This is a genomic window from Caulobacter sp. P4_E5, from assembly GCF_056401555.1.
In genome coordinates this window covers 1-55400 of the sequence record NZ_JBFUJD010000022.1, presented here as the reverse complement: position 1 = coordinate 55400, position 55400 = coordinate 1, and the positions used below count along the sequence as shown (strand labels likewise).

At 67.9% G+C, this 55400-nt stretch carries 52 protein-coding genes, 1 tRNA gene and 2 pseudogenes (1 of these 55 running past the window's edge); 33 read left to right on the top strand and 22 right to left on the bottom strand.

Annotated features, from left to right (window positions below; translation table 11 throughout):
* Nucleotides 1-39: the 5' end (the start) of an MliC family protein gene (locus AC1DSO_RS09600; protein ID WP_477068602.1), read on the bottom strand. It extends 276 nt beyond the left edge of the window; 39 of the gene's 315 nt are visible here — the first part of the coding sequence; it begins with the start codon at nt 37-39; the stop codon falls past the left edge of the window.
* A 218-nt stretch (nt 40-257) separates the two neighbouring features.
* On the opposite strand from AC1DSO_RS09600, the gene AC1DSO_RS09595 reads away from it, so the two are divergent.
* The 7 genes and pseudogenes from AC1DSO_RS09595 to AC1DSO_RS09565 all read left to right on the top strand — a co-directional run bounded on the left by AC1DSO_RS09595 (nt 258) and on the right by AC1DSO_RS09565 (nt 5205).
* On the top strand, nt 258-788 hold the full coding sequence (locus AC1DSO_RS09595) for a (2Fe-2S)-binding protein (RefSeq protein WP_477068601.1): 531 nt from the start codon (nt 258-260) through the stop codon (nt 786-788).
* Nucleotides 785-2971 carry a xanthine dehydrogenase family protein molybdopterin-binding subunit gene (locus AC1DSO_RS09590; RefSeq protein WP_477068600.1) on the top strand — a complete coding sequence of 729 codons (2187 nt, stop codon included), beginning with the start codon at nt 785-787 and terminating at the stop codon, nt 2969-2971. The genes AC1DSO_RS09595 and AC1DSO_RS09590 overlap by 4 nt, the downstream gene beginning before the upstream one ends.
* Nucleotides 2972-3033: 62 nt before the next feature.
* Nucleotides 3034-3213 (top strand): annotated as a pseudogene (locus AC1DSO_RS09585) (LuxR C-terminal-related transcriptional regulator); the annotation flags it as partial.
* A gap of 124 nt (nt 3214-3337) precedes the next feature.
* Nucleotides 3338-3604: a hypothetical protein gene (locus AC1DSO_RS09580; RefSeq protein WP_477068599.1), complete on the top strand. Its 267-nt coding sequence runs from the start codon at nt 3338-3340 to the stop codon at nt 3602-3604.
* A gap of 332 nt (nt 3605-3936) precedes the next feature.
* Entirely contained in the window at nt 3937-4365 is a 429-nt protein-coding gene (locus AC1DSO_RS09575) for a hypothetical protein (RefSeq protein ID WP_477068598.1), read from the top strand.
* A 179-nt stretch (nt 4366-4544) separates the two neighbouring features.
* A complete protein-coding gene (locus AC1DSO_RS09570; RefSeq protein ID WP_477068597.1) occupies nt 4545-5003 on the top strand; it encodes a hypothetical protein in 459 nt (152 codons plus the stop codon).
* Nucleotides 4981-5205, top strand: coding sequence for a hypothetical protein (locus AC1DSO_RS09565; RefSeq protein WP_477068596.1), 225 nt, complete (start codon nt 4981-4983; stop codon nt 5203-5205). Before AC1DSO_RS09570 ends, AC1DSO_RS09565 begins: the two co-directional genes overlap by 23 nt.
* 49 nt (nt 5206-5254) lie before the next feature.
* On the opposite strand, the gene AC1DSO_RS09560 is transcribed toward AC1DSO_RS09565, so the two are convergent.
* The gene (locus AC1DSO_RS09560; RefSeq protein WP_477068595.1) at nt 5255-5878 is read right to left on the bottom strand and encodes a nucleotidyltransferase family protein; all 624 of its coding nucleotides are present in this window, start codon (nt 5876-5878) and stop codon (nt 5255-5257) included.
* Nucleotides 5879-5908: 30 nt separating this feature from the next.
* Here AC1DSO_RS09560 and moaA point away from each other — a divergent pair, with 30 nt between their 5' ends.
* Genes moaA through moaC form a run of 5 tightly spaced genes read left to right on the top strand, consistent with a single transcriptional unit; the run spans nt 5909 to nt 8698 of the window.
* Complete coding sequence (moaA, locus tag AC1DSO_RS09555; RefSeq protein ID WP_477068594.1) at nt 5909-6958, top strand: GTP 3',8-cyclase MoaA; 1050 nt, start codon at nt 5909-5911, stop codon at nt 6956-6958.
* 1 nt (nt 6959) lies between these two features.
* Nucleotides 6960-7199 (top strand): MoaD/ThiS family protein, encoded by a 240-nt coding sequence (locus AC1DSO_RS09550; protein ID WP_477068593.1) that lies wholly within the window; start codon nt 6960-6962, stop codon nt 7197-7199.
* Complete coding sequence (locus AC1DSO_RS09545) at nt 7196-7639, top strand: molybdenum cofactor biosynthesis protein MoaE (protein ID WP_477068592.1); 444 nt, start codon at nt 7196-7198, stop codon at nt 7637-7639. The genes AC1DSO_RS09550 and AC1DSO_RS09545 overlap by 4 nt, the downstream gene beginning before the upstream one ends.
* Before the next feature lie 14 nt (nt 7640-7653).
* Nucleotides 7654-8208, top strand: coding sequence for a molybdenum cofactor biosynthesis protein B (gene moaB, locus AC1DSO_RS09540; protein ID WP_477068591.1), 555 nt, complete (start codon nt 7654-7656; stop codon nt 8206-8208).
* 13 nt (nt 8209-8221) lie between these two features.
* Nucleotides 8222-8698, top strand: coding sequence for a cyclic pyranopterin monophosphate synthase MoaC (moaC, locus tag AC1DSO_RS09535; protein WP_477068590.1), 477 nt, complete (start codon nt 8222-8224; stop codon nt 8696-8698).
* On the opposite strand, the gene AC1DSO_RS09530 is transcribed toward moaC, so the two are convergent.
* The 5 genes from AC1DSO_RS09530 to tsaD form a co-directional block, all read right to left on the bottom strand.
* Nucleotides 8695-9474 (bottom strand): class I SAM-dependent methyltransferase, encoded by a 780-nt coding sequence (locus AC1DSO_RS09530; protein WP_477068589.1) that lies wholly within the window; start codon nt 9472-9474, stop codon nt 8695-8697. The two genes, moaC and AC1DSO_RS09530, sit on opposite strands and share 4 nt — an antisense overlap.
* 65 nt (nt 9475-9539) lie before the next feature.
* Nucleotides 9540-9905 carry a Rieske (2Fe-2S) protein gene (locus tag AC1DSO_RS09525; protein WP_477068588.1) on the bottom strand — a complete coding sequence of 122 codons (366 nt, stop codon included), beginning with the start codon at nt 9903-9905 and terminating at the stop codon, nt 9540-9542.
* 4 nt (nt 9906-9909) lie between these two features.
* Entirely contained in the window at nt 9910-10191 is a 282-nt protein-coding gene (locus tag AC1DSO_RS09520; protein WP_477068587.1) for a YciI family protein, read from the bottom strand.
* A gap of 15 nt (nt 10192-10206) precedes the next feature.
* Entirely contained in the window at nt 10207-11202 is a 996-nt protein-coding gene (locus AC1DSO_RS09515) for an NAD(P)H-dependent glycerol-3-phosphate dehydrogenase (RefSeq protein ID WP_477068586.1), read from the bottom strand.
* Nucleotides 11199-12317 (bottom strand): tRNA (adenosine(37)-N6)-threonylcarbamoyltransferase complex transferase subunit TsaD, encoded by a 1119-nt coding sequence (gene tsaD, locus AC1DSO_RS09510; protein ID WP_477068585.1) that lies wholly within the window; start codon nt 12315-12317, stop codon nt 11199-11201. Before tsaD ends, AC1DSO_RS09515 begins: the two co-directional genes overlap by 4 nt.
* Before the next feature lie 72 nt (nt 12318-12389).
* Between tsaD and hemC the strand changes: the two genes are divergently transcribed.
* The 6 genes from hemC (at nt 12390) to AC1DSO_RS09480 (ending at nt 17016) form a co-directional block, all read left to right on the top strand.
* Entirely contained in the window at nt 12390-13358 is a 969-nt protein-coding gene (gene hemC / locus AC1DSO_RS09505; protein ID WP_477068584.1) for a hydroxymethylbilane synthase, read from the top strand.
* A 3-nt stretch (nt 13359-13361) separates the two neighbouring features.
* Nucleotides 13362-14048 carry a uroporphyrinogen-III synthase gene (locus tag AC1DSO_RS09500; protein ID WP_477068583.1) on the top strand — a complete coding sequence of 229 codons (687 nt, stop codon included), beginning with the start codon at nt 13362-13364 and terminating at the stop codon, nt 14046-14048.
* Nucleotides 14049-14091: 43 nt separating this feature from the next.
* Nucleotides 14092-14997 carry a COG4223 family protein gene (locus AC1DSO_RS09495; RefSeq protein ID WP_477068582.1) on the top strand — a complete coding sequence of 302 codons (906 nt, stop codon included), beginning with the start codon at nt 14092-14094 and terminating at the stop codon, nt 14995-14997.
* Nucleotides 14994-16529, top strand: a complete 1536-nt coding sequence (locus AC1DSO_RS09490; protein WP_477068581.1) for a heme biosynthesis HemY N-terminal domain-containing protein — start codon at nt 14994-14996, stop codon at nt 16527-16529. Before AC1DSO_RS09495 ends, AC1DSO_RS09490 begins: the two co-directional genes overlap by 4 nt.
* Nucleotides 16530-16570: 41 nt before the next feature.
* Nucleotides 16571-16646: transfer RNA gene (locus AC1DSO_RS09485), tRNA-Thr, on the top strand.
* Between the two features lie 70 nt (nt 16647-16716).
* Complete coding sequence (locus AC1DSO_RS09480) at nt 16717-17016, top strand: hypothetical protein (protein ID WP_477068580.1); 300 nt, start codon at nt 16717-16719, stop codon at nt 17014-17016.
* Between the two features lie 8 nt (nt 17017-17024).
* On the opposite strand, the gene AC1DSO_RS09475 is transcribed toward AC1DSO_RS09480, so the two are convergent.
* Both AC1DSO_RS09475 and AC1DSO_RS09470 read right to left on the bottom strand, forming a co-directional pair.
* Entirely contained in the window at nt 17025-17657 is a 633-nt protein-coding gene (locus AC1DSO_RS09475) for a hypothetical protein (protein WP_477068579.1), read from the bottom strand.
* Between the two features lie 131 nt (nt 17658-17788).
* Entirely contained in the window at nt 17789-19987 is a 2199-nt protein-coding gene (locus AC1DSO_RS09470) for a 3-hydroxyacyl-CoA dehydrogenase NAD-binding domain-containing protein (protein ID WP_477068578.1), read from the bottom strand.
* Nucleotides 19988-20004: 17 nt separating this feature from the next.
* On the opposite strand from AC1DSO_RS09470, the pseudogene AC1DSO_RS09465 reads away from it, so the two are divergent.
* Nucleotides 20005-20106, top strand: a pseudogene (locus AC1DSO_RS09465) (hypothetical protein); the annotation flags it as partial.
* 8 nt (nt 20107-20114) lie between these two features.
* Here the strand turns inward: AC1DSO_RS09465 and AC1DSO_RS09460 are convergent.
* The 5 genes from AC1DSO_RS09460 to AC1DSO_RS09440 form a co-directional block, all read right to left on the bottom strand.
* Nucleotides 20115-21320 carry an acetyl-CoA C-acetyltransferase gene (locus AC1DSO_RS09460; protein ID WP_477068577.1) on the bottom strand — a complete coding sequence of 402 codons (1206 nt, stop codon included), beginning with the start codon at nt 21318-21320 and terminating at the stop codon, nt 20115-20117.
* Between the two features lie 67 nt (nt 21321-21387).
* Nucleotides 21388-21771 (bottom strand): hypothetical protein, encoded by a 384-nt coding sequence (locus AC1DSO_RS09455; RefSeq protein WP_477068576.1) that lies wholly within the window; start codon nt 21769-21771, stop codon nt 21388-21390.
* Complete coding sequence (locus AC1DSO_RS09450; protein WP_477068575.1) at nt 21768-22931, bottom strand: acyl-CoA dehydrogenase family protein; 1164 nt, start codon at nt 22929-22931, stop codon at nt 21768-21770. Before AC1DSO_RS09450 ends, AC1DSO_RS09455 begins: the two co-directional genes overlap by 4 nt.
* Nucleotides 22932-22933: 2 nt before the next feature.
* Nucleotides 22934-24727: an acyl-CoA dehydrogenase C-terminal domain-containing protein gene (locus AC1DSO_RS09445; protein WP_477068574.1), complete on the bottom strand. Its 1794-nt coding sequence runs from the start codon at nt 24725-24727 to the stop codon at nt 22934-22936.
* Nucleotides 24728-24817: 90 nt separating this feature from the next.
* Nucleotides 24818-25297 carry a MerR family transcriptional regulator gene (locus tag AC1DSO_RS09440; protein ID WP_047413719.1) on the bottom strand — a complete coding sequence of 160 codons (480 nt, stop codon included), beginning with the start codon at nt 25295-25297 and terminating at the stop codon, nt 24818-24820.
* Nucleotides 25298-25493: 196 nt separating this feature from the next.
* On the opposite strand from AC1DSO_RS09440, the gene AC1DSO_RS09435 reads away from it, so the two are divergent.
* Nucleotides 25494-26138: a S24 family peptidase gene (locus tag AC1DSO_RS09435; protein ID WP_477068573.1), complete on the top strand. Its 645-nt coding sequence runs from the start codon at nt 25494-25496 to the stop codon at nt 26136-26138.
* Between the two features lie 18 nt (nt 26139-26156).
* On the opposite strand, the gene AC1DSO_RS09430 is transcribed toward AC1DSO_RS09435, so the two are convergent.
* Both AC1DSO_RS09430 and AC1DSO_RS09425 read right to left on the bottom strand, forming a co-directional pair.
* Complete coding sequence (locus AC1DSO_RS09430; RefSeq protein WP_047413717.1) at nt 26157-26366, bottom strand: hypothetical protein; 210 nt, start codon at nt 26364-26366, stop codon at nt 26157-26159.
* Nucleotides 26367-26591: 225 nt separating this feature from the next.
* Complete coding sequence (locus AC1DSO_RS09425; RefSeq protein ID WP_477068572.1) at nt 26592-28250, bottom strand: lysine--tRNA ligase; 1659 nt, start codon at nt 28248-28250, stop codon at nt 26592-26594.
* 198 nt (nt 28251-28448) lie between these two features.
* Between AC1DSO_RS09425 and AC1DSO_RS09420 the strand changes: the two genes are divergently transcribed.
* The gene (locus AC1DSO_RS09420) at nt 28449-28871 is read left to right on the top strand and encodes a helix-turn-helix domain-containing protein (protein WP_477068571.1); all 423 of its coding nucleotides are present in this window, start codon (nt 28449-28451) and stop codon (nt 28869-28871) included.
* A 7-nt stretch (nt 28872-28878) separates the two neighbouring features.
* Here AC1DSO_RS09420 and AC1DSO_RS09415 read toward each other — a convergent pair whose 3' ends face one another.
* Complete coding sequence (locus AC1DSO_RS09415; RefSeq protein WP_477068570.1) at nt 28879-29757, bottom strand: isoaspartyl peptidase/L-asparaginase family protein; 879 nt, start codon at nt 29755-29757, stop codon at nt 28879-28881.
* 70 nt (nt 29758-29827) lie between these two features.
* Here AC1DSO_RS09415 and AC1DSO_RS09410 point away from each other — a divergent pair, with 70 nt between their 5' ends.
* The 5 genes from AC1DSO_RS09410 (at nt 29828) to AC1DSO_RS09390 (ending at nt 33996) form a co-directional block, all read left to right on the top strand.
* Nucleotides 29828-30826, top strand: a complete 999-nt coding sequence (locus AC1DSO_RS09410; RefSeq protein ID WP_477068569.1) for an NADPH:quinone oxidoreductase family protein — start codon at nt 29828-29830, stop codon at nt 30824-30826.
* A gap of 102 nt (nt 30827-30928) precedes the next feature.
* A complete protein-coding gene (locus AC1DSO_RS09405; RefSeq protein WP_477068568.1) occupies nt 30929-31843 on the top strand; it encodes a WecB/TagA/CpsF family glycosyltransferase in 915 nt (304 codons plus the stop codon).
* A 77-nt stretch (nt 31844-31920) separates the two neighbouring features.
* Complete coding sequence (locus tag AC1DSO_RS09400) at nt 31921-32112, top strand: hypothetical protein (RefSeq protein WP_477068567.1); 192 nt, start codon at nt 31921-31923, stop codon at nt 32110-32112.
* Between the two features lie 103 nt (nt 32113-32215).
* Nucleotides 32216-33106: an SDR family NAD(P)-dependent oxidoreductase gene (locus AC1DSO_RS09395; protein ID WP_477068566.1), complete on the top strand. Its 891-nt coding sequence runs from the start codon at nt 32216-32218 to the stop codon at nt 33104-33106.
* Nucleotides 33103-33996: a DMT family transporter gene (locus AC1DSO_RS09390; protein ID WP_477068565.1), complete on the top strand. Its 894-nt coding sequence runs from the start codon at nt 33103-33105 to the stop codon at nt 33994-33996. The genes AC1DSO_RS09395 and AC1DSO_RS09390 overlap by 4 nt, the downstream gene beginning before the upstream one ends.
* Here the strand turns inward: AC1DSO_RS09390 and AC1DSO_RS09385 are convergent.
* Together AC1DSO_RS09385 and AC1DSO_RS09380 are read right to left on the bottom strand one after the other, a co-directional pair.
* Nucleotides 33984-34970, bottom strand: a complete 987-nt coding sequence (locus AC1DSO_RS09385; protein ID WP_477068564.1) for an NAD-dependent epimerase/dehydratase family protein — start codon at nt 34968-34970, stop codon at nt 33984-33986. The two genes, AC1DSO_RS09390 and AC1DSO_RS09385, sit on opposite strands and share 13 nt — an antisense overlap.
* A 3-nt stretch (nt 34971-34973) precedes the next feature.
* Nucleotides 34974-36281 (bottom strand): UDP-glucose dehydrogenase family protein, encoded by a 1308-nt coding sequence (locus AC1DSO_RS09380; protein ID WP_477068563.1) that lies wholly within the window; start codon nt 36279-36281, stop codon nt 34974-34976.
* Nucleotides 36282-36481: 200 nt separating this feature from the next.
* On the opposite strand from AC1DSO_RS09380, the gene galE reads away from it, so the two are divergent.
* The 3 genes from galE (at nt 36482) to AC1DSO_RS09365 (ending at nt 42538) form a co-directional block, all read left to right on the top strand.
* Nucleotides 36482-37465 carry a UDP-glucose 4-epimerase GalE gene (gene galE, locus AC1DSO_RS09375; RefSeq protein WP_477068562.1) on the top strand — a complete coding sequence of 328 codons (984 nt, stop codon included), beginning with the start codon at nt 36482-36484 and terminating at the stop codon, nt 37463-37465.
* 81 nt (nt 37466-37546) lie between these two features.
* Complete coding sequence (locus AC1DSO_RS09370; protein WP_477068607.1) at nt 37547-40030, top strand: bifunctional diguanylate cyclase/phosphodiesterase; 2484 nt, start codon at nt 37547-37549, stop codon at nt 40028-40030.
* Nucleotides 40031-40171: 141 nt separating this feature from the next.
* The gene (locus tag AC1DSO_RS09365; RefSeq protein WP_477068561.1) at nt 40172-42538 is read left to right on the top strand and encodes an ATP-binding protein; all 2367 of its coding nucleotides are present in this window, start codon (nt 40172-40174) and stop codon (nt 42536-42538) included.
* Here AC1DSO_RS09365 and AC1DSO_RS09360 read toward each other — a convergent pair.
* Nucleotides 42519-44048 carry a helicase HerA-like C-terminal domain-containing protein gene (locus tag AC1DSO_RS09360; RefSeq protein WP_477068560.1) on the bottom strand — a complete coding sequence of 510 codons (1530 nt, stop codon included), beginning with the start codon at nt 44046-44048 and terminating at the stop codon, nt 42519-42521. The two genes, AC1DSO_RS09365 and AC1DSO_RS09360, sit on opposite strands and share 20 nt — an antisense overlap.
* Before the next feature lie 102 nt (nt 44049-44150).
* Here AC1DSO_RS09360 and AC1DSO_RS09355 point away from each other — a divergent pair, with 102 nt between their 5' ends.
* The 4 genes from AC1DSO_RS09355 (at nt 44151) to AC1DSO_RS09340 (ending at nt 53032) form a co-directional block, all read left to right on the top strand.
* Nucleotides 44151-45284, top strand: coding sequence for an AI-2E family transporter (locus AC1DSO_RS09355; RefSeq protein ID WP_477068559.1), 1134 nt, complete (start codon nt 44151-44153; stop codon nt 45282-45284).
* A 298-nt stretch (nt 45285-45582) separates the two neighbouring features.
* The gene (locus AC1DSO_RS09350; protein WP_477068558.1) at nt 45583-50409 is read left to right on the top strand and encodes an NAD-glutamate dehydrogenase; all 4827 of its coding nucleotides are present in this window, start codon (nt 45583-45585) and stop codon (nt 50407-50409) included.
* A gap of 61 nt (nt 50410-50470) precedes the next feature.
* A complete protein-coding gene (locus AC1DSO_RS09345; protein ID WP_477068557.1) occupies nt 50471-51790 on the top strand; it encodes an MFS transporter in 1320 nt (439 codons plus the stop codon).
* A 39-nt stretch (nt 51791-51829) separates the two neighbouring features.
* The gene (locus AC1DSO_RS09340) at nt 51830-53032 is read left to right on the top strand and encodes a DUF418 domain-containing protein (RefSeq protein WP_477068556.1); all 1203 of its coding nucleotides are present in this window, start codon (nt 51830-51832) and stop codon (nt 53030-53032) included.
* Here the strand turns inward: AC1DSO_RS09340 and AC1DSO_RS09335 are convergent.
* A complete protein-coding gene (locus AC1DSO_RS09335) occupies nt 53029-53781 on the bottom strand; it encodes a dienelactone hydrolase family protein (protein WP_477068555.1) in 753 nt (250 codons plus the stop codon). The two genes, AC1DSO_RS09340 and AC1DSO_RS09335, sit on opposite strands and share 4 nt — an antisense overlap.
* 19 nt (nt 53782-53800) lie before the next feature.
* Nucleotides 53801-55390 (bottom strand): bifunctional phosphoribosylaminoimidazolecarboxamide formyltransferase/IMP cyclohydrolase, encoded by a 1590-nt coding sequence (purH, locus tag AC1DSO_RS09330; protein WP_477068606.1) that lies wholly within the window; start codon nt 55388-55390, stop codon nt 53801-53803.
* Between the last annotated feature and the right edge of the window lie 10 nt (nt 55391-55400).

Genomic DNA, 55400 nt, shown 5'->3' with positions numbered 1-55400 from the left:
CGTGGCCAGCACGGCAAGGGAGACGATGACGCGGCGCAAGACGAGGACCTCCGGACAATGCCGAGCGCGAGCATAGCGGGTTTCGCACACGGCGCCCGCCTGGCTTCGCCTTGGCGGAAGCGATTTTCGCGCGCTGAGCGATCCTTGTTCGAAACCATCGTTTAAAATCCGCTGGCCAAGCCGCGACTGAACGGTGTTAGGTTTGACCATCGGCGGCCCCGTTGCGCCGCCCCGCTTTCGTTGGGAGACGAAAACGCATGGCCGTGACGCTCGATATCAATGGCAAACCGGTCGCCGTCCAGGCCGCGCCGGAGACCCCGCTGCTGTGGGTCCTGCGCGACGAACTGGGTATGACCGGCACGAAGTTCGGCTGTGGCATGGCCCAGTGTGGGGCCTGTACGGTCCATCTCGACGGCCAGCCGATCCGTTCTTGCGTGACGCCGATATCGGCGGTGGGACCGGCGAAGGTCACGACCATCGAGAGCCTGGGCGGCCAGCACCCGGTCCAGCAGGCCTGGGTGCGCCACGACGTGCCCCAGTGCGGCTATTGCCAGTCGGGCCAGATCATGTCGGCGGTGGCGCTGCTGGAGCAGAAGAAATCGCCGTCCGACGAGGACATCGATAACGCCATGGCCGGGAATATCTGCCGCTGCGGCGCCTATCAGCGGATCCGCGCCGCGATCAAGGATGCCGCCGCCCTTGGCCCGCCGACCGGTGAGCCGCACGCCGATATCGACGAAGCCATCGTCGCCGGCTCCGGCGCGACCCATCGGGGAGCCGGCCGATGAACGCCCCCTTCACGCCGTCAAATGGCGCGGCGCCGAGCCGCCGTGAGCTCATCATAGCCTCGACCCTGGTCGGGGGCGCGCTGCTGGTCGGCTGCTCGCCGGCGGACCTCATGAGCGCGGGCTCCAAGGTCGAGGTTGGCGCTTTCGGACCCTTCATCAAGATCGCGCCGGATGGCGTGGTGACGGTGATCTCAAAGCACCTGGAGATGGGCCAAGGCAACCACGCCGGCCTCTCGGCCATCGTCGCCGAGGAATTGGACGCCGACTGGACCAAGGTCATGGTCGAGCAGGCGCCGGCCAACGCCAAGCTCTACGCCAACGGCGTCATGGGCGCGCAACTGACCGGCGGCTCGTCGGCGATCTCCAATTCGTGGGAGCAGCTGCGCAAGGCCGGGGCCGGCGCGCGGGCCATGTTCGTCCAGGCCGCCGCCAACAAATGGAACGTCCCGGTCGGTGAGATCACCGTCAAGGACAGCGTCCTGACCCACACGTCGGGCAAGACCGCCGGTTTCGGCGAACTGCTGGCCGACGCGGCCAAGGTTCCGCCGCCGACCGACGTCAAGCTGAAGGATCCCAAGACCTTCACCCTGATCGGCACTGACCGGGTGCGCCGCAAGGACGCCCAGGCCAAGAGCGACGGCACGGCCCGCTACACCCAGGATGTCCGCCTGCCGGACATGCTGACGGCGGTGGTCGCCCACGCTCCGCGGTTCGGCGCCAAGGTGAAAAGCGTCGACGCCGCCGAGGCCAAGAAGGTCCCGGGAGTCGTGGACGTCTTCGAGATTCCGACCGGCGTCGCCGTCGTCGCCCAAAACACCTTCGCCGCCCGCATGGGGCGCGAGGCGTTGAAGCTGGAGTGGGACGAGGACAAGGCCGAAAAGCGCGGCTCGGCCGCCATCAGCCAGCTCTTCAAGGACGTCGCCAGCGGCAAGAACACCGACACCAAGTGGGAGCCCTTCGATCAGCGCGGCGACGCCGCGTCCCTGGCTTCGGCCAAGGGTGAGCGGGTGTTCGAGACCACCTACGAATTTCCCTACCTGGCCCACGCGACGATGGAGCCGATGAACTGCGTGGCGGCCGTGGACGGCAACAAGGTCAAGCTGACCTTCGGGTCGCAGGGCCAGACGCTGGACCAGCTGGCGGCGGCCAAGATCGTCGGCTGCCTGCCGGGTTCGGTCGAGATCGAGACGCTGTTCGCCGGCGGCTCGTTTGGTCGGCGCGCCAACTTTCAGTCCGACTACGTCGCCGAGTGCGTCCATATCGCCAAGAAGATCGGCAAGGGCCGGCCGGTGAAGCTGGTCTGGACGCGCGAGGACGACATGCAGGCCGGCTATTTCCGGCCGATCGTAGTCCACGCCGTGAAGGTCCAGCTGGACAAGGACGGCTACCCGGCCGCCTGGCGCCATCGGATCGTCACCCAGTCGATCATGAAGGGCTCGCCCATGCCGGCCGGCAAGGGTCCCGACCAGACGGCGATCGAGGGCACGGCGGGCTCGCCCTATTTGAAGGCCACGCCGATCGTCGACGCCCAGGTGGCGCTGCCGGACGTCGGGGTGCCGGTGCTGTGGTGGCGCTCGGTAGGCGCGACCCACACCGCTTTCGTCATGGAGCACACGATCGACCAGCTGGCCGCCAAGGCCGGCAAGGATCCCGTCGAGTATCGCAGGGCCCTCTACACCAAGGCCGGCGCCGACCGGCACCTGGCCGCCCTGAACCTGGCGGTCGAGAAGGCCGGACCCACGGCGGCGGCGGGCTGGACGCGCGGCGTGGCCGTGCACGAGAGCTTCGGCTCGGTCGTGGCCCAGGTCGCCGAGGTCAAGCTCGAGGACGGGGTTCCCCGCGTTGGTCGGGTGGTCACCGCCATTGACTGCGGCGTCGCCGTCTCGCCCGACCAGATCGCGGCGCAGATGGAGGGCGGGACCTGTTATGGCCTTTCGGGCGTTCTGTTCGGTGAAGTCACCCTGACGGACGGCAAGGTCGACCAGAGCAACTTCGACCGCTACCGCGTGCTGCGGATCAACGAGGCGCCGACGGTCGAGACCAACATCGTGCCCTCCGGCAACCCCCCCAGCGGGGTGGGCGAACCGGGGACACCAGTGATCGGTCCGGCGGTGGCCAACGCCCTGTTTGCCCTGAACAAGACACCGACCACGCGGCTGCCGTTCGTTCGTTCAGAGAGCTGATCGCCTTAAAGTTCCCGTCCCGCTCGCTAGACGGGAACAATTTCACCAATCATCTTGTCGGCATGGTCGAGCGCGTCAGTACGGCTTTCGAGAAGCTTACCCCCCGGGAGCGGGAGATCCTCCGGCTCATCGCCGCGCATCTCCAGTCCAAGGAGATCGCGCGGGCGCTGGGCCTTTCCCCTAAGACCGTCGAGATGCACGTGCTCAGCGCACGGCGCCGCCTGTCGGGCATGAGCCGCCGCGACGCGGCTCTAGCCTTCGTGGCCTGGGAGGGTGGCGACCCCGGTAATGACTACCGTAAGCGACCAGACGATCTGGCCCAGGTTCCACAGTCACCGCTTCCTGATCGGGAGATCGGGAAGGGCCATGAACGAACATCATTCTCAGGATCTGGCGCCCAGCCAGCGGGCCAACCCCAGCTTCTTCGTAGCGAGTTGGGGCTCGCTGGAGGAATGCCTGACCTTGCTGGCGGGGACGCCCGAACGGGGGGCGCTGGTGTCGGACGCGGTGTCGACCCTGCGCAAGGCTCAGGCCAGCGGCGAGTCTCCCTCGAAGACCTTGTTGCGGGTCTTGGCGGCGACGGCGTTTCTGACAGACGACCGCCCGCTCGACAGGGCTGGCGTCATGAGCTGAGCAATCTTCAATGGCTTGGCCTCGTGCTGGGCATCACGGCGTTGACCGCCGTCCTGTTGGCGGTCGTCGCGGTCGGTGTGCACGAGTTCATCATGGCGGTTCAGCGAATCACCCATCGCTGACCGGCAGCGCCGAAACCACCACCACCATCATCATCGCAGTGTGCGTCAAACGCGCGGCCCAGGCCGCGCGACGGGATTTTCTTTGCAYGAAGAGATCGTGCGTTACATCGTCGGAAGGGAGCGCGACCGCGGGCCGTGTTCCGTGGCGCTCCCCAGGCAAGCCTTTGCTCGCATCGAGGTTCGAGCTTGGAAGTTCTAGCCCGATACCAAATGTTCGTCCCATACGTCTCTTACCTGTTCGCCTTGGTGGTCAGCGGCGTGACGCTTTGGAAGGGCGACCGCCCCTTGCGGTTAGCGGCCTTGGTCCTGATCGTCAGCTGGGCGCTCTCGCCGCTGGTCAGCATCGGGACCGACGTCCCGTTGGACTATCCCGTGACGATCATCGACACGAACGTCGCGCTGCTCTTCGTCTGGATTTCGATGCGGTGGCGGCGGCTATGGTGCGCCGTGCTCGCGGCCTTGACGATCGTCATCGTCATTATTCCGATCGTGAGCGTGGTGGATCCCCAGATTCACCAATACAACCGCCTCGCGGCCAACAACATCGCGGCCTGGCTGCAACTGGTGGTCTTTTGCGTGGCCGTCTGGCTGACCGTCCGCGCCCGGAGACGGGCCAATGAGGACGCCATTCGAGCCTAATCTCGACGACCCAGCCGGCGAGGAGAATGCCGCCTTGAACGCGACCACGGCGGCGGTCGCTGGGCGGTTTTTCCTTTGCGTGAAAGGATCGTGCGCGACATCCTTGGAAAGGAGCGCCGCCATCGGGCGCGGTCTGCACCGTCCGCTGGGCAAGGCTTTGCCCGTATCGAGGTCCGAGCTTGTTCGAGTCGCCGCTCGACTACACCATCTATATGATGGCCTACATCTTCTACATGGCCGCGATCGTCGTCTGCGGCATGGCGTTCTGGAAAGGCGATCGACCGCTGAGGTTGGCGGCTGCGGTCATGATCATCGCCTGGGCGCTCTCGGCCCTGACGGGGCATCGGGACCGGTACGGTATGAACTATCCGATCTCGATCATCGATACGAACGTCGCGCTGATCTTCGTCTGGATCTCCACGCGGTGGCGACGGATATGGTGCGCCGTGCTCGCCGCCTTGACGATCGTCGGCCTCCTCATTCCGTTCATGGCCTTGGTCGACCGCGACATTCACGGCTACAACCGATCGGCCTCATACAACGTCGTGACCGTCTTGCAGCTCGTGGTCTTTGCGGTCGCGACGTGGCTGACCGTCCGCGCCCGGAGACGGGCCGATGAGGGCGCTGTTCGATCCTGATGTCGATGCGATCACGGACGAGGAGGATCTCGCCGAGTTCCGGCGTGGCTTCGCGGCGGTCGGCGAGGACAATCGCCGGATTCTGATGATCCTGATCCCCAAGCTGGTGGCGCTGCAGGAGCGTGGCGATTCCGCCACCGCCCTCAGTCTGATCGCCGAGATCAAACGTATCGTGACCGGGGGTGAGGGACCCTTGCACTAAAGGTCGGGCGAAGGCCGTTGGCCGGACATCCGGGGAGATGTTCGGTCATTCAGCGGCCTTCGATGGCGCGGGCGAGGTCCTCGGGTCGATCCACATCGAGATGGATCCCCGGATCCTCGACGGGAATCCGCGCCAGCCGGGCGCCCGCGCTCTCCACGAGGGCGCGGGCGCCTTCGTCTCCGGACAGCGCGCGTAGGGCGGGAAACCAGGCCGCGCCGAACAGGACGGGATGGCCGCGCCGGCCCAGAAAGCTGGGAGCGACGATCCCGTCCGAGCTGCTCAGCGCCTGGGCCAGCCTCATGGGCGTCGAGGGATCGATCGCCGGCATGTCGCCGAGGAAAACGAACACGCCCGTGGCGCTGTCCGGCAGGGCCTGGGTGGCGGTTCGCAGCGAGGCGCCCACGCCCTCGTCGAGGTGTTCGACGGAAACCAGAACGAGGCGTTCGGCGGCGACCAGCCGCGTCGCCGTCGTCTCCACCGCCTTTCGCACGGCCGGATCGGGCCCGATCGCCACAAAAACCCGCCGGACGGGAGCCAGGAACGCGGTGAGCAGGGCGCCGGCGATCAGCGGCGCGCCGTTGAACGGGGCGACAAGTTTGCCGCCACCGAACCGGACACCGCGCCCGGCGGCCAGCACGATCGCCTCCAGCGACGTCGTATCGCTTTGCGTCATGGGTTCCAGCGCCTATTCTTACAATCAGACATGACTCCTTATGACGACAGCCCCGCGCAAGCGGTTATCAGCGCGCCCCGCTCGCCGGGCCCGGTTTTGATCGATGGTTTCGGTCGCGCCGTGACCTATCTGCGCGTTTCGGTGACCGACCGCTGCGACCTACGCTGCCTCTACTGCATGTCCGAACACATGACCTTCCTGCCGAAGGCCGAAGTGCTGACGCTGGAGGAACTGGACCGCCTGGCCTCGACCTTCATCGGCTTGGGCGTTCGCAAGCTGCGCCTCACCGGCGGCGAGCCGCTGGTGCGCAAGGGGTTCATGGAGCTGGTGGGAAGCCTGTCGCGGCACCTGCGCTCGGGCGCCCTGGACGAACTGACCCTGACCACCAACGGCACCCAGCTGGAACGCCACGCCGCCGACCTGGCCCGTCACGGCGTGCGACGGATCAACGTCTCGCTGGACACGCTGAAGCCCGACCTCTTCCGGACGTTGACGCGCGGCGGCGATCTGGCGCGGGTGATCGCCGGGATCGACGCCGCCCTGGGCGCTCGTATCGCCGTCAAGATCAACGCCGTGGCGCTGAAGAACGACAACGCCGCCGAGCTCCCCGACCTGATCCAGTGGGCGCACGCGCGCGGCTGCGACATGACGCTGATCGAAACCATGCCCCTGGGCGAAGTCGACCAGGACCGCACCGACCAGTTCCTGTCGCTGAAGGACGTCCGCCGCGATCTGGCTTCGTTCTGGACGCTGGAGGACAGTCATCACACGACCGGCGGCCCGGCCCGCTATGTCCGTGTTGCCGAGACGGGCGGGCGGCTCGGCTTCATCACCCCGCTGAGCCATAATTTCTGCGACACCTGCAATCGGGTGCGCCTGACCTGCACCGGGACGCTGCACACGTGCCTGGGCCGGGATGACGCCAGCGACCTGCGGGCGGTGATCCGCGGCGGCGCCAATGACGCCCAGCTCACGGACGCGATCTTCGCGGCCATTGGAGCCAAGCCGCAGGGACACGACTTCCAGATCGCCGCCGCCCGGCCCGCCGTGTCGCGGCACATGTCGACGACCGGCGGCTGATATGGCGCGCGTCCTCCTGTTCGGGCGCCTGGCCGACCAGGCCGGCTGGCGAGACCGTGCCGTCGACGCCTTCGACCTCTCCAGTCTGCGCGGCGTGCTGGCGGCCGCCGATCCGAGCCTGGGCGAGGCGCTCGCCGCGCCGGGCGTCCAGGTCGCGGTTGACAAGGCCATCGTTCGGGGCGAGGCCGCGCTCTCGCCGTTCACCGAGGTCGCCTTCCTGCCGCCGATGAGCGGCGGATGACCGTCACCCTGACCGATCAGCCGTTCGAGCCCGGCGCGCTCGTCACCGCCTTCTGCGTCGGCCGGGAGGAGACCGGAGCGGTGGCGACGTTCGTGGGCCTGGCCCGGGCCGAGAAGGGCCAAGCGGTCGCCCTCGAGCTGGAGGCCTATCCGGGCTTCACCGACGCCGCGATCGGCGAGATCGCTCAGGTCGCGACCAAGCGCTTCCGCTTGCACGACGTCCATGTCGTCCACCGGGTCGGCCGTATCGCGCCCGGCGAGGCGATCGTGTTCGTGGCGACCGCCGCGGGCCACCGCCGCGAGGCCTTCGAGGCTTGCGATTTCCTGATGGACTATCTGAAGAGCCGGGCGCCTTTCTGGAAGAAGGAGCACGGCCCGGACGGCGCGCGCTGGATCGAGCCGACGGACCGCGATAGGACCGACGCCAAACGCTGGGATTGACGGGGAGAGACGGGATGTCCGACGCAGTGCTGAAACCGGGCGGCGGGATCAAGCCGGAACTGCCCTTCAAGCCGGTGCGCGTGGCGATCTTGACGGTCTCCGACACCCGCGACGAGACGACCGACACGTCCGGCCAGATCCTGATCGACCGGGTCAAGGACGCCGGCCACGAACTGGCGGGCCGGGCGGTAATCCGCGACGACATCGAACAGATCCGCGCCCAGGTCCGCGACTGGATCGACAGCAAGGCGGTGGATGCGATCATCAGCACCGGCGGTACGGGCCTGACCGGGCGCGACGTCACGGTCCAGGCGTTGGAGCCGCTGTTCGACAAGAAGATCGACGGCTTCTCGGTGATCTTCCACCTGGTGTCCTACGCCACCGTGGGTCTCTCGACCCTGCAGTCGCGGGCCACGGCCGGACTGATCGACGGCGTCTTCGTCTTCTGCCTGCCGGGCAGCAACGGCGCGGTCAAGGACGGCTGGGACAAGATCATCAGCGCCCAGCTCGACAGCCGCCACAAGCCCTGCAACATGGTCGAGCTGATGCCGCGACTACTGGAACAATGAGGCTGCTGGAGCCGTGAGCAAGCTCACCCACATCGACAGCCAGGGCCGGGCCCGCATGGTCGACGTCTCGGACAAGCCGGCGACGGCGCGCGAGGCGGTGGCGAGCGGCTTCGTGCGGATGAGCCCCGAAACCCTGGCCTTGGCGGTGTCGGGCTCGGGCCGCAAGGGCGATGTCCGCGCGGTAGCCGAGCTGGCCGGCGTCATGGCCGCCAAGCAAACATCAAATCTGATCCCGCTGTGCCATCCGCTGGCGCTGTCGAAGGTGGTTGTCGAGGTCGAACCCGCCGAGGGTGGGCTGGCCGTGACCGCGCGGGTCAAGACCACGGGTCCGACGGGCGTCGAGATGGAAGCCCTGACAGCCGCTTCGGTGGCCTGCCTGACGATCTACGACATGCTCAAGGCGGCCGAGAAGGGCATGGTCATCGAGGCCGTGCGCCTTCTGGAAAAGACTGGCGGCAAGTCCGGGGATTGGGTCGCTGACGGGCTCTAGCGCGGGATCTCGGTCGTCTTGACCAGGGCGACCTGGCGATAGACGGCGGCGATCTCGAAATACCGGCCGAAAGCGGCGTGGAACTGATCGACCGCCTGCTTCACGCCCGGCCCGCCGATCTCGCTGATGTCGTGCCAATAGTCGTCCAGCACCATCATGCCGCCGACGCTGAGCAGGCTGGCGCAGAAGCACAGGTCGATCAGCACGGCCAGGGCCGTGTGGCTGCCATCGACATAGATCAGGTCGAACTGTTCGCCGCGTTCCAGCATCTGCGGCAGGACGTAGGTCGAGAAGCCCTTGTGGGTGTCGAGGCTCCTGAATCCGCACTTGGCCATGTTGCGACGGAAGCGCGGCTCGACCGCGTGGTATTTCTCTTCCGGGTTCAGGGCCTCGTCGAACCAGGGATCGATCACGGTGACGGCAAGGCGCTCGGGCAGCAGCCAGTCCATGAAGGCCAGGTTGCGGCCCTCGTAGGCGCCGATTTCCATGTAGCGGATGGTTTCGCCTTCAGGGCGCTTGCCGGCGAAGTCGCGCAGTAGCGGCGCCACGAACGGGATATTGTTGCTGGCCCAGGTCGAGGTGAACTCGAAACCGGCCTGTTCGGCGTGGGCATTGAAGGCGTCGACCACCGCGTGGTCGCGCTGGCCGCCCAGCATGGTCTTGGCGAGGTTCGTGGCCAGGCGCGGATTGACCTTGGTCAGCGAGCGCAGCTTGGCGAGGCCGCCGCGGTGCGTCACCGGTTCGGCGTCGAAATTCACGTCGGTCCCGTCGGCCATGGTCCCGCTCCTCCAGTCAGTTGCCGGGGACGCTAGGCCAAAGGTCTTAAGGAAGGGTCAGATCCTCAAGCGACGACGATCTGACCCTCGCGAACCTCGACGGGCCAGGGAAAGAGCTTGTCGCCCGGGCACGGACCGGCGACGCAGGCCCCGTCCTCGATCCGGAACAGGGCCGCGTGGCCAGCGCACAGGATCAGGTCGTTCTCGCGACTGAGGTAGCGGCCGGCGAAGCCCGCCAAGGGCCAGCCGGCATGCGGACAGCTGTCGACATAGCCGACCACGACCTCGTCCTTGCGCACCACGAAGCCGGCGAACATCGCATCGCCCTCGCGCCAGCGGAAACCCTTCGCGCCGGGCGAGGGGACCTCGTCCAGCGCGCAGAGCACCGTGCCGGCCGGCGGGCGGGCGGGGTTGTCCGGATCGGTGCGCAACGGCTCAGAGCGAACCGACGCCCACGCGCCACGGATGGACCTCGGCGCTCTCGAAGACACCAGCGGCGGTATAGGGATCGTTGTCGAGCAGGGCCTGGACGGCGGCCTTGTCCTCGGCCTCGATGATCAGCAGCGAGCCGATCGGGCTGCCGGCGTCGTCCAACAACGGGCCCGCGGCCTTCACCAGCTTGGATCCATTCAGATAATCCAGGTGGGTCGGACGGGTCGCCAGACGGGTGTCCAACGCGCCGGGCTTGTCTTTGCAGACGATGACGAAGAGGGCCATGCGGATCCTTACTCTTTAGGTTTCGGATTTAAGGGGACGCGACAGCAGCCCGACGATGGCGGCGTCGACGGCGACTTCGCCGGACAGGATGGCGGCGACGGCCTCGCAGATCGGGACTTCGACGCCCAGCTTGCGGGCCAGGGCGCGGACGGCGGGGGCGGAGGCGACGCCCTCGGCCACCGACAGCTTGCCGGCCAGGGCCTCCTGCAGGGTCATGCCTTGGCCCAGCGCCAGGCCGACGCTCATGTTGCGCGACTGCGGACTGGAGCAGGTCAGGACGAGGTCACCCAGGCCGCACAGGCCGGCGACGGTCTCGGCCTTGGCTCCCAGGGCGACGGCCAGGCGGGTCAGTTCGGCGAAGCCCCGGGTGATCACCGAGGCGTGGGCGCTGCGGCCCAGGCCCTTGCCCTCGACGATGCCGCAGGCGATGGCGAGAACGTTCTTCACCGCCCCGCCGGCCTCGGCGCCGATCAGGTCGCCGGCGATGTAGGGACGGAAGGTCGGCGTGGCGATCGCCTCGGCGATGGCGCGGCCCAGGGCTTCGTCCTCGCAGGCCAGGGTGACGGCCGTGGGCAGGCTGCGGGCCACCTCGCCGGCGAAGCTCGGACCCGACAGCACCGCGAGGGGCGCACCAGGGATTGTCTCCTCGGCCACCTCGGTCATCAGCTTCAGCGAGCCTTGCTCGACGCCCTTGGCGCAGAGCACCACGGGCGCGCCGGGTTTCAGGTGCGGGGCCAGCGCCGCCAGGGCCGAACGCAGGTGCTGGGCGGGGGCGACGGCGAGGATCAGGTCGCAGGACGCGAGCCCAGCCATGTCGGTCACGGCCCGGATCGCCGGTTCGAGGGCGATCCCCGGCAAGAACAGCGTGTTCTCGTGCGCGGTGTTGATCGAGGCGACGACCTCGGTCTCGCGGGCCTGCAGAGTGACGTCCAGGCCCGCCCGGGCGCAGACCTGGGCCAAGGCCGTGCCCCAGGCCCCCGCGCCGATGACGCCAACATGCTTGTAGCTCATGCCTTGGCTCCCTTGCGGCCGTATGCGTTGGCGGGGTTGGCCAACGCCGCGGCCTCGTCCAGCGGCCAGCGCGGCCGGGCGACGGCGTCGAGGTCGTCGAAGATCCCCAGCGCCAGCCGCTCAGCCCCGGCTAGGGCGATCATGGCGGCGTTGTCGGTGCAGTAGGCCAGCGGCGGCGCGGCGAACGCAAAGCCGTTCTTCTCGCAATCGGCCAGCAAGGCCGCGCGCACCGCGCCATTGGCGGCCACGCCGCCGGCGACGACGAAGCGCAGATCCTGGTCGGCGTGGCCTTCCTTGTAGAGCTTCATCGCCCGATCCACCCGTTCTGACAGCTGGCGGGCAATGGCGGCCTGGACGCCAGCGGCCAAGTCGCGGCGCTCGTCGTCGGTGGTCAGGGTCTCGGCGACGCGGGCGGCGGCGGTCTTCAGGCCCGAGAACGAGAAGTCGCAATCCTTGCGGCCCAGCAGGGCGCGGGGCAGCGGGTAGCGGGACGCATCGCCGCCGACGGCCAGCGCTTCCAGGGCAGGGCCGCCCGGATAGGGCAAGCCCAGGCTCTTGGCGATCTTGTCGAAGGCCTCGCCGGCCGCGTCGTCAATCGTGGTGCCCAGGCGCTTGCAGGCCCCGACGCCGGCGACCTCCAGCAACTGGCAATGGCCGCCGGACACCAGCAGCAACAGGAACGGATAGGCGATGTCGGCGCCCAGGCGGGCCGAGACCGCGTGGCCTTCCAGATGGTTGACGGCGACCAGCGGCACGCCGCGCGCCAGCGAAACGGCCTTGCCGAACGCCAGCCCCACCATCACGCCGCCGACCAGGCCAGGACCGGCCGTGGCGGCCACGCCATCCAGCGCATCGAAATCGAGGCCCGCGGCGCGCATGGCTTCGGCGGCGATCGCGTCGATCGCTTCCACGTGAGCGCGAGCGGCGATCTCGGGCACCACGCCGCCGAACGGCGCGTGCTGTTCGAACTGGGTCCCGACGATCGAGGAGAGCACCGTGACCGTCCCGTCCTCGGCTCGGCGCACGACCGAGGCCGCGGTCTCGTCGCAGCTGGTCTCCAGGCCGAGAATGGTGAGCCCGACGGGCGTGGGGCCAGAATCCGTAAGGAAGGTCATTCGGTTGCGGGCTTCCCGCCGCTCCTGTAGCAGCGAAGATGAAATCTCGTTCTCGCAGGTAACGTTCCGACCGTGTCCCGGCAACCTCCCATCCGCATCGGCGCGCGCGGCTCCAAGCTTTCGCTGGCGCAGTCGGGCCTGATGCAGGCCCGCATCGCCGCCGCGCTCGGCGTTCCGGCGGGCGCTTCGCAGGAAGAAATCGAGGCCGCCGCCCCGCTGATCCCCATCGTCACCACCGGCGACCGGATTCAGGATCGCCGCCTGATGGAGATTGGCGGCAAGGGCCTGTTCACCAAGGAAATCGAGGAAGCCCTGCTGGACGGTCGGATCGACTGCGCCGTCCATTCGCTGAAGGACATGCCGGCCGAGCTGCCGCCGGGCCTCGTCCTGGCCGCGACGCCGGAACGCGAAGACCCGCGCGACGCCTTCATCAGCCATGTCAGCGAGCGGCTCGAAGACCTGCCCAGGGGCGCGCGCCTGGGCACCGCGTCGCTGCGCCGCCAGGCCCAGGCCCTGCACGTGCGGCCCGACCTCGAGATCGTCATGCTGCGCGGCAATGTCGACACGCGCCTGGCCAAGCTGGAGCGCGGCGAAGCCGACGCCATCCTGTTGGCCCAGTCGGGCCTGAACCGTCTGGGCCTGGGTCACGTCGCCAAGAGCTGGCTGGATCCCGACGCCTGCCCGCCCGCGCCCGGTCAGGGAGCCCTGGTCATCGAGACTCGGGCCGAGGACGTGAACGCCGCCTGGCTGGACGCCCTTCGTTGCCGCGAAACGACAATCGCCGTCGCCGCCGAGCGGGGCGCTCTTTACGCCCTGGAAGGCTCGTGCCGCACCGCCATCGGCGCCCGCGCCGTGCTGGACGGTTCGCGCCTGTCCATGGTGGTCGAGGCCCTGACCCCGAACGGTTCGCAACGCTTCCGCCGCCACGGCGCGATCACGCTCACCGGCGCCGACGACGTCGCCGAGGCGCGCGCCTTGGGTCTGGACCTGGGCGCCCAGGTCCGCGCCGAGGGCGGCGACGCCATCCTGCTGCCGGAATAGGCGATGGGCGAGGGCGCGCCGGTCTGGATCACCCGCGCCCGGCCCGGCGCCCTGGCCACCGCCGATCGGGTGGTCGCCTTGGGCTTCACGCCGCTGGTCGATCCCCTTCTGACGGTCGAGGCGCTGGACGTCGAGATCGACCTGTCCCGCGTCGCGGCCTTGGCCTTCACCAGCGCCAACGGCGTCGAAGCCTTCGCCCGCCTGTCCGACGCGCGGGATCTGCCGGCCTTCGCGGTCGGCCGCGCAACGGCCAAGACCGCCGAGGCGGCGGGCTTCGTTTCCGTCGTCAGCGCCGACGGCGATGTCGAGGACCTTGGCCGGCTGATCGCGCGTTCCGCCTCGGGCCTGGTGCTCTGGGCCGGCGCCAAGGCGCCAGCTGGCGATCTTGTCGGCCTGCTGCGTGGCCATGGCGTGATGGCCAGGGGCGTCGCCGTCTACGAAACGACCGAGCGCGCCCCATCGGCGGAGACCCTGGCCCGTCTCGATGGTCCGTTGACGGCGCTTCTCCATTCGCCGCGCGCCGCCCGGGCGCTGGCGACGATCCTGCGCCAACGACCCGCGCCGGGTCTTCGCGTCTTGTGCCTGTCCGAAGCCGTAGCCGCGCCGCTGCTGGGTCTGCGGGAACTCGGGTCCGTGGCCTTCGCGCCGCGCCCGGACGAATCCGCGCTCCTGGAGATGCTCTCGGCTTAAGCGCGACGTTGCGAAGCGCGGCGGCGTGGGGCACGAATGGCGCATGAACGTCGCTCCTGATCCCGCTGAAATCGTCGCACCCAGCGATCCGGCGCTCTACGCCCGCCGACGGGTCATGGGCCCCGGCGTCTGGATCTGGCTCGTGCTCTGCGTGCTTTGCGCGGTCCTAGGGGCCAGCATCGCCCGTTTCGGTCCGACGATATTCCCGGCCAAGGCCAAGTCGGCGGATGGGGCGGTCTCCGCGACGCCCAGCCCGCGTCCGGTCGCCGATCGTGTCGCCACCGGCTCGGCCTTGCCGGTCGAGAGCGGCCAGACGGCCACTGCTCCGCCCGCGGCCGACGTCGACCGCCTCGATGACCGAATCACCGCCCTGGAGACCGGCCAGAAGAGCGTGGCGGACGCCGCCGCGGCCGCTCTGGCCGTCTCCACCCTGGCCGAGGCCGCTGGGACCTCGCGGCCGTTCGGGGAAGAACTGGCCGGTCTCGAGCGCGTACTGCCGTCATCGCCAGACCTGCGCGCGTTGGAGCCCTTGGCGCGTCTGGGCGCCCCGACCCGCGCCGGCCTCGCCGTGCAGTTCGGGAACCTGGCCGGCCGCGCCGCCAGCGCCGCGCGCAATCCCGGCGCGGACGCGGACCTGTTCTCGCGGATCCGCTACGCCCTCTCCAGCATCGTCTCGATCCGCCATGTCGGCTCAACCAAGGGGACGACCCCCGACGCCATGCTGGCCCGCGCCCAGAACCTGCTCGACGAGGGCGACGTCGAGGGCTCGGTTCAGGCGCTGGACGCCATTCCCGACCCGGCGAGGGATGTACTGGCGCCTTGGATCAACGCGGCCAACCGGCGGATCGAGATCGACCGCCATGTCGCGGCCGTGCGCGCCGATGCTCTCGCCGACCTGTCGCGCGTGTCGCGGACGGCTCCCCAGGTCGCCCCCCCGGTTGCTCCATGACCCGCGTCGCCTTCGCCCTGTTTCTGGTGGCCGCCGTCGCGGTCGGCGTCCTGGCCCTGACCGGCGAGCCAGGTCGCGCCGCGCTGGAGTGGATGGGCTGGCGCATCGAGATGACCGCGGCCACGGCGGCGCTGCTGACCCTGTTCTCGGCCCTGCTGTTCACCCTGCTGTGGCGCGGCGTGATCTGGATCGTCGAGGCGCCCCGTCGCGCCGCTCGCGCCCGCGCCGAGTCCAAGCGCAAACAGGCCATTGAGGCCTTGTCGCGTGGTTTCCTGGCGGTCGCCGCCGGCGATGGCTCCGAAGCCCGTCGCCTGGCCCAGAAGTCGGCCGAACTGGCCGAGGACGCGCCGGCCCTGGTCCGCGTGCTCGCGGCCCAGGCCGCCGAAGCCGCCGGCGATCGAGGCGCGGCCAAGAGCGCCTACAACGCCATGCTCGGCTTCCCGGAGATGCGTCTGGCGGGACTGCGCGGCCTGATGCACGCGGCCCAGGCCGAGGGCGACAAGATGGCCGCCATCCGCCATGCCGAAACCGCCTACGGCCTGGCGCGTACCGCGCGCTGGGCCTGGAGCGCCTTGCTGGAGGCTCGACTGGAGGTCGGCGACTGGGCTGCCGCGCTGGACCTCGTCCGCGGCGCCCTGGAGCGCAAGATCGTCTCGCCGGCCGTGGCCGAGCGCAGCCGCGCGGCGCTCCTGGCCGCTTCGGCGGCGAGCCTCGAGGAGTCTTCGGAGCCCAAGGCCCGCGCCCAGGCGCTGGACTTCGCCACCCAGTCGGTGAAGCTGAAGCCCGACTTCGCTCCGGGCGTGGTCATGGCCGCCCGCTTGCTCGCCGATGACGGCAAGGTCGCCAAGGCCGGCCAGCTGATCGAGACAGCCTGGAAGCTCGAGCCGCATCCCGCCCTGTGGCTGGCCTATCGTGACTTGAAGACGAATGAGACGCCCAAGGCTCGCGCCCAACGCCTGGCCGTCTTGGCCGCCATGAAGCCCGAAGCCCGCGAGAGCCGCATGCTGCGGGTCGAGAGCGCCCTGGTCGGCGGCGATCCGATCGCCGCCCGCGCCGCGGCTCGCCTGCTCGATGCGGAGGCCCCGACGGCGCGCTTCGCCGGCTTGATGGCGCGCGTGGCCGCCGCCAATGGCGAGGGCGACGAAGCCCGAGCCTGGATCGCGCGCGGCGTGGATGCGCCGCAGGAGCCGGACTGGACAGACCTGGATCCGGAAGGCCGCGCCTTCGCCTACCAGCGCGAGGACTGGGCGCGCCTAGCGGTCAGCTACGCCGAGACCGGCCAACTGATCCATCCGCGGCACGAGCGCCGCGAGCGGACAATGAACGACCTGCCGGAGCTGCCCTCGGCCTATGCGGAATCGACGCCGTTCATCCGGGCGGCCGAGACCGGCGGCGCCATGATGCCCATTCCCGACGACCCCGGCGTGTTCGACGCTCCGCCGATTCCGGATCCGCCCGAGGGGGGTCCGGCGCCCCGTCGTAATTCTGGTGCAAGACGGCGCTTGGCAAGTGGCTCGCGCGCCGCTAAATAGGCGCTCCTTCCGCTCCGGGTTCCGATCCGAAGCGTTCGTGGGCCGCCTTAGCTCAGCCGGTAGAGCGACGCATTCGTAATGCGTAGGTCAGGTGTTCGAGTCACCTAGGCGGCACCACTTCCCTTCTTCATTCGAAAACCGGAACTTGCGGCGACAGGGTTCCGTTCGAGTCTCGTAGGAGATTCGCATGGCCGATCGCGTCGACGACGAAACCGCGCTCGAGGAGGTCCTGGCCTTTGTCGATTCGCCCCCCGAGGCCGGAACCGCCGACGACGCGCGGTTTGGGGAGCGGTTGCGGCAAGTGATCGCCGCCTCGATCCCGCTGGACGAGGGCGAGGATCCCGAGGACGGGCCGACGCTTCAGCTTGATGAAGGTTTGCGCAAGCGCCTGGAGGCGGTCGCGCGGCGACACACCGAAGGCAAGTATTTCGGCGACCATCCCGATGGCATCGGTCCGACCCTGGGCATGGATGTGAGCAAGTCCTAGCCCGCGCGTCAGTCGTCCCAGCCCTTGCGCTTCTTCTTCTTGCCCAGGGCGAAGATGCCCGGATAGGGGCCCTTGCCGATGCGGTAGAGGCACCAGTCGTCGTCCTTGGCGCAGTCGCCGTCGAAGGCGGCCTTCTTGTCCGGATCGATGGCCGCGTACATCGGGGCGGTGCGCGAGCGCAGGCCGTCGGCTTCGGCGCAGGCGGCCTTTTCGGCCTTGGTCAGGGCCGCGGTCTTCTCGTGCCGACAGCCCAGGCTGCCGCGCAGGCTTTCGCGGGTGGCGTCGCTCTCCTCGACCAGCTTGCGGGCGGTGAAGCCGGGCGGGGCGACGATGGCGGGAGGGCCCGTCGGTTTCGCAGCGGGCGAAGCCGGAACGCTGACCGGTGGCGGCGGCGTCGGAAGATTGCGGACGGTCCGGGTGGGTGCAACCGGCGCAGGCGTCGGCGGCGCGGCGGCGCGGTTCGGGGGCGCGTCCAGTAATTCCGCCTCGATGACCGGCGGCTCGACCAACTGCGGCATCCAGTGCGCGCCAGAAACCAAGGCCAGCAGCACCACGACGTGGGCGGCCGTTGCCAGGGCCAGGATCGCCAGATCCCGCCGCGTGGGCCGTCGCCAAGTTCCGCTGGCGATCGCCGTACTCATACTGCCTCCGGGCGCCCCGCGCCGAGATGTCGGTAGCCGTGGGATGCGGCGCAAGCGTGGCCATCTCGGATGAAAAAAGGGCCCGGCGTCGCCGCCAGGCCCCTTCCTTGTTTCGGCGATGAAGTCGGAGCCTATGCCGCCGCCTTCTCCTTGACGCCGAAGCGGCCATAGAAGGTCTCGCCCTTCTCGGCCATTTCACGCAGCAGGGCCGGCGGCGCGAAGCGCTTGCCGTACTGCTGAGCCAGGCGGTCGCAGGTCTCGACGAAGGCCTTTGTACCAAGGCCGTCGATCAGGCTGATCGGGCCGCCGGTCCAGGGCGCGAAGCCCCAGCCCAGGATGGCGCCGACATCGGCTTCGCGCGGATCGACGACGACGCCTTCCTCGAAGCAGCGCGCGGCCTCGACGGCCTGACGGTAGAGCAGGCGGGTGCGGATCTCCTGGATCAGCGCCTGGTCGGCGTCGGTGGTCGTCACCGGGGCGAGGTCGGCGAGGCCCTTCCACAGGGTCTTTTGGCCGCCTTCCGGATAGTCGTAGAAGCCCTTGCCGTTCTTGCGGCCCAGACGGCCCAGCTCGACGACCATCTTCTCCAGAACCGGAGCGAACGGACGCTCTTCGTACTTGTCGCCGAGGTCCTTCTTGGTCTGTTCGCCAATCTTGTAGGAGAGGTCCAGGGCGACGTCGTCGTTCATCTCCAGCGGGCCGCGCGGCATGCCGGTGGCGCGGCCGACATTGTCGATGATGGCGGGCGCGATGCCCTCGGCCATCATTTCCAGGCCTTCCTGCACGAAGGTGCCGAAGCAGCGCGACGTGTAGAAGCCGCGGCTGTCGTTGACGACGATCGGGGTCTTCTTGATCTTCAGGACGTAGTCGATCGACTTGGCGAGGGCCTCCTGCGAGGTTTGTTCGCCCATGATGATCTCGACCAGGCCCATCTTGTCGACCGGCGAGAAGAAGTGGATGCCGATGAACGAAGCCGGACGAACCGAGGCCTTGGCCAGGCCGGTGATCGGCAAGGTCGAGGTGTTGGAGCCGAAGATGGCGGTGTCGGCCAGCTGGGCCTCGGCCTTCTTGGTCACCTCGGCCTTGACCTCGCGGTTCTCGAACACGGCCTCGATGACGAGGTCGCTGCCCTTGACCTGATCGTAGTCGGCGGTCGGGTGGATCAGGGCGAGAATGGCGTCACCCTTCTCCTGGGTCATCTTCCCACGCGATACGGCCTTCTTGACCAGGCCCTCGGCGTAGCTCTTGCCCTTGTCGGCGGCTTCCTGGGTCTGGTCGATCAGGACGGTCTCGATGCCGGCCATGGCTTGGACATAGGCGACGCCCGCGCCCATCATGCCGGCGCCCAGGACGGCGACCTTCTTGACGTCGTAGTGCGGGACATTGGCCGGACGGCCCGAACCCTTGCCCAGCTCCTGCAGCGACAGGAACAGGGTGCGGATCATGCCCTTGGCCTGGGGCGACATCATCGTCTTCAGGAAGTAGCGAGTCTCGATGCGGATGGCCGCGTCGAACGGCACCTGCAGGCCTTCATAGACCGCCTTCATGATGTTCAGCTGGGCGGGATAATTGCCATAGGTCTGCTTGCGCAGCATGGCGTTGCCCATGATGAAGACCTGGCTGCCGGTCGGGGTGTAGGGGCCGCCGCCAGGCAGTTTGAAGTCCTTCTTGTCCCACGGCGCGACGGCGTCACCCTTGGTCTTGACCCAGGTCTTGGCGGCCTCGACTTCGGTCCCGGCCGGGACGACCTCGTGGACGACCTTGAAGCCCAGGGCCTCGGCCGGCTTCATCGACTTGCCTTCCAGCAGGTACGGCGCGGCGGCCATCACGCCCATCAGGCGCGGCAGACGCTGGGTGCCGCCGGCGCCAGGCAGCAGGCCGACCTTGGCCTCTGGCAGGGCCAACTGGATCTTCGGATTGTCGGCCACGACGCGATAGTGACAGGCGAGCGTCATCTCAAGACCGCCGCCCATGGCCAGGCCGTTGATCGCCGCGGCGACCGGCTTGCCGCAGGTTTCCAGGGCGCGGAACGCCTTGTTCAGGGCGAAGCCGGCGTCGAAGGTCGCCTTCAGGTCGCCGCCCCCCGCAAGGCCATTTGGGCCGCCCTCGGCCCCGCCCAGTTCACCCAGGTCGGCGCCGGCGCAGAAGCCGGTCGTCTTGCCCGAGGTGATGACCGCGCCCTTGATGGCCGCGTCCGACTTGATGGTCTCGACCACCTCGCCGATTTCCTTGATGACCGAAGCGGTCAGGGTGTTCATCGAACGGCCGGGCACGTCGAAGGTGACCAGGGCCACGCCGTCGGAATCGACCTCGATCTTGAAGTTTTCCATGGGGATTCTTCCTCAGAATTCGATGCCATCCCGGCCGTAGCGCAGCGGAGAGCCGGGACCGCGGCAAGCTCAGAGCTTCCGGCGGTCCCGGATCGGCCCTTCGGGCCGTCCGGGATGACAGGTTAAATCAGACGCGTTCGATGACTGTGGCGGTGCCCATGCCGGCGCCGACGCACAGGGTGATCAGGGCGGTTTCCTTGTCCGAGCGCTCCAGCTCATCGAGGACGGTGCCCAGGATCATCGCGCCGGTGGCGCCCAACGGGTGGCCCATGGCGATGGCGCCGCCGTTCACGTTCATCTTGTCGTGCGGGATGTCGAGCGCCTGCATCATGCGCAGCACGACGGCGGCGAAGGCTTCGTTCAGCTCGTAGAGGTCGATGTCCTTGACCTCCATGCCGAGCCGCTTGAGCAGCTTCTCGGTGACCAGCGAGGGTCCGGTCAGCATGATCGAAGGCTCCGAGCCGATCGAGGCCGCGCCCTTGATGCGGGCGCGGGGCTTCAGGCCCAGGGCCTCGCCCATTTCCTTGGTGCCGATCAGCACGCCGGCGGCGCCGTCGACAATGCCCGAGCTGTTGCCGGCGTGGTGGACGTGATTGACCTTTTCCACCTGCGGATAGCGCTGGGTGACCACCGCGTCGAAGGCCATTTCGCCCATGCCGGTGAACGAGGCGTTCAGCGAGGCCAGGGTCTGCATGGTGGTCGCGCCGCGCACGGTTTCGTCGTGGTCCAGGATGGTCAGACCCAGCTGGTCCTTCACCGGCACGACCGACTTCTTGAAGCGCCCATCGGCCCACGAGGCCGCGGCGCGCTTCTGGCTCTCGACGGCATAGGCGTCGACGTCGTCGCGGCTGAAGCCATAGAGGGTGGCGATCAGGTCGGCCGAAACGCCTTGCGGGGCGAAATAGGTCTTGAAGGCCGAGGACGGGTCGGTTGGCCAGGCGCCGCCGTCGCTGCCCATCGGCACGCGGCTCATGCTTTCGACACCGCCGCCGATGGCGAGATTGGCCTCGCCCGAAGCGACCTTGGCGGCGGCCATGTTCACGGCTTCCAGACCCGAGGCGCAGAAGCGGTTGATCTGCACGCCAGCGACGCTCTCGGCGTAGTCGGCGGTCAGGACGGCGGTGCGGGCGATGTCGCTGCCTTGCTCGCCGACCGGAGCCACGCAGCCCAGGACGACGTCGTCGACCTTGGAGGTGTCCAGGCCGTTTCGGTCGCGCAGGGCTTCCAGGACCTGGGTGGCCAGCGACAGGGCGGTGATCTCGTGCAGAGAGCCGTCCTTCTTGCCCTTGCCGCGCGGTGTGCGCACGGTGTCGTAGATGTAAGCGTCAGCCATGGACTGGCTCCTTCCTGCGAAGCGTTGTTCGTGTCGTTGATCGGCGGCCGGGGAAGCCGGCGCGCCGTTATTGTTTCCAGTTGCCGATCGGGTACTTGCCGATGGGCTCGCACGCCAGGCCGCGGGCCGAGGCCTTGGCGCGGTAGTAGAGGCGCGAACCGAACTCAGGCGGCGGCAGCGAGCAGGCGGTGAAGCCCGAGGTCGTGACCTCCAGCTTCCACTCGGCGATCTTGGAGCGCAGCAGGGTCTGGCAGACGTCCTTGCCCGGCGGCTGCAGCGGCAGCTTGAATGCGCCCGGCTGCGGTCGCTTGCCGACCAACTCGCCGGAGAAGGTCAGCGGACGAGGCCCCGGGGCGGCGCGCACGCAAACCACGGCCGAGCGGGCGTCTTGCGCGGGCGGCTGAGCGGCGGCAGGGCCGGCCAGCAGGGCGATGAGCGGAAGTAGGATCACAGCGTCCTCGCGATCAGAAGTTTCATGATCTCGTTCGTGCCGCCGTAGATGCGCTGGACGCGGCTGTCCTTGTACATGCGCGCGATCGGGTACTCGTTCATGAAGCCGTAGCCGCCGAACAGCTGCAGGCAGCGGTCGACGATCTTGTTCTCCAGGTCCGTGACCCAGTACTTGGCCATCGAGGCGGTGGCGGCGTCCAGCTTGCCGTCCAGATGCTGGCCGATGCAGTGGTTGACGAAGACCTTGGCCACGGTCGCCTCGGTCTTGCACTCGGCCAGGACGAATTGGGTATTCTGGAAGTCGATGATCGCCCTACCGAACGCCTGGCGCTCCTTGACGTAGGCGATGGTCAGCTCCAGGGCCCGTTCGATCGTCGCCATGCCCTGCACGGCGATGTTCAGCCGCTCCTGCGGCAACTGGCCCATCAGCTGGAAGAAGCCCTGGCCCTCGTCGACGCCCAGCAGGTTCTCGGTGGGGATCTTCACGTCGTTGAAGAACAGTTCCGAGGTGTCCTGGGCCTCGTGACCCAGCTTGTCGAGGTTGCGGCCGCGCTCGAAGCCTTCGGTCCCATCGGTTTCGACAACCAGCAAAGACACACCACGCGCCCCGAGAGTCGCATCGGTCTTGGCGACCACGATGACCAGGTTGGCGGTCTGGCCATTGGTGATGAAAGTCTTGGAGCCGTTCAGGACGTACTGGTTGCCGGCCTTCTTGGCGGTGGTCTTGACGCCTTGCAAATCCGAACCGGCGCCCGGCTCGGTCATGGCGATGGCGCCGACCAGCTCGCCGGTGGCCAGGCGCGGCAGCCAGCGCCGCTTCTGCTCTTCCGTGCCGTAGTGGACGATGTACGGCATGACGATGGCGTTGTGCAGGCTGGCGCCAAAGCCATCGACGCCCTTCTTGCCCAACTGGTCCATCAGCACGACCTCGTGCCGATAGTCGCCGCCGGCCCCGCCGTATTCTTCGGGCGTGGAGAGGCCGAGCAGGCCGGCCGCTCCCGCCTTGGTCCACATGTCGCGGTCGACGCAATGGTTCTTGCGCCAAGTCGCGACCGTGGATTCAGGGGCGTGCTCGTCGAAGAACTTGCCCACCGCGTCCTCGAAGATCGCGATGTCTTCCTCGGCCATGAAGGCGGGTTTTTCGACGGCGAGCACGCCCATGATCAGAAGGCCTCCGCGGGCAGGGCCATCAAGGTGGCCGAGCCGGTCTTCAGCTTGGCCAGATGAGCCCCGGCGTCGGGCAGGATGCGTTCGATGAAGTAGCGGCCGGTGACCAGCTTGGTCGTGAAGAACGGGTCGGACGAGCCGGCCGCGATCTTGGCGTTGGCCGCCTTGGCCATCAGCGCCCACATGTACGCCAGGCCGGTCAGGCCGAAGAGGTGCATGTAGTCGGTCGAGGCCGCGCCGGCGTTGTCGGGGTTCTGCAGGCCGTTCTGCATCAGCCACATCGTGCCGTCCTGCAGCTGGGCCTTCACGCCCGCCAGCGCTTCGATGAAGGGCTTCAGCGCCTCGTCGCCATCGTTCTCGCCGATGAACTGGTCGATTTCCTGGAAGAAGGTCATGACCGCGCGGCCGCCCTTGGAGGCCAGCTTGCGGCCGACCAGGTCCAGGGCTTGAACGCCGTTGGTGCCCTCGTAGATCAGAGCGATGCGGCAGTCGCGCATGAACTGACTGACCGGAAAGTGCTCGGTGAAGCCGCTGCCGCCGTGCACCTGCACCGCGTTCGAGCAGACCTGGAAGCCCTTGTCGGTCAGGTAGCCCTTCAGCACCGGCGTCATCAGGCCCATATAGTCCGAGGACTTTTCGCGGACGGCCTCGTCGGGATGGACGTGCGACAGGTCGCCGTGCAGGGCGGTCCAGAACAGGAAGGCGCGACCCCCTTCGATCAAGGCCCTGCTTTCCAGCAGCATTCGGCGGACGTCCGGGTGGACAATGATCGGATCGGCGGGGCCGTCGGCGTTCTTCGGGCCGGTCAGCGAGCGGCCTTGCAGGCGGTCCTTGGCGAAGGCGGCGGCGGCCTGGTAGGCGGCTTCGCCTTGGGCCACGCCCTGCATGCCGACGCCCAGGCGGGCCTCGTTCATCATGACGAACATGATCTTGAGGCCCGAATTCTCCTCGCCGATCAGATAGCCCTCGGCGTCGTCGTACTGCATGACGCAGGTGGCGTTGCCGTGAATGCCCATCTTCTCTTCCAGGCCGACGCACTTGACGCCCTGGTTGCGGTCGCCGACCGAGCCGTCCGGCTTGGGGAAGAACTTCGGCACGATGAACAGGCTGATGCCCTTCACGCCGGCCGGGGCGCCTTCGATGCGGGCCAGCACCAGGTGGATAATGTTGTCCGACATGTCGTGCTCGCCGGCCGAGATCCAGATCTTCTGGCCGGTGATGCGATAGCTGCCGTCGGCCTGCGGGACCGCCTTGGTGCGCAGCAGGCCCAGGTCCGTGCCGCAATGCGGTTCGGTCAGGTTCATGGTGCCGGTCCATTCACCGGTGACCATCTTGGGCAGATAGACCTGCTTCTGCTCGTCCGTGCCGCCGGTATGGATGGCCGAATAGGCGCCGTGCGCCAGGCCCGGATACATCGAGAAGGCCATGTTGGCCGAGCTCGACATCTCGCTGAAGGCCAGGTTGACGACGTGCGGCAAGCCTTGGCCGCCATAGGCGGGGTCCGAGCCAAGGCCGGTCCAGCCGCCTTCGCACAGCTGTTTGTAGGCGTTCTTGAAGCCCGGCGGCGTGGTGACGACGTTGGTCGCCGGATCCAGCTTGCAGCCGGCCTTGTCGCCGACCGCGTTCAACGGGGCCAGGACCTCGCCGGTAAACTGGGCGGCGGCCTCGAGGATCTGCTCCACGGTCTCGAACGGCGCGTCCGAGAAGCCGGGCAGGTCGCCGTGCTGATCGATGTTGAGCACGTCGCGCAGGATGAAGGCGTGATCGCGAACGGGCGGCTGATAGGTCATGAAGCGGTCCTGGCTAGGATCGGGAGGAGGAACGGATAGGCGGACGCCGATTGGGGCGTGTCTTGTCGAACGCCGGCGTCGTGAGCGGTCTTACTTGCCCAGCGTCGCTTCCGCGTGACCGTCGAGACGGGCGCGCAGCACCTGCTCGTAGTCGGCCGCGCGGGGCAGCAGGTCGGGGCGGATTTCGGCGAGGCGCTTCTCGAGGCGATTGCAGGCCTCGCGCAGCTCGATCAGGGCGTTGTCGATGTCTTCGCGCTGTTGCTCGAGCGCGTTGGCGCGTTCGCGGAACTTCTTGAGCGAGCGAGCCATCTGCGCCGCGCCTTCGTCGTTCTCGTCATAGAGGTCGAGCAGCTCGCGGATTTCCGACAGCGACAGGCCCACGCGCTTGCCGCGCAGGATCAGCTGCAGGCGGACGCGGTCCTTGTGGGAATAGACGCGGTTCAGGCCCTCGCGGGCCGGATTCAGCAGGCCCTTGTCCTCGTAGAAGCGCAGGGCGCGGGGCGTGGCTTTGAATTCGTTGCAGAGCTGGCGGATCGTAAAGGTCCGCTCGGGACGGCGCAGGTCGGCCATGGATGGAAACCTCCCGGAAAGAGGGCCCGGCTACTGCGGCCGGGCCGCTTTGGTTATCGGCGATCACCCTAAACCCGATATCGGGGAAACGTCAACGCTTACGTAAACGTCAACTTCGAAGCGGTTGATAGGTTTACTTTCCTAGACCGGAAGGCGTATTTTCCCTTTGAAGGCCGACTGCAGGAGGAGACGCCGGATGGCGACCCTTTCCCACGGCGAAATCTGGCGGGCTATCGACGCCTTGGCCGAACGTTTCGACATGACGCCCTCCGCTATGGCGCGGATGGCGGGTCTGGATCCCACCAGCTTCAACCGGTCAAAGCGCGGTTCGGCCGACCTCGACAGTCGTCCGCGCTGGCCTTCGACCGAAAGCTTAGCCAAGCTTTTGGAGGCGACCGGCGTCAATTTCTCGGAGTTCGCGGCCCTGACCGAACAGACGCCGGTGCGAGCGGCGCGTGGACGTGGCGCGCCTCTGATCGCTCTGGCGGAAGCCGGGAAGGCCGGCTTCTTCGATGAGGCGGGGATGCCCGCCGGCGCGGGCTGGGATGAGGTCGCCACGCCGGATCTCGGCAACGGCTTGTTCGCGCTGGAGGTGTCGGGCGCCGCACTGGCGCCGATCTATCGCGACGGCGACCGCCTGTTGGTCTCGCCCTCGGTCGAGCCGCGCAAGGGCGACCGGGTGGTGGCGCGGACGAATGTCGGAGAGGTGCTTGTGCGGGAGCTGGGCCGCGTGACGGCCAGGACGATCGAATTGATCGCTCTGAATCGCGCGGGCGAGGATCGTCTGCTGTCGCGGGACGAGGTCGCCTGGATCGCGCGGATCGTCTGGGTCAGCCAGTAAGGCCGACCCCAAACGACACTAGGTGCGCGGGCAGCTGGCGTGGGTGTCGAGCAGCCAGGCGATCAGCGGGCCGGCCGCCGGATCCGAGCACGAGACGTCCAGGCGATACGAAGCCCAGGTGTCATTGTGCGCGGCCTCGACGTGAGCGTCGGGGAATTGCTGGACGATTCCGCCGAGCAGAGAATCGAATTCCTGGCGGTCGGTGGGGCGAAGAGTGAACGAAGCCATTGGGCTAACCTTGATGACTAATCTTGGTTCTGATGGTCCGAGCTTAGACTCCGAAATGTGCGCAGACCCTTAATACGCAATTCAGACTTCGTTCATTTGCGGGGACATGGTGTCGCAGGTCGCGAGGATTCATCCTCTGCGCGCAAGCGTGACCGTAACGCCGCCTGACGCGGGAGCGGACGCCAGGCCGCTGCCCCACGCACGCGGCGCGGAGCAGCGGGAAGATCAGGCGAGCTTTTCTTCGATCAGCGCGATCGTCCGGTCGATGCCGAAGATCGCCGCGAACGAGCCGAAGCGCGGGCCCTGGCTCTGGCCCAGCAGCACTTCATACAGCGCTTGGAACCAGGCGCGCAGCGGGTCGAAGCCGTGGGTCTTGCCGACCTCAAACACCTCGTTCTGGATCAGCTCGGCGTCCGCGGCGTCGGCGGGCATGGCCTTCAGCTTGGCCAGCAGCTCCAACATCGCCGCGCGCTCCTGATCGGTCGGTGCGCGGAAGGTCTTCGTCGGCTTCACGAAGTCCTCGTAGTAGTTGATCGCGTAGCCGGCCAGGCGATCCAACAGCGGCTGGCTTTCGGGGCTCGCGCCCGGGATGTAGCGCGACAGGAAGCCCCAGAGGATTTCCTTGGTCGAGGCGTCGGCGGCCGAAACCAGGTTCAGCATCAGGCTGAACGACACGGGCGAGCCGTACTGTGGCGGTCGGCCCGAATGGACGTGCCAGACGGGGTTGTCCAACTGCTTGGCCGGCTCCTGGCGGTGGAATGCGTCCAGCTGCTGCAGGTACTCGTCCGTCGCCTTGGGAATGACGTCGAAATACAGCTTCTTCGCCGATTTGGGGCTCTGGAACATGTAGTACGACAGGCTCTCGGGCGCGCCGTACCGCAGCCAGTCCTCCATGGACAGGCCGTTGCCCTTGGACTTGGAAATCTTCTGGTTGTTCTCGTCCAGGAAGAGCTCGTAGTTGAAGCCTTCCGGGGGAGTCCCGCCTAGCGCCTTGCAGATCGCGCCCGAGGCCTTGACCGAGTCGATCAGGTCCTTGCCCGACATCTCGTAGTCGACGCCTAGCGCCGTCCACCGCATGGCCCAGTCGGGCTTCCACTGCATCTTCACGTGCCCGCCGGTGACCGGAACCTCGACCTTTGAGCCATCCTCGTCCTCGAAGACGATCGTGCCCTTTTCGACGTTGCGTTCCAGGGTCGGAACCTGCAGCACCTTGCCGGTGGTCGGGCTGACAGGCAGGAACGGCGAATAGGTCGCTCGGCGCTCCTCGCCCAAGGTCGGCAGCATGACCTTCTGGATGGCGTCGAAGCGCTCCAGGGCGGTCAGCAGGGTCGCGTCGAACAAGCCGCTCTTATAGCAATCGGTCGACGAGACGAATTCGTACTCGAAGCCGAAGCCATCCAGAAAGGCCCGCAGGCGGGCGTTGTTGTGAGCGCCGAAACTGTCGTGAGTGCCGAACGGATCGCGGACGACCGTCAACGGCTTGCCCAGGTCCTCGATCAGCGGCTGCTTGTTCTCGATGTTGTCGGGAACCTTGCGCAGGCCGTCCATGTCGTCGCTGAAGGCGATCAGGCGAGTCGGGATGGCGTCGTCGGTAAGCGCGCGGAACGCCGCGCGGACCATGGTCGTGCGCGCCACTTCGCCAAACGTGCCCAAGTGTGGCAGGCCGGACGGGCCGTAACCGGTCTCGAAGATCACGGCCCTGGCCAAGGCAGGATAGGCTTTGACGGCCTCGTCTGTCTTGCTAGCGTCGATCAGCGCTTTGGCCGCGTCGCGATCGGCTTGATCGGACAGGCGAACGCGCAGGAGGCGGGCGATCGTGGCGCGGGCTTGCTCAAACGGCCAGGAGCGAGCGTCGCGGGCGAGGGGGGAGAGGCCTTCAAACATGCGCGGGCGTATAAACGGTGTAAGGCTAGAGAGCTAGGGCGCGACGGCCGTGGCAGACACCGACCGACAGTACGACGGTGCGCGTGTTCGTCGGGATTCGGTAATATACCATGGAATGTTTGGTGGAACTTTGTAACCCTAGGACGAATTCATGCCGTTGGCGGTGACGCCGATGGATCGCGAGAAGGCGAAGGCGAAGTGACCTACGAGACCACTGAGGGACGGCGCTCCAACGCCGTCGATGCGCACGTCGGCGAACGCGTCCGCATGCGGCGCAAGTTGCTCGGCGTCAGCCAGGATCAACTGGCCGACAGCCTCGGCCTTACATTCCAGCAGGTCCAGAAATACGAGCGCGGGGCCAATCGGATCAGCGCCAGCAAGCTTTTCAGGATCGCCGAGATCCTGAACATCGACGTCGCCTATTTCTTCGACGGTCTCCCCGATCCGATCGAGGGCGCGGAACCGGACGGCGCCGTGGCCCATATTCACGAAGTCATGCAGGCTTTCCTGCAGACGTCGGAGGGGGTCGAACTAGCCGAGATCTTCCCCCGTGTCGCCAGCGGTCGCGTGCGGCGACAGATCCTGGACCTGGTCCGCACCATGGCCGCCGAGCAGAAATAGCCGGCGGCTAGAACGCCTCGCTGACGATCGAACCGTCCGGCAGCAGCGCCGCGCGTTTTAGTCCGCTCGAGGCGAACGGCATGGCGACCTCGCCGGTGCGATCCACGGCCACCAGTCCCCCATGGCCGCCCAGGTCCGCGACCCCCTGGATCGCCGCGCGCGCGGCGTCCTCCAGCCGCTCGCCGCCGAAGCGGACTCGATGGGCGATCTGGGCCGCGACGGCGGTGCGGATGAAGTACTCGCCCTGGCCGGTGCACGAGACCGCCGCATGCGCGTCCGCCCAGGCGCCCGCTCCAATGATCGGGCTGTCGCCGACCCGGCCGGGCCGCTTGCCGAACACGCCGGCCGTCGAGGTGGCGGCGGCCAGGCGGCCTTCCGCGTCGCGCACCACGCAGCCGACCGTGCCGGTGGGCAAGGCGCTAGGGGGGTGATTGTCCTCGAAGGCTCCGGCGCGGGTGAACCACGCCTCGGGGTCCTCGACGGCCTCAAGGCCCTGCTCGCGAGCGAACGCGGTGGCGCCCTGGCCGGCCAGCATGACGTGCGGCGTCTGTTCCATCACGGCCCGCGCGACGAGGATCGGGCTCTTGAAGCCCTGCAAAGCGGCGACCGAGCCGGCGCGGAGGGTCGTCCCGTCCATCAGGCTGGCGTCCAGCTCGTACGCGCCGTCGGCGTTGGGCGACGCGCCCTTCCCGGCGATGTAGAGGCCGCTGGCTTCCAACCCGACCACGGTCTCGACGGCGACGTCCAGGGCGCTCGCGCCAGCGGCCAGACGGTCGCGAGCTGCCTCGATCAGGCCGCGCATATGGGTGATCTCGACGGCGTAGTCATGGCCGCGCTTGGCCCCCGCGCCGCCGTGAAGGGCGAGGCTAAAACGTTTGTTTGACATTCTGCTTCCTTGGCCAGGCGTCCCGCGCTAGCGTCCGGCCCTCTTAGTCAAGAAACCCGGGAGAGGCGAGATGAAGGCGGTGCTCAGCAAGGATGTCGGTGGACCCGAGACCCTGGTGCTGGAGGAGTTGCCCGATCCCGTCGCCGGCCCCGGCCAGGTCCTGATCGACGTCAAAGCCTGTGGGGTGAACTATCCCGACGTCCTGATCATTGAAGACAAGTACCAGTTCAAGCCGCCGCGCCCGTTCGCGCCGGGCGGCGAGGTCTCGGGCGTGATCTCGGCGGTCGGGGATGGCGTCACCCGCTTCACGGTCGGCGATCGCGTGTTGGCCTCGACCGGCTGGGGCGGCTACGCCGAGAAGCTGGCGCTGGAGGAAGCGCGCTGCACCCCCATTCCGGACAACATGCCCTTCGACGAGGCCGCGGCCTTCGTCCTGACCTACGGCACGTCCTACTACGCTCTGAAGGACCGCGGTCACGTGAAGCCCGGCGAGACCTTATTGGTGCTGGGCGCGGCCGGGGGCGTCGGCCTAGCGGCGGTCGAGCTGGGCAAGGCGATGGGGGTGCGCGTTATCGCCGCAGCCTCAAGCCAGGAGAAGATCGATCTGGCGATCAAGCACGGCGCCGACAGTGGCGTTGTCTATCCGCGCGGGCCGTTCGACAAGGACGGCCAGAAGGCCCTCGCGGAACTGTTCAAGGGCGCCTGCGGCCCCGGCGGCTGGGACGTGGCCTATGACGCCGTCGGCGGCGACTATTCCGAAGCGACCATCCGCGCCGCCGGCTGGAACGGTCGTTTCCTGGTCGTCGGCTTCCCGTCGGGAATTCCGAAAATCCCGTTGAATCTCACGCTCTTGAAATCCTGCGACCTCGTCGGTGTGTTCTGGGGCGCGGCGGTGGCGCGCGATCCCGCGGGCCACGCCCAGAACCTTCGCGAGCTGATGGATCTCTACGCCGCCGGCAAGATTCGGCCGTACGTCTCGGAGCGTTTCCCGCTCGCCCGGGCTGGCGAGGCCATTGCTCATCTGGCCAGCCGCAAGGCGATGGGTAAGGTCGTAATCACGGTTGATTGAGACGGTTACCGCCACGTGGTTAAATCTCGCTAAGTATTCTTTTTAGCAAAACAAACAGGACATTTGCGCAGAGTGCCTCCGAGACTAGGAGACTCTGCGACGATGTTCGTCCAACAAGTGCAGAGCGGCGATGCGGCTCCGGCCGTCCCGCGCCGTCCATACCGCCTGACGCGGCGTCCGGAAGAGCGCGTGCGGGTGCTTGGCGGGACCATGGACCTGGTGCGCCCCGAGGAAGTGTTTCACTTCGTCTTGGGCAAGCTGGATGCGCGTCAGAGCGCCATCGTCGCCAATCACAACCTTCACAGCCTCTATTTGGTCGGTCAGGACCATCAGATCGGCGAGTTCTATAAGGAAGCCGACCTGGTCGAGGTCGATTCCGTGCCGCTGATCTTCTGGGCGCGCTTGGTGGGAAGGGCCAGCCGACGCTTCCACCGCTGCACCTATCTGGACTGGCGCGACGATTTCTGGGCTCTGGCGACCGAGAAGAACTGGAAGGTCTTCTTCGTCGGCGGCGCGCCGGGCGTGGCCGAACAGGCGATCGAGCGGATCAAGCAGGATTGGCCGAGTGTCCAAGTCGCCAGCCACCACGGCTATTTCGACGTCAAGCAGGGCTCCGCGGAGAACACGGCGGTGGTCGAGGCCATCCGCGACTATGCCCCGGACATCGTGCTGGTCGGCATGGGCATGCCGCGGCAGGAGATCTGGACGCTGGAGAACCACAAGGCCTACGGCCCGGCCGTGACCTTCACCGTGGGGGGCGCCTTCGACTACGAAGCTGGCGTCCAGAAGGCCGCGCCGCGCTGGATGGGGCCGATGGGAATGGAGTGGCTGTACCGGCTGATGGCCGATCCGCAGCGGCTCTTCTCGCGCTACTGCATCGAGCCCTGGTCGCTGGTCGGACCAGCCTGTCGCGACGTGTCGCGCGCGCTGTCGCGGCGCCTGTCGGAAGGCGACTTGCGCGCGGCCGAGGCCGCCCATTGGGAGCAAATGCGCGCCCGTAATGAAGCGGCGCGCTAGGTTATGATGATCAAGATGGGGGCCGCGTGCGGCGAGGTCGCGAAGTTCGCGACCTGGAATAGGGGGCTGGGGGGCCGATGAGCTTGGATATCCGTATCATGACGCTGGAAGCTAACGAGCGTTCCGGCTTTACGCACCGCGCCGTCGCGGGCATGGGGCTGGTCGGCCTCGGCCTGGCGTGGGTGGTGCTGCTGGTGCCATGCATGCTGTGGCTGGCCGCCAGTCACTTGAGCCATCGGCTTCAGCCGCTGGTTCGTCGCCCGGCCTGATGCTGTTCCGGGGTCCTGAAGACCCTAGCCAACAGTTGTTTGCTCCGCGAGTATGATCGCCGATCACTGACCCAAGAAAAGTCAGGGACGCGGAGGAAACGCCATGGTCGGACGTCTGGACGGCAAGGTCGCCGTCGTCACCGGGGGCTGTTCAGGCATTGGGCTCGGAACGGTCGAACGCTTCGTGGCTGAGGGGGCGTGCGTGATCGCCGCCGACCTCCAGGCCGAGAAGGGTGAAATGCTCGAGAAGCGCTTTCCCGACCGGGTCCGCTTCTCGCATTGCGATGTCACCTCGGAAGACGACCTGGTCAAGGCCGTGGCCATGGCGGACAGCGCGTTCGGCGGGCTCGACATCCTGTTCAACAACGCCGGGCACGGCGGCACGCCCGCCGCGGTTCCCGAACTGACGGTCGAGGGTTGGGACAGGACCTTCGCCCTGTTGGTCCGTGGTCCGGCCATCGGCATGAAGCACGCCTTGCCGCTGATGCTGAAGCGCGGCGGCGGCTCGATCATCAACACTGCTTCCATCGCCGGCCTACAGGCCGGGTTCGGTCCTTTGGCCTATTCGGCGGCCAAGTCGGCGGTGATTCATATGAGTCGGTGCGCGGCGGCCGAGCTGTCGCCGCTGAAGATCCGGGTCAACGCCATCTGCCCTGGCCTGATCGCCACCTCGATCTTTGGCGCGTCCATGGGCCTGCCGCGCGAGGTCGCCGACCAGATGGCGGCGCAGATCGCTTCGATCGGTCCGAAGATCCAGCCCGTACCCAAGTCAGGCCTGCCCGAAGACATCGCCGCCGCCGCCCTCTACCTGGCCAGCGACGACTCCGCCTTCGTGACAGGGACCCACATCGTGGTCGACGGCGGCATCACCGTCGGCCCGCGCAGCGCCTGGGACAGGAACACACCCTCGCCGATCCTGGCGGCCATGGGCATCACGCCCGAACAGGCCGACCAGATGCGGGCCAGCCTGATCGCCTCCGGCGCGGCGGGGTGACTCTCACGCCGAACCTGCGCGGCGCGCTGTGGATGCTAGCCTCGGCGGTCGGCTTCACGGCGATGACCACCCTGATCAAGTTCCTCGGGCCCGGCTATCCGGCGGCTCTGCAAACCTTCTATCGGCAGTTGGCGGGCGTGCTTGTGCTATTGCCCCTGATCGCTCGCGACTGGAGGGGCGCGTTCCGAACAACCCGACCGGGCATCCTCATCTTTCGCTCCAGCGCGGGCGTGCTGGCCCTGATCATGGGGTTCTACGCCTATCAGAAGCTGCCGCTGGCCGAGGCCAACGCCCTGTCGTTCACGCGCACGCTCTGGCTCGTGCCGCTGGCCGCCTTCGTGCTGCGCGAACCGATCGGACCCTTGCGGATCGGCGCGGCCCTGGTCGGCTTCCTGGGCGCCCTGATCATGTTGCGCCCCGGAGCCGGCGGTGTCGGCGCCTGGATCGGCTGGCCTCAAGCCTGCGCCCTGATCTCGGCCTTTCTGTTCGCCCTGACCATCACCGGCATGAAGGTGATGACGCGCGACCATAGGCCGTTCGTGCTACTGGTCTACGCGGCCGTCCTAGGCTTGATCTTCGCCCTGCCACCGGCGCTGTTCGTTTGGCGATGGCCGACTTGGCCGGACCTGGCCTTGCTCGCCGCCATGGGCGTCATCGGCACCCTCACCCAAGGCGCCTATATCAAGGGCATGGAGGCTGGCGAAGCGGCGGTCATGGCGCCGATCGACTATACGCGATTGGTCTTCGCCGTTGGGGCGGGCCTGCTGCTGTTCCACGAGGTCCCCCATCGGGAGACGATCGTCGGCGCGGCGATCGTGGTGACCTCGACCCTGTTCATCTCCTGGCGCGAGCACCAGCTGGCCCAGCGGGCCGCCGCTCAACCGGCATAGGCCTTTCGCCAGTCCACGAAACGGGCCAGGCCCTCGGCCAACTTGACCTTGGGTTTGTAGCCGCAGAGCGTGCGCAGCTTGTCGATGTTGGCGAAGGTGGCCGTGACATCGCCCGGCTGCATGGGACGGAAGACCTTCTTGGCCTCGATCCCGAGAGCGAGCTCCAGCGTGGTGATCATCTCCATCAGCCCGATCGGATCGTTGTCGCCGATGTTGTAGATTTCGTGCCCGCCGCTAGCCGGCGGACGGTCGAGCACGCCCAGGATGCCGTCGACGATGTCGTCGATATAGGTGAAGTCGCGGGCCATCCGGCCCTCGCCATAGACCTCGATCGGCTCACCCTTCAGCATGCTCTCGGTGAAGCCGTAATAGGCCATGTCTGGCCGGCCCCAGGGGCCATAGACGGTGAAGAACCGCAGGCCCGACTGCGGGAAGCCGTAAAGCTTGGCGTAGCTCTGGCTCAACATCTCGCACGACCGCTTTGTGGCGGCGTAGAGCGAAACGGGACTCTCGGCCGGATCGGTCTCGCGGAACCCGTCGCCGTTCAGCGGCCGGTCGCCATAAACGCTGGACGAGCTGGCGTAGACCAGGTGCTCGACCCCGGCGTGGCGGCAGGCCTCCAGCAACGAGAGGTGTCCGGCCAGGTTGCTGCGCTCGTAGGCGAACGGATTCTCGATCGAGTAGCGGACCCCCGCCTGGGCGGCCAGATGCACGACCCGCCTGGCGCCTGAGGTCTTCACCAGCGCGGCGAGGGCCTCATGCTCGGCGATGTCCATCCGGATCATCGTGAAGCCCGGGCGACCTTCCAGCCGCGCGGCGCGCGCCGCCTTCAGGGCCGGATCGTAATAGTCGTTGAAGACGTCGACTCCGATCACCGTCTCGCCGCGATCCAGCAGGCGCTCGGCCACGTGCAGGCCGATGAAGCCCGCCGCGCCCGTCACCACTACCGGAGGGACGATGATCGGAGCCACCATCCGTCAGCCTCGGCCGATGCTGGCATAGGTGAAGCCGTGGCGGACCATCTCGCTGGGCTTGTAGACGTTGCGCAGGTCGACGACGACGGGCGCCTTCATCAGCAGCTTCAGGCGGTCCAGGTCCAGGGCGCGGAACTGGTCCCACTCGGTCAGGATCACCAGGGCGTCCGCGTGCTCGGCGGTCTCGTAGGCGCCAGCCTTGAAGTCGACGCCTGGCAGCATGTGTGCGGCTTCCTTCGCGCCTTCCGGATCGAAGGCCTGGACCTTGGCGCCCAGAGCCTGCAAGGCCGGAATGATGTCGAGGCTAGGCGCGTCGCGCATGTCGTCGGTGTTGGGCTTGAAGGTCAGGCCCAGCACGCCGATCGTCTTGCCGGCCAGATCTTCCGAGCCGATCGCCGCGGCGACCTTGCCGGCCATGGCCTTCTTGCGGTCGTCGTTGACCTGGACCGTGGTCTCGATCAGGCGCGTCGGGGCGCCGTAATCCTGAGCGGTCTTGACCAGGGCGATGGTGTCCTTCGGGAAGCAGCTGCCGCCGTAACCGGGGCCGGCGTTCAGGAACTTGCCGCCGATCCGCTTGTCCAGGCCGATGCCCTTGGCCACCTGCTGAACGTCGGCGCCCACGACTTCGCAGAGGTCGGCCATCTCGTTGATGAAGGTGATCTTCATCGCCAGGAACGCGTTGGCGGCGTACTTGATCAGCTCGCTCGTGCGGCGGCCGGTGAAGACGATCGGGGTCTCGTTCAGCGACAGCGGGCGATAGAGCTCGCGCATCACCGCCTGGGCGCGCTCGTCCTCGGAGCCAACCACGACGCGGTCGGGACGCTTGAAGTCCTCGATCGCCGCGCCTTCGCGAAGGAACTCAGGATTGGAGACCACGGCGAACTGGGCGTCGGGACGGGCCTTCTTGATGATCGCCTCGACCTCATCGCCGGTGCCGACCGGGACGGTCGATTTGGTGACGATGACGGTGAAGCCGTCGATCAGGCCGGCGATCTCCTCGGCCGCAGCGTAGACGTAGGACAGATCGGCGTGACCGTCGCCGCGGCGGGTCGGCGTGCCCACGGCGATGAACACCGCCTCGGCGTCCTTGATCGCCCGGGCGCCGTCCAGGGTGAAGGACAGGCGGCCTTCGCGGACGTTGCGGGCGACCAGATCGTCGAGACCCGGCTCGAAGATCGGGATTTCGCCGCGCTCAAGCCGCTCAATCTTGCTCGGATCCTTGTCGATGCACGTCACCACGTGCCCGAAGTCGGCGAAACACGCCCCCGACACCAAGCCCACATAACCCGTGCCAATCATCGCTACGCGCATTGAAGCATCCTGATCTCGGTCAGCGCTGTTCTACGCTCCAGCGCACCTGCCTAATCCAGCAATCGGCCCGCCGAAGCAAGTCGCGCCGCCAAAGCGCTCGTGGCGATCACGGCGAGGATGAAAGCGCCGCTTCCGTGATCTTGGACTTTCAACCCGCGCGCAAACTCGCTAGCGAGAACGATCATCGCATGAGGATCTCGATGCAGACCGTTCTGGTGGCCGGCGGGGCTGGCTATGTTGGCTCGCACACCTGCCTGGCCTTGGCCGAGGCCGGCTTTCGGCCGGTGGTCTTCGACGACCTGTCCAACGGCCATCGCGAACACGTGCAGTGGGGGCCGCTGGAAGTCGGCGACATCCGCGACGCGGCGCGCCTGGACGCTGTCTTCGCCGCCCATCGTCCGGCAGCCGTCCTGCACTTCGCCGCCCGGATCGAGGTCGGGGAGTCGGTCAAGAATCCCGGCGTCTTCTTCGACAACAATGTTGGCGGGACGATCACCCTGATCGAGGCGGCGCGGCGCGCCGGGGTCAACGCCCTGGTCTTCTCCTCGACCTGCGCCACCTTCGGCGCCCCCGTGAACCTGCCGATGAACGAGACCCATCCCCAGGCCCCGCTCAATCCCTATGGCCGCAGCAAGCTGATGGTCGAACAGGCCTTGGCCGACTACGACCGATACGTCGGTTTCAAGAGCGCGGTGATGCGCTACTTCAACGCCGCCGGCGCCGATCCGGAGGGGCGCATCGGCGAGTGGCACGAGCCTGAGACCCATGCCATCCCGCTGGCGATCCAAGTGGCTCTGGGTCAGCGGCCGCATTTCACGATCTTCGGCGATGACTATGACACCCGCGATGGCACGGCGGTGCGTGACTATGTCCACGTACTGGATCTGGCCGACGCCCACGTCTCGGCGCTCCGTCGGCTGCTGGCCGGCGGGTCGTCCGAATCCTTCAACCTCGGCACTGGCACGGGAACCACGGTGCGCGAGCTGGTCGACGGCGTCGGTCGAGCGGTCGGCAAGCCGCTTCCAGTCCAGATGGCGGCGCGGCGGCAGGGCGACGCACCGGTGCTGGTCGGGGACAACGCCAAGGCCCGCGCCGAGCTGGGTTGGAAGCCGTCGCGAGACTTGGACGTGATCTTGTCGAGCGCCTGGCGCTGGCATCAGAGCCAGGCAGACGCCGGCCGCTGATCATCAGGATGCGGGGAAGAATATTCCGCGATAGGCCTCGTCTTGGGTGGTCTGTCGCGATCCCCATTGGGGAAACGGTTTATTTGCAACTCTCGCTGTAGCTCTAGGGGATGTGACCCCTGGGGGACGTGCGTGCTCAAGTTTCTGACCTGCCTGACGACTCAGCATGATTTGCGCCTGGTGCTTGTCGCCGGCCTCGTCTGCCTCGCGGGTTGCTTCACCACCTTCCGCCTCTATTCGCGGATGCGGGGCGCCCGCGGCGTCGTGCGCGCCGCCTGGCTGCTGCTGACCGGCCTAGTCGCCGGCTCCAGTGTATGGGCCACGCATTTCATCGCCATGGTCGCCTACACGCCGGGCCTCAAGACCGGCTACAGCCCGACCGGCACCCTGCTGTCGCTGATGATCGCCGCCCTGTTCATGGCCAGCGGCTTCGCCGTCGCCTCGGCCCAGCGCTCGACCACCAATGACTTCGCCGGCGGTGTCCTGCTGGGGCTGGGCGTAGCCGCCATGCACTACACCGGCATGACGGCGTTCGTGACCCAGGGCCAGTTGATCTGGGAGCATGCGACCGTCGGCTTTTCCGCCATTCTCGGCGTCTCCGGCGCGACCGCGGCTCTGGTCGTGGCCGGCACGGCCCGGACGATGAAGCGTCAAGTGATGGGTGGCGGTCTGCTGTGCTTGGGCATCGTAGCGCTGCACTTCACCGGCATGTCGGCGATCACCATCGTACCGGACGCCTCGGTCGCCGTGCCCGAACAGCTGCTGTCGGGCGGCATGCTGACCCTGGCGGTGGTGTCGATCACCAGCATGATCATTCTCGGCGGCCTTGGCGCCGTCGCCATCGAATCTCAGACTTCGCGCTCGGCTCTCGAACGCATCCGCCGTCTGGCCAACGCCGCCTATGAAGGCCTGGTGGTGGTCCAATCGGGTTGCATCAACGACGCCAACGCCGCTTTCTGCGAGCTGGTTGGCGCGGACCTGTCGGAACTGGTCGGCCGCCCGCTGCTGGGCTCCATCCTGTCGCTCGACGACACGGCCCCCGATCGCGAAGGTGTGCGCCGCGAAGGCAAGATCCAGCCGCTCGCCGGCGGCCGCGAGATCCCGGTCGAAGTGTTCTCGCGCTTGATGGACGACGGCGCGCGCATGGAGACCTCGGGCCTGACGGTTCTGGCCGTCCGCGATTTGCGCGAACGTCGCGCGGCCGAGGAGAAGATCCGTTATCTCGCCGAGCACGACGGCCTGACCGGCCTGCCCAACCGCAATTCGCTGCAGCACCGCCTAGCCGCCGCCCTCGACCGTGTCGAGGCGTCGGGCGAGAGCCTGTCGGTTATCTGCATCGACCTTGACCATTTCAAGGAAGCCAATGACCAGCACGGCCATCTGGCCGGCGACGCCATCCTGGTCGAGACCGCCCGTCGCCTGCAATCGTCGGTTCAGGCCCCATCGTTCGCCGCGCGCCTGGGCGGCGACGAGTTCATCGTGGTCCAGGTGGCTGGCGGCGACCAGCCGACGGCGGCCGCCGAGCTTTCGGGCCGCCTGATCGAGATGCTCTCGACGCCTGTATCCCATGAGGAGCAGGAACTAGCCCTCGGCGCCAGCCTGGGCGTCAGCCTCTACCCCGATGACGGACGTACGACCGAAGCCCTGATGGCTAACGCTGACATGGCCCTGTACCGCGCCAAGGAAAGCGGCCGCGGCGTCTATCGTTTCTTCAAGCGCGAGATGGACGACACCATCCGCGAGCGCCGCAGCCTGGCCCGCGACCTGCGCCAGGGGATCGCCGATGAGGAGCTGGTCGTCCACTACCAGCCCCTGGCCCGCGCCACCGACGGCGAGGTCTGCGGCTTCGAGGCGCTGGTCCGTTGGCAACATCCGACGCGCGGCATGATCCCGCCGCTGGATTTCATTCCCGTGGCCGAGGAAAACGGCCTGATCGGCGCGCTCGGCGACTGGGTTCTGCGCCGCGCGTGCGCCGACGCCGCCGCGTGGGAGAAGCCGCTGCGCATCGCGGTCAACCTCTCGCCGCTCCAGCTGCACAATCCGGCCCTGCCTAGCCTGGTGCACGAGGTGCTGATCACCACGGGCCTGTCGCCCTCGCGTTTGGAACTGGAGATCACCGAGAGCGCCCTGTTCAAGGACTATCAGCGCGCGCTGGATAACTTGCGCCGCCTGAAAGCCTTGGGCGTGCGGATCGCCATGGACGACTTCGGCACCGGTTTCTCGTCGCTGTCGACCCTGCAGTCGTTCCCGTTCGACAAGATCAAGATCGACAAGAGCTTCGTCGAGAACATCCACCGCCACGACCGCGCCACCGTCATCGTGCGCGCCGTCCTGGGCCTGGGCCGCAGCCTGGAGATCCCGGTCGTGGCCGAGGGCGTGGAGACCGAGGAGCAGATCATCTTCCTTCGCGGCGAGAATTGCACCGAGTTGCAGGGCTACGCCATCGGTCGTCCGGCCCCGGTCGATACTCTGGACGCCTGGACCACGACCGCCGGCGTGGCTGTCGACACCGCCATGGCCAGCCCGGCCGCGGAAGCGCATCGCAAGGCCAAGCGCTCGGCCTGAGCCTCGGCCGCAGATCGGACGTTGGCGGCGCCAGGAAGTTGGTGTTCCATGATGCGTTCGGCGTAGGCCACGCAGAGCCCTAAAGCTCGTGGCGTGTCATTGAGGATATCGCGCGTGCTGGGACGGACAGCTATCAGGTTCGTGACAGCAGCCGACCGGCGCGAACTGCGCTACGGCTTCGCAATGCTTGCGGTCCTGGTGGCCCTGGCGGCGCGGATCGCCGCCGTCCTCGTCACCGACGTCCCCTCCAATTTCCCCACGTTCTTCGTCGCCGTTCTGATCGCGGCGATGGTTGGAGGTCTGGGTCCGGGATTCCTGGCTCTGGGGCTCAGCGCGACGATCGCGTGGCGGTTCTGGATGTCGGCCGACGGCGGCTGGACGCTGCACACGCGCGAGGCCGTGCAACTGGCCATGTTCGTGCTCTGCGGCGGTCTGATCGTCGTACTGGTCGAGGCGCTGCGCATCGCCGTGCGCGCCGGTCTGGCCGCCGAGCAGCGATTCCGCTCGGCCCAAGAGGCGTCGCTGGACGCCTTCGTCATTCTGGAGCCGGTGCGCGAAGCCGGCCAGGTGATCGACTTCCGCTGGACCTACGCCAATCCCAAGGCCGACTCGATGCGGCCCGCGGGAACCTCCACCCTGCTGGGCCGTCGCGTGCTGGACGTCTTCCCCGACGAGACCGGTCGCGAGATGGTCGAGCGGATGAATCGCCTGCTTGCTTCGGGCGGCCCGGACGATATCGACGTGCGGCGAGTGATCGACGGCGAGGAGCGGTGGGTCCGGTCCAGTGGCGTCCGCCTGGGCCGCGATCTGGCGGTGACCTTTCGGGACGTGACCCAGGAACGTCGCGCGGCCGCCGCCCTGCGCAGCAGCGAGGAGTTGTTCCGGGGCATGGCCAATTCGGCTCCGGTGATGATCTGGGCGACGACCGCTCGGGGGCGGGCCGACTGGTTCAACCAGGCCTGGCTGAACTTCCGAGGAAGGACTCTCGCGGAGGAGCTGGGTGACGGCTGGTTCAGCGGCGTGCATCCCGAGGATCGACTGGCCAGCCTCGATGCGGCCGATGCGGCCGTCGAGAAGCGCGAGCCGTTCAACGTCGCTTTTCGGCTGCGTCGCGCCGACGGAGCCTGGCGGTGGATCAACAGCGTCGGCGCGCCGCGCTTCGACGAGGCGGGGGTCTATCGCGGCTATATCGGCAGCTGCTTCGACTTCACCGAGACGGTCGAGGCGCGCAAGGATCTCGAGGATCGGGTCGCCGAGCGCACCGCGGCCCTGAAGGCCAGCATGGCCGAGACCGCTCAGGCGCAGGCGGCGCTGGCTCAGGCGCAGCGCCTCGAGACGGTGGGCCGTTTGACCGGCGGCGTGGCGCACGACTTTAACAATCTGCTGACCGTCATCGTCGGCGGTTTGGATATGATCCTGCGTCGGCCGGACGATACGGCGCGTGTCACGCGGCTGGCCGGAGCGGCCCTGGCGGCGGGCCAGCGGGGCGAGCGGCTGACCCGGCAACTGCTGGCCTTCTCGCGCAATCAGGAGCTCAAGCTGGAGGTCGTCGACGTCGGCGCGCTTCTGGACCAGGCCGAGCCGCTGCTGCGGCGGGCCGTCGGCGAGGCCATGGCCCTGACGATCCGGCGCGACGCCAGACCGGTTGGTTCACGGGTCGACGCCGCCCAGTTGGAGGCGGCGTTGCTGAACCTGGTGGTCAACGCCGCCGACGCCACCTCGACCGGCGGCGCGATCACGATCGAGGTCGAACCGGTGACCCTGACCGAGGGTCAGGTCGCCGACGCCGCGCCCGGCGACTACGTCAGGGTGGCGGTCAGTGACACCGGCACGGGCATGCCGCCCGAGGTTCTGGCTCGGGTGTTCGAACCGTTCTTCACGACCAAGGAGGTCGGCAAGGGCACGGGCCTGGGCCTGGCCCAGGTCTACGGCTTCCTGCGCCAGTGCGGTGGTGGGGTCAGCATCGACAGTGTCGAGGGGCGGGGCACAACGGTCGGCCTTTACCTGCCCGCCACCGGCGAGCTTGCCGCGCCGGCCCCGGCAATGGCCGCGCCGCCGTCCCGGGACCGGCTGAAAGGCGTTCGGGTGCTGCTGGTCGAGGACGACGCGGCCGTGCGCGAGATCGCCGACGGTCTGTTGCGCGATCTCGGCTGCGACGTGACCACCGCCGAGAACGGGGCCTCGGCTCTGGAAGCGCTGGAGGAGGGCGTGGCCTTCGACCTGCTGATGTCCGACATCGTCATGCCTGGCGGGATCAGCGGGGTGGACCTGGCGCGCTCGGTTTCGGCCAACCGCCCGGACATGGCGGTGCTGTTGACCACCGGCTATGCCGGCGATCGGATGGACGTCGCGCCCGCCGATCTGCCCTGGCCGGTGCTGCGCAAGCCGTTCCAGGTGACCCAGTTGGCCGAGATGGTTTCGGCCCTGCTGGCGGACCGCGAGCCTCAGGCGCCGAAAAAGAAGCGCGCGCCGTCCCGCAAGCCCGGCGTCAGCGCCGCCGACGGGTGAGGCCGCCCAATAGGCCGCGCATCAGCTCCCGTCCAGCCTGAGACGCCACGGTGCGCACCAAGGTGACGGCGAAGGCTTCGGCCACCGATTGCCGGCTCGAGGCGCGGGGCCGGCTGGCGCGGACCTCGCGGGCGTCCTCCCGTTCGCGGATCTTGGCCTCGGCGGCTTGGCGCTTGTCCTCTTCGGCCTCCTCGCGCGCCGCGTCCGCTTGGCGCAGGGCCTGCTGGGCGCGACCCTGCAGGATTTCATAGGCGGAATCGCGATCCTGGGTCTGGTCGTAGACCCCGGCGACCGGACTCTTGGCCTGCAGGGCGGCGCGCTCCTCCGGCGTGATCGGGCCTAGGCGCGAGGCCGGCGGGCGGATCAGGGTCTTCTGCACGACCTTGGGCGCGCCGCGCTCGTCAAGGGTCGAGACCAGGGCTTCCCCGACGCCCAAGGCCTGGATGGTCTCGGCGGTGTCGAAGTTCGGATTGACCCGGAACGACTGGGCGGCGGCCTTCAGGCCCTTCTGATCGGCGGGGGTATAGGCGCGCAGGGCGTGCTGCACCCGAGCGCCCAACTGGCCCAGCACCGCGTCGGGGATGTCCGCGGGGTTCTGGGTGACGAAATAAACCCCGACGCCCTTGGAACGGATCAGGCGCACGACCTGCTCGATCTTCTCGAGCAGAGGCTTGGGCGCGTCGTTGAACAGCAGGTGAGCTTCGTCGAAGAAGAAGACCAGCTTCGGCTTTTCCGGATCGCCCACCTCGGGCAGCACCTCGAACAGCTCCGACAGCAACCACAACAGGAACGTCGAATAGAGCTTGGGCGATTGGACCAGCCGGTCGGCGGCCAGCAGGTTCACGTAGCCGCGCCCCGCCGCGTCGGTGCGCATCAGGTCCGACAGGTCCAGGGCCGGCTCGCCGAAGAAGTGCTCGGCGCCCTGGGTCTGCAGGGTCAGCAGCTTGCGCTGGATCGCCCCGACCGTCGCGGCCGAGACGTTGCCGTACTGGGTGCCGATCTCGTCGGCGTGGTCGGCCACGTATTTCAAGGCGGCCTGCAGGTCCTTGAGGTCCAGCAACAACAGGCCGTCCTGATCTGCGACGTGGAAGACGATGTTCAGCACGCCTTCCTGCACATCGTTCAGCTCCAGCAGGCGCGACAGCAGCAGCGGGCCCATCTCGGAGATAGTGGTGCGGATCGGGTGGCCCTTCAGGCCGAACAGGTCCCAGAACATCACCGGCGGCGCGGCCGGCGACAGGGTCAGTTCCATGGCTTCGGCGCGCGCCATCATCTTCTCGTTCGGCGCCCCAGGCATGGCCACGCCCGAGAGGTCGCCCTTCACGTCGGCGGCGAACACCGGCACGCCGGCGTCGGAGAACGCCTGGGCCATGATCTGCAAGGTGACGGTCTTGCCCGTGCCGGTCGCGCCGGCGACCACGCCATGGCGGTTGGACCGATCCAGCCGTTGGGTCACAGGCCCTTCGCCGAGTCCGACCAGGATCTCGTTCTCGCCAATCGACAGCGGCATGGGGCACAAACTCCTTGGATGGTCGTTCGACCCTAACCGGGGCCTTGCGCCGCGCCAATCGGGACGGGCAATGTCGCTCCAGTTTCCGGAGATATTTTACAAATGCCCGCGCCCGCCCCGCCTTCCGTCACCACGCGCAACGCGGTGGTGTTCCTGGCCGTCATCGCCGGCGGGGTGACGCTGAAGTGGATGCAGGACATCCTCACGCCCCTGGCCCTGGCGCTGTTCCTGGCCGTGATGATCGACAGCTTCTCGCGCGTCCTGACGGCCCGGGCGCCGAAGTTCCCCAAGCCGCTGGCCCTGCCGACCGCGGTGGTGCTGTCCCTGCTGCTGTTCGGCGTCTCGATCTGGATCGTCGTCGACAACGGCAAGGAGTTCTTCGACCACTCCTCGGAATACGTGGCGAGCCTCAACGCCCTGATCGCCAAGTTCGCGCCGATCGTGGCCAGACTGGCGCCGGGGCTGGAGTTGACGGTCGCGCCCACCATCGGCGACCTCATCAAGCAGTGGAATCCGCAGCGCTACGTCGGGGACGTGGCGCAGTCCTTCAACAGCTTCGCCACCAGCGCGGTGCTGGTGCTGATCTATCTCGGCTTCATCCTGGCCTCGCGGAAGGGCTTCGCGCGCAAGATCGTCGCACTCTTTCCGCATCATCCCGAGCGCGACCAGAACATGAAGCTGTTCCAGCGCATCCGCGACGGGGTGGAGCAATATCTGTGGATCCAGACCGTGACCGGCCTGATGATCGCCGTCGCCGCCTGGGTGGTGATGATGCTGGTGCGGTTGGACAACGCCTTCTTCTGGGCGTTCCTGATCTTCCTGGCCGCCTATATCCCGATCCTGGGCGGGGCCATCGGCTGTTTCCTGCCGCCGCTGTTCGCCTTGATCCAGTTCCCCGACAGCCTCTGGCCGGCCATCATTCTGTTCGCCGCCCTGCAGTCGATCTTCTTCGTGGTCGGCAACGTGATCTATCCGCGAATGCAGGGCGACAGCCTGAACATGGACCCGACGGTGGTGCTGTTATCTCTGGCGTTATGGGGCGCGCTCTGGGGGGTGCCGGGCATGTTCCTGTCCACGCCCCTGACCGTGGCCACGATGCTGGTCCTGGCCCAGTTCGAGGGCTCGCGCTGGATCGCCATTCTGCTGTCCGAGGATGGCGACCCGCAGGGCGAGCGGATCTTGTCAGGCAATGGTCATGGACCCGCGCCCGACGACTCTCCGGCGCGAAAGAGATAGGGGCGCGAAAGAAATGAGCGCGCCTCTTAAACTCCGAGCCTCGGTCCCTATCTATTCCTTGTCCGGCTCCCCCCACCCGGACACCCCGCCGATCGCGGCCGGCAAGACCGCCGCCATCGAAGCGGAAAACGCCCGCTCCCCCCAGCGGGCCTGCGCCGCCGGCTTCCCCCCAGCCGGCGGCGCTTCCGTTTCTCACGGACAGGGCGAAAGCAGCACGAATTCTTTCCGATTCCGACGTAGCGGTTGAAGTGACGCCTAAAAGGGCTAGGTTGCGGCCAAAAATTCGCGAGGAAATCCCATGATCGGTGAAAAAAATGACCTCAAGTCCGCTGAGGCTCCGATCGGCCCGCTCGTAGCCGCCTTCGCCCAGGCCTTGAGTTCCTCCGTCGAGGCGCTTTCGCCCGCCGCCCGCGGCTTCGTCGCCCAGGCGCAAGACGATTGGTCGGCCGAGGAACTGCCTGGTCTGGACATCGCCGACGTGGCCCGGGCCCTGGCCGATTTCTGGCGGTTCGGCGAGAGCGCCAAGGATCTGTCCGAGCCGGCCATTCGCATCCGCCGCGCCGAAGGCGGCGAAACCCCCTCCGACCTGCTCGAGATCGTCCAGCCCGATCGTCCGTTCTTGGTCGACAGCATCATGGGCGAGGTGACCGAAGCCGGCTTCTCGGTCCGGGCCATGTTCCACCCCGTCGCCGACTGCGGCGGCGTCCGCCGGTCCATGATCCAGGTCTGGCTGGCCCCCGTCGGCGAGGACCGCGAGGCGGCCCTGGTCCAGGGCGTCCGCGAGGCGCTCTCCGACGTCGGCCTGGCGGTCCAGGACTTCGACGCCATGCGCGCCTTGATGCGCCGCACGATCGACGAGCTGAAGAGCGCCGATACGCCGGTGTCGGCCGAGGAGAAAGCCGAGGATCTGGCGTTCCTCGACTGGCTGGAAGGCGACCATTTCGTGTTCCTGGGCGCACGCGTCTACGAATATCCCCGCACCGCCGACGGCGGCTACGCGGCAGAGGAGCCGCTGTACCAGCCCGAGGGCAGCCTCGGCGTGCTGCGCGACCAGGCCCGCACCGTGCTGCGTCGGGGCAGCGAGCCCGCCATCCTGTCGGCCCAGATCCGCACCCATATCGACATCGGCGACCCGATCGTGGTGGCCAAGTCGAACCTGCGCTCGCGCGTCCACCGCCGCGGCTACATGGATTATGTCGGCGTCCGCCGCTACGGCGCCGATGGCAAGGCCGCGGGCGAGGTCCGCTTCGTGGGCCTGTTCACCGCCGAGGCCTACGAGACGCCCGCCCACACCGTGCCGCTGGTCCGCCGCAAGGTGGCTCACGTCCTGGATCGCGCCGGCAAGGATCCCGAAAGCCACAACGGCAAGCGCCTGCGCAACATCCTCGAGACCTGGCCGCGCGACGAGCTGTTCCAAGCCGACGAGGCCCAGCTGCTGTCGACGGCCATGGGCGTGCTGCACCTCTACGACCGGCCGCGCGTGAAGCTGTTTCCTCGCCGCGATCCGTTCGACCGCTTCATCTCGGTGCTGCTGTTCGTGCCGCGCGACCGCTACGATTCCGGCGTCCGCGCCCGGGCCGGGGCGATCCTGGCCGAGGCGTTCCGGGGCCGGGTCTCGGCTTACTATCCCAGCTTCTCCGACGCGCCGCTGGCGCGCGTGCACTACATCCTGGGCGTGACGCCGGGCGATCACGCCGAGCCGGACCTGGCCGCCGTCGAGGCCGCCATCGCCGAGACCGCCCGCACTTGGGACGACCGCTTCGAGGCCGCGATTCGCGAAGGCTCGACGGGACGCGTCGCCCACCTGCTGGCCCGTTACGCCGGCGCGTTCCCGCCCGGCTATCGCGACCAGTACGACGCCGCCGAGGCCCTGGCCGACATCCAGGTCATCGACGACCTGACCGAAGGCGAGGCCGTTCGCGTCCGCGCCTTCCGCCGCCCGGACGACAGCGCGGTGACCTTCCGCTTCAAGCTGTATCGCCCCGGCGCGGCGGCTCCGTTGGCCGACGTACTGCCGATCCTGGAGCACATGGGCCTGAAGGCCCTGATCGAGGATGGCTTCAAGGTTTCCCCCGACGGACAGCCGATCTGGATCCACGAGTTCGTCCTGCGCGACGAAGCTGGCGAGCACTTGGTGTTCGACGACGTGAAGCAGGCCTTCGAGGCTGCCTTCGTCGCCATCTGGACGGGCCGCGCCGAGAGCGACGGCTTCAACCGCCTGGTGCTGGAGCTGGGCATCGGCTGGCGAGAGGCGGCCCTAATCCGCGCCCTGGCCCGCTATCGCCAGCAGTCGGGCCTGGATCCCAGCCAGGGCGTGCAGGAGCAGGCCCTGTCGGATCATCCTGGCGTCGCCCGCCTGATCCTGGATCTCTTCCAGACCAAGTTCGACCCGGCAGTGAAGGCCGACCTCAAGGCTCGCGAGGACCAGGCCAAGGCCGTCGAAGCCAAGATCGTCGAAGCCCTGCAGGCCGTGGAAAGCCTGGACTCCGACCGCGTCCTGCGTCGCCTAGCGGCCCTGGTCGGCGCGATCCAGCGCACCAACTTCTATCAGCCGGCCGCCGACGGCGGCCCCAAGCCGTACATCAGCTTCAAGATCGCCTCGCGTGAACTCGAAGACCTGCCGGCTCCCAAGCCGTACCGCGAGATCTACGTCTCGGCTCCGCATGTCGAGGGCGTGCATTTGCGCTTCGGCCCGGTCGCCCGGGGCGGCCTGCGCTGGTCGGACCGCCGCGACGACTTCCGTACGGAAGTGCTTGGCCTGGTGAAGGCCCAGCAGGTCAAGAACGCCGTGATCGTGCCGGTCGGTTCGAAGGGCGGCTTCTATCCGAAGCAGCTGCCGCGCGGCGGCGACCGCGACGCGATCCAGACCGAAGCGATCCGCGCCTACAAGACCTTCCTGTCGGGTCTGTTGGACCTGACCGACAACATCGATCCCGACAACAACGTCGTGCCGCCGGCCTCGGTCGTCGTCCATGACGGCGAGGATCCGTATCTGGTCGTCGCCGCCGACAAGGGCACGGCGACCTTCTCCGACATCGCCAATGGCGTGGCCGAGGACTACGGCTTCTGGCTGGGCGACGCCTTCGCCTCGGGCGGCTCGGTCGGCTACGATCACAAGGTCATGGGCATCACCGCCCGCGGCGCCTGGGAGGCGGTCAAGCGCCACTTCCGCGAACTGGGCAAGGACATCCAGACCGAGCCGTTCACCGTGGTCGGCGTCGGCGACATGTCGGGCGACGTGTTCGGCAACGGCATGCTGCTGTCCAAGCAGACCAAGCTGCTGGCCGCCTTCGACCACCGCCACATCTTCCTCGATCCGAACCCGGACGTGGCGGTGTCGTGGGAAGAGCGCGACCGGATGTTCAAGCTGCCGCGCTCGTCCTGGGACGACTACGACAAGGCGAAGATCTCGCAGGGGGGCGGCGTCTTCGCCCGCAGCCTGAAGAACATCCCACTGTCGAAGGAAGTCCGCGATCTGTTCGAGATCAAGGCCGAGGCGGTCTCGCCCGCCGAGCTGATGACCGCGATCCTGAAATCCAAGGCCGAGCTGCTCTATCTCGGCGGCATCGGCACCTATGTGAAAGCCAGGGGCGAGACCAACGCCGACGCCGGCGACAAGGCCAACGACGCCATCCGCATCAATGGCTCGGACCTGCGGGTCAAGGTGGTGGGCGAGGGCGCCAATCTGGGCCTGACCCAGGCCGGTCGCATCGAGTTCGCGCAGGCGGGCGGCCACATCAATACCGACGCCATCGACAATTCGGCCGGCGTCGACAGCTCCGACCACGAGGTCAATATCAAGATCCTGACCGGCATTCTGGAGCGGTCGGGCGAACTCACCCGTCCGGACCGGAACACGCTGCTGGCCTCGATGACCAACGATGTCGGCCACCACGTGCTGGAGCACAATTACGACCAGACCCTGGCCCTGACCCTGCTGGAGAGCGACGCCGCTTCCGAGGTCGACGCCCAGATCCGCTACATGGTCGATCTCGAGCAGCGCGGCCGCCTGGACCGTCGCGTCGAGGGCCTGCCGACCAATACGACGCTGCTTGAGCGCAAAGCGGCCGGCAAAGGCCTGAGCCGTCCCGAACTGGCGGTGCTGCTGGCCTATGGCAAGCTCGATTTGTTCGACGAGATCGTCGCCAGCCAGGCGCCGGACGATCCCTGGTTCGAGGCCACCTTGCGCGGCTACTTCCCCAAGGCGCTCGACCGCTATGCCGACGCCATGCAGAAGCACCGGCTGAAGCGCGAGATCATCGCCACGGTGGTCGGCAATCAGATGGTCAACATGTGCGGCCCGACCTTTGTCAGCCGCCTGAAGGCCGCCGCCGGGGCCGATGTCGGCGCGGCGGTGGTCGGCTTCACGGCCGCTCGCGAGATCCTCGGCGTCGATGGGCTGTGGGACCAGGTCGCCTCGCTGGACAACAAGGCCTCGGCCAACGGCCAGACCGCGCTCTACAAGGCGCTGGCCTACGCCCTGCGCAGCCTCAGCTTCTGGCTGGCCCGCCGCGCCGTGCGCGACCGGTCGACGGTCAAGGCGCTGGTCGACGCCTACGGTCCGTCCGTGGCCGCGCTGCGAGCCCTGGCCCCGGCCATCCTGTCGCCGTTCGAGCAGAAGGCGGTCGCCAAGCGCACGAAGGCCTATGTCGCCGATGGCGCGCCGGAAAGCCTGGCCCAGGCCGTGGCGGCTCTGCAGCCTCTGACCACGGCCGCCGACCTTGTCGATCTGGCCAACGCCTCCAGCTGGAGCGTCGAGAACGTCGCCCGCCTTTATCATCAGGTCGGCGCCGCCTTCGGCTTCGACCGTCTGCGCGGCGCGGCCGGCTCGTTCGTCGGCGGCGACAGTTTCGAGCGGCTGGCGGTGCGCCGCCTGATCGAGGACATGCTGACCGAGCAGACCACGATCACTCAAGCGGTCCTCAAGTTCGCCGCCAACGCCCAGGCGGGCGAGGACGAGGGCGCGGCCAAATCCGCCATCGCTTCGTGGGCCGCGCTGCGCGGTGATCGTCCTCGGGCGGTCAAACGGACGATCGAGGACATCGAACAGGCCGGCGGCGGCTGGACCTTCGCCAAGCTGACCATCGCCAACGCGGCGCTGCGAGAGCTGTCCACCGCCGCTTGATGTTTGGCTGGCTCCTTCGCCGCCTCTCCCTTACGAGGGGGAGGCGGTAGGGAGCGTAGAGATGGACCAGGGCGATCGTCGACGCGTGGCTTGGGCCGCCTATGAATGGGCGCAACAGCCCTATTGGGCGCTGATCGCGACCTTCATCTTCACGCCCTATTTCGCCGCCGGCTTTGTCGGCGACGCCGCCCGGGGGCAGAGCTTGCTCGGCTATGCCGGCGCGATCTCGGGCCTGGCCATCGCCATCCTGTCGCCGATGGTGGGCGCCAGCGTCGACGCGCGTCGCAATCCCAGGGCCTGGTTGATCGGTCTGGGCTTCCCGTTCGTGATCGCCAGCGCCGCCCTGTGGTGGGCCGCGCCGGGCGAGGTCTCGCGCATCCCGCTGATCCTGGCCTGCCTGGTCGTCGCCGGCGTCGCGGCCGAGCTGAGCGTGACGGTGATGAACGCCCTGCTGCCGGTGGTCGCCAAGCCGGGGCAGGTGGGACGCCTGTCGGGGACGGCCTGGGCTCTGGCCTATGTTGGGGCGCTGATCTCTCTGTTCATCGTTCTCTTCTGCTTTTCGCTGCCCAAGGTCCCGATGCTGGGCCTGTCGAAGGCGCTGCACGAGCCCGACCGGATCGTCGGTCCCATGGTGGCGATCTGGTTCATGCTGTTCGCCTGGCCGCTGATGCTGACGGCGCCCCAGCCCCCGGCGGCGGGCGGGACCAAGCCGCTGGCCGAGCTGTGGGAGACAATCCGTAGTCTGCCCAGCCGTCCGCACATGCTGAAGTTCCTGATCGGCCGGATGCTGTTGGGCGACGGCATTTCCAGCTTCATCGCGTTCGGTGGCGTGCTGGCCGCGGGCCTGTTCGGCTGGACGACGACGCAGCTTGGCCTCTACGCCATTTTGTTGTCGGTGGCTGCCGGGATCGGGACCTTCATCGGTGGTCGGATCGACCAGAAGATCGGCTCGAAGTCGACCGTGCTGATCGCCACCGGCGTGATCCTGTTCGGCGCGGCGGGCGTGGGCCTGGTCGGCAAGGATACGATCTTCTTCCTGATCCCGGTCGCGCCCGCCCAGGCCGGCGGGGCGCTGTTTTCCAGCACGCCCGAGCGAATGTTCCTGTTCTTCAGCCTGTTCGTCGGCCTGACCTTCGGGCCCGCCCAGTCGTCCCTGCGCGCCTGGATGGCCGAGCTGGCCCCGGCGGGCGAGACCGGGCGGTGGTTCGGGCTCTACGCCCTGTCGGGCAAGGCCACGGCCTTCATGGCCCCGCTGGTGATCGCGGTCGGCACCCGGCTGGCCGGCGACCAGCGGATCGCGGTCGTGGTCTCCGCGGCGTTCATGGCGCTGGGCGCCCTGGTGCTCGTGAGCGCCCCGCGTCGCGCCCCGGTTGTCGGCTGAGGCGGAACAGGGCAGGCTCTTCCTTCGAGGGGAAGCTCCATGACCAAGGACCGGATCGTTCTGCTGGACTCGCTGCGGGGGCTCGGCGTGCTGGGCATCCTGCTGTGCAACGCGCCGGACTTCGCCGTGCCGCCGCCGATCTCGGAGTCGGCCGCGAACTGGCCGCACGGGACGGGGCCGGCCACCCTGGGCGTCTGGGTCGTCACCCAGTGGCTGTTCCAGCGCAAGTTCGTGACCCTGTTCGCCATGCTGTTCGGCGTCTCGATCTTCCTGGTCGGCGGCGAGCGATCGGACCTGGAGCGCGGCGCGATCCTGCGCAAGCGCCTGTCCTGGATGGTGGTCTTCGGCCTGCTGCATGGCTTCGCGGTCTGGTTCGGCGATGTGCTGCTGAGCTACGCCCTGGCCGGCTTCGCGGTGCTGCTGGCCCGCTCCTGGACGCCGCGACGGCTGATCCGCACCGGGGCGACGATCTGGATGATCTTCACCGTGGTGATGCTGGTCGGCATGAGCATCGCCGCCTTCATGCCGCACGAGCCCGCCCAGGCCGTGCTGGAGGCGGCCAAGGAAGTCGCCAAGGGCAAGGCCGCCGAGGCCCAGTACGGCGGGACCTTCGTTCAGTCGCTGGTCCAGAACGTCAAGGATCGCCTGGGCTTCCTGACGGCCGAGCCGATCATCTTCGTGATGACCTCCAGCCTGATGCTGATCGGCCTGGGCTGCTTCAAGGCCGGGGTCCTGACCGGCGAGGCCTCGGATCGCCTGTACCGCCGCCTGCTCGTCGTCGGTCTTTCCGCCTCGGTCCTGATCGGCGGCCTGTTCGTCGCCCAGGTCGCGCTCGGCCTGCCCCGCGCGCTGGGCCTGGTTAGCCTGGGCCTGCAGTGGATGCTGGCCCCGCTGACGACGCTGGCCTATGTCGCCCTGATGGTCTTCGCGGCGCGGTCCAAGGCCTGGAGCGCGATTCCGAAGGTCCTGGCGCCGGTCGGCCAGATGGCCTTCACCAACTATCTGAGCCAGTCGCTGATCATGACCGTGATCTTCTACGGCGGCCGGGGCCTGGAGCTGCATGGCAAGGTCGACCGGCCGGGCCTGGCGGCGATCGTCGTGGCGATCTGGGTCGCGCAGATCCTGTGGTCGCGCTGGTGGATGGACCGGTTCGAGATGGGCCCGCTGGAGTGGGTCTGGCGCCGGCTCTATCGCGGCCCGACGCCGATCCGCCGGCCCAAGCTCGAGCCCGTCATCGCCTAGAGGCAGCTGCGCAGCGCGCCGGTGAAATAGGTTCGCACCTCCTGGAACAGGTCGGGCCGATAGCGCGCCCGAGGGTCATTGGCCTTGTCGTCGTCGAAGGCATGGGTGGCGTCGGCGTAGAACACACGGTCGACCGGCAGGCCATCACGGACCAGCCGGTCCAGCGCCTTGGCCGGCGCCTTCCAGCCGACCACCTGGTCCTTGCCGCCCAGCACCGACCAGACGCGCGGTCCCCACTGGCCCCAGCCGCGGGCCGAGGTCAGCGAGGGATAGCCGGCATAGGGATAGACCAGCAGCGCGCCCTTGACCCGCTCGCGCAGCTTGACCGGGTCGGCGTCGATCAGGCCGGTGGCCCGCGCGGCGTTCACCCCGACCGCGTAGCCGTCCATGATCGTCCAGCCGCCATGGCTCCAGCCGGCCAGGAAGACCCGCTTCGGATCCGCCCAGGCCTGGCCTTCCAGCCAATGGGTCATGGCGAAGACGTCGGCCGAGCGCTTCAGGCCGCCTAGCGTCATGCCCGTGCAGACCAGGAGCTTGCCGTCCAGGGTCGACAGGCCGCGCGGCTTCAGCGAATCGACGACCACGGCCGCCCAGCCGGCCTGGACGGCGGCGCGGGCGTAGTCCTCGAGGAACGGCGTCTTGCCGCCGCAACCGTGCAGGATCAGCGCCACCGGGAAGGGCCCCAGGCCCGCCGGCTTGAAGACCCGGGAGTGTCGGGCGACCTGCTGGCCCCAGGCGGCGCTGTCCATGTGTCCTCCCGAACGTGTGCTAGTGGCGGAATACTCGCACGCCGGTGAAGGCCATTGTGAGGCCAAGCTTGTCGGCCGCCGCGATCACTTCCGGGTCGCGCATCGAGCCGCCCGGCTGGATGATCGCCGTCGCCCCCGCCTCGGCCGCCTGGATCAGGCCGTCGGCGAACGGGAAGAAGGCTTCCGAGGCGCAGGCGCATCCACGGAGGTCCAAACCAAAATCAGCTGCCCGAAGGGCAGCGATCCGGGCCGAATCCTTGCGGTTCATCTGGCCGGCCCCGACGCCCAGGGTCTGGCCGGCGCGGGCGTAGACGATGGCGTTGGACTTGACGTGCTTGCCGACCGTGAAGGCGAACAGCATGTCGCGGATCTCGTCTTCCGTCGGCTGGCGCTGGGTGACGATCTTCAGGTCCGAGGCCTTGATCCGGGCGTCGTCGCGCGACTGAACCAGGAAACCGCCGGCCACGCTCTTGAACGTGTCGCCGGTCGACAGCGGGTCGGGCAGGCCGCCGGTGACCAGCAGGCGCAGGTTCTTCTTGGCCGCGAACACCGCGACGGCGTCGTCGTCGGCCTCGGGGGCGATGACCACCTCGGTGAAGATCTCGACCATGGCTTCGGCTGCTTCGCGGGTCAGGCGCGAGTTCACGGCCACGATGCCGCCGAAGGCCGAGGTCGGGTCGCAGGCCAGGGCCCGCTCATAGGCCTCGCGCTGGCTGCCGCCGACCGCCACGCCGCACGGATTGGCGTGCTTGATGATCGCCACGGCCGGACCGGCCGCCGGGTCGAACTCGGCGATCAGCTCGAAGGCCGCGTCGGTGTCGTTGATGTTGTTGTAGCTGAGCTCCTTGCCCTGCAGCTGGGTGGCCGTGGCCACGCCGACACGCGGGCTGGGGAAGGCGTAGAAGGCCGCCTTCTGGTGCGGGTTCTCGCCGTAGCGCATGGTCTGGCGCAGCTCGCCGGCGATGGCCTTGCGGGCCGGGAAGTCCTGGCCGAGAGCCTGGGCGAACCAGGCCGAGATCGCCGCGTCATAGGCCGCCGTGCGGGCATAGGCGCGGGCCGCGAGCTGCTGGCGCAGGGCCAGGGTGGTCCCGCCAGCCTTCAGGGCTTCCAGCACTTCGGCCAGGTCGGCCGGGTCGGTGCAGACGGCGACATAGCCGTGGTTCTTGGCCGCCGAGCGSATCATGGCCGGGCCGCCGATGTCGATGTTCTCGACGCACTCGGCGTAGGACCCGCCCTTCGCCACCGTCGCCTCGAACGGATAGAGGTTCACGTACAGGATATCGATGCCGCCGATGCCGTGGTCGGCCATCGCCTGCGCATGTTCGGGCGCGTCGCGGACGCCCAGCAGGCCGCCGTGCACCACCGGGTGCAGGGTCTTGACCCGGCCGTCCATCATCTCGGGAAAGCCCGTCAGGTCCGAGACGTCCTTGACCGGGATCCCGGCCGCGGCGATCGCGGCCTTGGTGCCGCCGGTCGAGACCAGCTCGACGCCGGCGGCGTGCAGCACCCGGGCGGCCTCGACGAGGCCGGTCTTGTCGGAGACCGACAGCAGGGCGCGCTTGGGGGCGACGAGATCGGGGGCGGACGGATAGTCGGGGGCGGCGGGCACGGCGGACTCC

Excerpts from the sequence above, each read along its gene's own strand:
- AC1DSO_RS09480 (WP_477068580.1), top strand. The coding sequence starts at position 16,717 with ATGGCCGATCGCGTCGACGACGAAACCGCGCTCGAGGAGGTCCTGGCC.
- tsaD (WP_477068585.1), bottom strand. The coding sequence starts at position 12,317 with ATGACCTTCCTTACGGATTCTGGCCCCACGCCCGTCGGGCTCACCATT.
- AC1DSO_RS09380 (WP_477068563.1), bottom strand. The coding sequence starts at position 36,281 with ATGCGCGTAGCGATGATTGGCACGGGTTATGTGGGCTTGGTGTCGGGG.
- AC1DSO_RS09345 (WP_477068557.1), top strand. The coding sequence starts at position 50,471 with ATGGACCAGGGCGATCGTCGACGCGTGGCTTGGGCCGCCTATGAATGG.
- AC1DSO_RS09565 (WP_477068596.1), top strand. The coding sequence starts at position 4,981 with ATGAGGGCGCTGTTCGATCCTGATGTCGATGCGATCACGGACGAGGAG.
- AC1DSO_RS09460 (WP_477068577.1), bottom strand. The coding sequence starts at position 21,320 with ATGGCTGACGCTTACATCTACGACACCGTGCGCACACCGCGCGGCAAG.
- AC1DSO_RS09335 (WP_477068555.1), bottom strand. The coding sequence starts at position 53,781 with ATGGACAGCGCCGCCTGGGGCCAGCAGGTCGCCCGACACTCCCGGGTC.
- AC1DSO_RS09400 (WP_477068567.1), top strand. The coding sequence starts at position 31,921 with ATGAGCTTGGATATCCGTATCATGACGCTGGAAGCTAACGAGCGTTCC.
- AC1DSO_RS09545 (WP_477068592.1), top strand. The coding sequence starts at position 7,196 with ATGACCGTCACCCTGACCGATCAGCCGTTCGAGCCCGGCGCGCTCGTC.
- AC1DSO_RS09515 (WP_477068586.1), bottom strand. The coding sequence starts at position 11,202 with ATGAGCTACAAGCATGTTGGCGTCATCGGCGCGGGGGCCTGGGGCACG.
- moaB (WP_477068591.1), top strand. The coding sequence starts at position 7,654 with ATGTCCGACGCAGTGCTGAAACCGGGCGGCGGGATCAAGCCGGAACTG.
- AC1DSO_RS09355 (WP_477068559.1), top strand. The coding sequence starts at position 44,151 with ATGCCCGCGCCCGCCCCGCCTTCCGTCACCACGCGCAACGCGGTGGTG.
- AC1DSO_RS09495 (WP_477068582.1), top strand. The coding sequence starts at position 14,092 with ATGAACGTCGCTCCTGATCCCGCTGAAATCGTCGCACCCAGCGATCCG.
- AC1DSO_RS09435 (WP_477068573.1), top strand. The coding sequence starts at position 25,494 with ATGGCGACCCTTTCCCACGGCGAAATCTGGCGGGCTATCGACGCCTTG.
- AC1DSO_RS09350 (WP_477068558.1), top strand. The coding sequence starts at position 45,583 with ATGATCGGTGAAAAAAATGACCTCAAGTCCGCTGAGGCTCCGATCGGC.
- AC1DSO_RS09490 (WP_477068581.1), top strand. The coding sequence starts at position 14,994 with ATGACCCGCGTCGCCTTCGCCCTGTTTCTGGTGGCCGCCGTCGCGGTC.
- AC1DSO_RS09550 (WP_477068593.1), top strand. The coding sequence starts at position 6,960 with ATGGCGCGCGTCCTCCTGTTCGGGCGCCTGGCCGACCAGGCCGGCTGG.
- AC1DSO_RS09385 (WP_477068564.1), bottom strand. The coding sequence starts at position 34,970 with ATGGTGGCTCCGATCATCGTCCCTCCGGTAGTGGTGACGGGCGCGGCG.
- AC1DSO_RS09590 (WP_477068600.1), top strand. The coding sequence starts at position 785 with ATGAACGCCCCCTTCACGCCGTCAAATGGCGCGGCGCCGAGCCGCCGT.
- AC1DSO_RS09450 (WP_477068575.1), bottom strand. The coding sequence starts at position 22,931 with ATGGGCGTGCTCGCCGTCGAAAAACCCGCCTTCATGGCCGAGGAAGAC.
- AC1DSO_RS09575 (WP_477068598.1), top strand. The coding sequence starts at position 3,937 with ATGTTCGTCCCATACGTCTCTTACCTGTTCGCCTTGGTGGTCAGCGGC.
- AC1DSO_RS09440 (WP_047413719.1), bottom strand. The coding sequence starts at position 25,297 with ATGGCCGACCTGCGCCGTCCCGAGCGGACCTTTACGATCCGCCAGCTC.
- AC1DSO_RS09520 (WP_477068587.1), bottom strand. The coding sequence starts at position 10,191 with ATGGCCCTCTTCGTCATCGTCTGCAAAGACAAGCCCGGCGCGTTGGAC.
- AC1DSO_RS09500 (WP_477068583.1), top strand. The coding sequence starts at position 13,362 with ATGGGCGAGGGCGCGCCGGTCTGGATCACCCGCGCCCGGCCCGGCGCC.
- AC1DSO_RS09360 (WP_477068560.1), bottom strand. The coding sequence starts at position 44,048 with ATGCCGCTGTCGATTGGCGAGAACGAGATCCTGGTCGGACTCGGCGAA.
- AC1DSO_RS09430 (WP_047413717.1), bottom strand. The coding sequence starts at position 26,366 with ATGGCTTCGTTCACTCTTCGCCCCACCGACCGCCAGGAATTCGATTCT.
- AC1DSO_RS09395 (WP_477068566.1), top strand. The coding sequence starts at position 32,216 with ATGGTCGGACGTCTGGACGGCAAGGTCGCCGTCGTCACCGGGGGCTGT.
- AC1DSO_RS09405 (WP_477068568.1), top strand. The coding sequence starts at position 30,929 with ATGTTCGTCCAACAAGTGCAGAGCGGCGATGCGGCTCCGGCCGTCCCG.
- galE (WP_477068562.1), top strand. The coding sequence starts at position 36,482 with ATGCAGACCGTTCTGGTGGCCGGCGGGGCTGGCTATGTTGGCTCGCAC.
- AC1DSO_RS09595 (WP_477068601.1), top strand. The coding sequence starts at position 258 with ATGGCCGTGACGCTCGATATCAATGGCAAACCGGTCGCCGTCCAGGCC.
- AC1DSO_RS09530 (WP_477068589.1), bottom strand. The coding sequence starts at position 9,474 with ATGGCCGACGGGACCGACGTGAATTTCGACGCCGAACCGGTGACGCAC.
- AC1DSO_RS09445 (WP_477068574.1), bottom strand. The coding sequence starts at position 24,727 with ATGACCTATCAGCCGCCCGTTCGCGATCACGCCTTCATCCTGCGCGAC.
- AC1DSO_RS09580 (WP_477068599.1), top strand. The coding sequence starts at position 3,338 with ATGAACGAACATCATTCTCAGGATCTGGCGCCCAGCCAGCGGGCCAAC.
- moaA (WP_477068594.1), top strand. The coding sequence starts at position 5,909 with ATGACTCCTTATGACGACAGCCCCGCGCAAGCGGTTATCAGCGCGCCC.
- AC1DSO_RS09425 (WP_477068572.1), bottom strand. The coding sequence starts at position 28,250 with ATGTTTGAAGGCCTCTCCCCCCTCGCCCGCGACGCTCGCTCCTGGCCG.
- AC1DSO_RS09470 (WP_477068578.1), bottom strand. The coding sequence starts at position 19,987 with ATGGAAAACTTCAAGATCGAGGTCGATTCCGACGGCGTGGCCCTGGTC.
- AC1DSO_RS09475 (WP_477068579.1), bottom strand. The coding sequence starts at position 17,657 with ATGAGTACGGCGATCGCCAGCGGAACTTGGCGACGGCCCACGCGGCGG.
- AC1DSO_RS09560 (WP_477068595.1), bottom strand. The coding sequence starts at position 5,878 with ATGACGCAAAGCGATACGACGTCGCTGGAGGCGATCGTGCTGGCCGCC.
- AC1DSO_RS09340 (WP_477068556.1), top strand. The coding sequence starts at position 51,830 with ATGACCAAGGACCGGATCGTTCTGCTGGACTCGCTGCGGGGGCTCGGC.
- AC1DSO_RS09410 (WP_477068569.1), top strand. The coding sequence starts at position 29,828 with ATGAAGGCGGTGCTCAGCAAGGATGTCGGTGGACCCGAGACCCTGGTG.
- AC1DSO_RS09415 (WP_477068570.1), bottom strand. The coding sequence starts at position 29,757 with ATGTCAAACAAACGTTTTAGCCTCGCCCTTCACGGCGGCGCGGGGGCC.